Source organism: Paenibacillus cucumis (ex Kampfer et al. 2016) (genome assembly GCF_019748695.1).
Classification (GTDB): domain Bacteria; phylum Bacillota; class Bacilli; order Paenibacillales; family Paenibacillaceae; genus Paenibacillus; species Paenibacillus polysaccharolyticus.
The window spans coordinates 1-42,715 of the sequence record NZ_JACLIC010000050.1 but is presented as its reverse complement, the minus strand read 5'-3'; the positions used below and the strand labels follow the sequence as shown (position 1 = coordinate 42,715).

At 42.8% G+C, this 42,715-nt stretch carries 30 protein-coding genes; 3 read left to right on the top strand and 27 right to left on the bottom strand.

Annotation, left to right across the window (positions count from 1 at the left end):
* Together H7T88_RS26735 and H7T88_RS26730 are read left to right on the top strand one after the other, a co-directional pair.
* On the top strand, positions 1 to 247 hold a 247-nt coding region (locus H7T88_RS26735; protein WP_221791380.1), incomplete at its 5' end, for a hypothetical protein.
* Positions 248 to 708: 461 nt separating this feature from the next.
* Entirely contained in the window at positions 709 to 2,094 is a 1,386-nt protein-coding gene (locus tag H7T88_RS26730; RefSeq protein WP_221791379.1) for a molybdopterin-dependent oxidoreductase, read from the top strand.
* Between the two features lie 143 nt (positions 2,095 to 2,237).
* Here H7T88_RS26730 and ligA read toward each other — a convergent pair whose 3' ends face one another.
* The 21 genes from ligA to rfbA all read right to left on the bottom strand — a co-directional run bounded on the left by ligA (position 2,238) and on the right by rfbA (position 28,316).
* Entirely contained in the window at positions 2,238 to 4,250 is a 2,013-nt protein-coding gene (ligA, locus tag H7T88_RS26725) for an NAD-dependent DNA ligase LigA (protein ID WP_221791387.1), read from the bottom strand.
* A 118-nt stretch (positions 4,251 to 4,368) separates the two neighbouring features.
* Positions 4,369 to 6,738, bottom strand: coding sequence for a DNA helicase PcrA (gene pcrA / locus H7T88_RS26720; protein WP_123065418.1), 2,370 nt, complete (start codon positions 6,736 to 6,738; stop codon positions 4,369 to 4,371).
* A 523-nt stretch (positions 6,739 to 7,261) separates the two neighbouring features.
* The gene (gene pcrB, locus H7T88_RS26715) at positions 7,262 to 7,966 is read right to left on the bottom strand and encodes a heptaprenylglyceryl phosphate synthase (protein ID WP_221791377.1); all 705 of its coding nucleotides are present in this window, start codon (positions 7,964 to 7,966) and stop codon (positions 7,262 to 7,264) included.
* Positions 7,967 to 8,181: 215 nt separating this feature from the next.
* A complete protein-coding gene (locus tag H7T88_RS26710; RefSeq protein ID WP_221791375.1) occupies positions 8,182 to 9,057 on the bottom strand; it encodes a phosphatidylinositol-specific phospholipase C/glycerophosphodiester phosphodiesterase family protein in 876 nt (291 codons plus the stop codon).
* A gap of 272 nt (positions 9,058 to 9,329) precedes the next feature.
* Complete coding sequence (locus H7T88_RS26705; protein WP_221791374.1) at positions 9,330 to 10,730, bottom strand: undecaprenyl-phosphate glucose phosphotransferase; 1,401 nt, start codon at positions 10,728 to 10,730, stop codon at positions 9,330 to 9,332.
* Complete coding sequence (locus H7T88_RS26700) at positions 10,727 to 11,716, bottom strand: glycosyltransferase family 2 protein (RefSeq protein ID WP_221791371.1); 990 nt, start codon at positions 11,714 to 11,716, stop codon at positions 10,727 to 10,729. Before H7T88_RS26700 ends, H7T88_RS26705 begins: the two co-directional genes overlap by 4 nt.
* 94 nt (positions 11,717 to 11,810) lie before the next feature.
* Positions 11,811 to 12,752 carry a glycosyltransferase family 2 protein gene (locus H7T88_RS26695; protein ID WP_221791370.1) on the bottom strand — a complete coding sequence of 314 codons (942 nt, stop codon included), beginning with the start codon at positions 12,750 to 12,752 and terminating at the stop codon, positions 11,811 to 11,813.
* 101 nt (positions 12,753 to 12,853) lie between these two features.
* The gene (gene rfbD / locus H7T88_RS26690) at positions 12,854 to 13,714 is read right to left on the bottom strand and encodes a dTDP-4-dehydrorhamnose reductase (RefSeq protein ID WP_221791368.1); all 861 of its coding nucleotides are present in this window, start codon (positions 13,712 to 13,714) and stop codon (positions 12,854 to 12,856) included.
* A complete protein-coding gene (gene rfbB, locus H7T88_RS26685) occupies positions 13,711 to 14,736 on the bottom strand; it encodes a dTDP-glucose 4,6-dehydratase (RefSeq protein WP_221791366.1) in 1,026 nt (341 codons plus the stop codon). Before rfbB (H7T88_RS26685) ends, rfbD (H7T88_RS26690) begins: the two co-directional genes overlap by 4 nt.
* 322 nt (positions 14,737 to 15,058) lie before the next feature.
* Entirely contained in the window at positions 15,059 to 16,042 is a 984-nt protein-coding gene (gene rfbB / locus H7T88_RS26680; protein WP_221791364.1) for a dTDP-glucose 4,6-dehydratase, read from the bottom strand.
* 11 nt (positions 16,043 to 16,053) lie between these two features.
* On the bottom strand, positions 16,054 to 18,189 hold the full coding sequence (locus H7T88_RS26675) for a class I SAM-dependent methyltransferase (protein WP_221791362.1): 2,136 nt from the start codon (positions 18,187 to 18,189) through the stop codon (positions 16,054 to 16,056).
* Positions 18,190 to 18,199: 10 nt separating this feature from the next.
* Positions 18,200 to 19,834, bottom strand: coding sequence for a glycosyltransferase family 4 protein (locus tag H7T88_RS26670; RefSeq protein WP_221791360.1), 1,635 nt, complete (start codon positions 19,832 to 19,834; stop codon positions 18,200 to 18,202).
* A complete protein-coding gene (locus tag H7T88_RS29080; protein ID WP_221791358.1) occupies positions 19,831 to 21,582 on the bottom strand; it encodes a glycosyltransferase family protein in 1,752 nt (583 codons plus the stop codon). Before H7T88_RS29080 ends, H7T88_RS26670 begins: the two co-directional genes overlap by 4 nt.
* A 13-nt stretch (positions 21,583 to 21,595) precedes the next feature.
* Complete coding sequence (locus H7T88_RS26660; protein WP_221791356.1) at positions 21,596 to 22,333, bottom strand: ABC transporter ATP-binding protein; 738 nt, start codon at positions 22,331 to 22,333, stop codon at positions 21,596 to 21,598.
* Positions 22,334 to 22,350: 17 nt separating this feature from the next.
* Positions 22,351 to 23,127 (bottom strand): ABC transporter permease, encoded by a 777-nt coding sequence (locus H7T88_RS26655; protein WP_221791354.1) that lies wholly within the window; start codon positions 23,125 to 23,127, stop codon positions 22,351 to 22,353.
* 36 nt (positions 23,128 to 23,163) lie between these two features.
* Positions 23,164 to 24,339 carry a glycosyltransferase family protein gene (locus H7T88_RS26650; RefSeq protein ID WP_221791353.1) on the bottom strand — a complete coding sequence of 392 codons (1,176 nt, stop codon included), beginning with the start codon at positions 24,337 to 24,339 and terminating at the stop codon, positions 23,164 to 23,166.
* On the bottom strand, positions 24,326 to 24,859 hold the full coding sequence (locus H7T88_RS26645; protein WP_221791351.1) for a GNAT family N-acetyltransferase: 534 nt from the start codon (positions 24,857 to 24,859) through the stop codon (positions 24,326 to 24,328). The genes H7T88_RS26650 and H7T88_RS26645 overlap by 14 nt, the downstream gene beginning before the upstream one ends.
* Before the next feature lie 17 nt (positions 24,860 to 24,876).
* Positions 24,877 to 26,007, bottom strand: coding sequence for a DegT/DnrJ/EryC1/StrS family aminotransferase (locus tag H7T88_RS26640; RefSeq protein ID WP_260511167.1), 1,131 nt, complete (start codon positions 26,005 to 26,007; stop codon positions 24,877 to 24,879).
* A gap of 22 nt (positions 26,008 to 26,029) precedes the next feature.
* Positions 26,030 to 26,860, bottom strand: a complete 831-nt coding sequence (gene rfbD / locus H7T88_RS26635; protein ID WP_312027662.1) for a dTDP-4-dehydrorhamnose reductase — start codon at positions 26,858 to 26,860, stop codon at positions 26,030 to 26,032.
* 30 nt (positions 26,861 to 26,890) lie between these two features.
* The gene (rfbC, locus tag H7T88_RS26630; RefSeq protein ID WP_221791347.1) at positions 26,891 to 27,430 is read right to left on the bottom strand and encodes a dTDP-4-dehydrorhamnose 3,5-epimerase; all 540 of its coding nucleotides are present in this window, start codon (positions 27,428 to 27,430) and stop codon (positions 26,891 to 26,893) included.
* A 16-nt stretch (positions 27,431 to 27,446) separates the two neighbouring features.
* Positions 27,447 to 28,316 carry a glucose-1-phosphate thymidylyltransferase RfbA gene (gene rfbA / locus H7T88_RS26625; protein WP_221791345.1) on the bottom strand — a complete coding sequence of 290 codons (870 nt, stop codon included), beginning with the start codon at positions 28,314 to 28,316 and terminating at the stop codon, positions 27,447 to 27,449.
* 131 nt (positions 28,317 to 28,447) lie between these two features.
* Here rfbA and H7T88_RS26620 point away from each other — a divergent pair, with 131 nt between their 5' ends.
* Positions 28,448 to 30,916: an O-antigen ligase family protein gene (locus H7T88_RS26620; protein ID WP_221791343.1), complete on the top strand. Its 2,469-nt coding sequence runs from the start codon at positions 28,448 to 28,450 to the stop codon at positions 30,914 to 30,916.
* A 140-nt stretch (positions 30,917 to 31,056) separates the two neighbouring features.
* On the opposite strand, the gene galU is transcribed toward H7T88_RS26620, so the two are convergent.
* From galU to H7T88_RS26590, 6 genes are all read right to left on the bottom strand, one after another.
* The gene (gene galU, locus H7T88_RS26615; RefSeq protein WP_221791382.1) at positions 31,057 to 31,935 is read right to left on the bottom strand and encodes a UTP--glucose-1-phosphate uridylyltransferase GalU; all 879 of its coding nucleotides are present in this window, start codon (positions 31,933 to 31,935) and stop codon (positions 31,057 to 31,059) included.
* A 130-nt stretch (positions 31,936 to 32,065) separates the two neighbouring features.
* On the bottom strand, positions 32,066 to 35,692 hold the full coding sequence (locus H7T88_RS26610; protein ID WP_221791341.1) for a DEAD/DEAH box helicase: 3,627 nt from the start codon (positions 35,690 to 35,692) through the stop codon (positions 32,066 to 32,068).
* An 82-nt stretch (positions 35,693 to 35,774) separates the two neighbouring features.
* Entirely contained in the window at positions 35,775 to 38,288 is a 2,514-nt protein-coding gene (locus H7T88_RS26605) for a U32 family peptidase (RefSeq protein ID WP_221791339.1), read from the bottom strand.
* Positions 38,289 to 38,660: 372 nt separating this feature from the next.
* The gene (locus tag H7T88_RS26600; protein ID WP_260511165.1) at positions 38,661 to 40,556 is read right to left on the bottom strand and encodes a stalk domain-containing protein; all 1,896 of its coding nucleotides are present in this window, start codon (positions 40,554 to 40,556) and stop codon (positions 38,661 to 38,663) included.
* Between the two features lie 42 nt (positions 40,557 to 40,598).
* Positions 40,599 to 41,768, bottom strand: a complete 1,170-nt coding sequence (locus H7T88_RS26595) for a S1C family serine protease (protein ID WP_221791335.1) — start codon at positions 41,766 to 41,768, stop codon at positions 40,599 to 40,601.
* A gap of 290 nt (positions 41,769 to 42,058) precedes the next feature.
* Positions 42,059 to 42,268, bottom strand: coding sequence for a hypothetical protein (locus H7T88_RS26590; RefSeq protein ID WP_090923015.1), 210 nt, complete (start codon positions 42,266 to 42,268; stop codon positions 42,059 to 42,061).
* Positions 42,269 to 42,715: the final 447 nt, after the last annotated feature.

Here is a 42,715-nt window from a genome sequence, read left to right as displayed (position 1 = left end):
GCATGCCGCCAGCGTTCGTCCTGAGCCAGGATCAAACTCTCCAATAAAGATGAATTTCGTCAGCGTCGTTAAACGCTGTGAAACTCATCGGGGTATTGAAAAGAGCGATAAGCTCATTTTGAATCTGACGATTCATTGTGAATCAAAAGTTACTATCCATTTGTTCAGTTTTCAAGGAACTTGTTCACCTTATCTTGCGACAACTTACGTCAACCAGACAGGAAATTTATCATATCATGTTAACTGAGTTTCTGTCAACAATCTTTTTCGTCAATCTTCAAAGCTACTCGACTACCTTCTGTTTGAAGCGACAAGAAATAATATATCACGCTGTCATGCTTTTAGCAAGTACTTTATTCAACTTCTATCATATTGAAAATAAGATCGATCTTAAAGCCTGGAGAGAGCGATCGAAATGAAGCGAGTTTTAGCTTTGCTTAGCCAAACAAGAGAGGTGATAGCTCGGAAAAGATCAAATTTGAAGTAAGTGATCCAAAAACTTTATAATAAGGTATCTTTAAATAAAAGGGAGTACTCCAAGGTTGTTAACATTTCCAACTGAGCAGTAGCACGCTCACATTTACACGTGCCCTTCCTACAACTTATCTGAGATCCGCTTCTGGATTTTTGAATATTGATTTATTACGATTTTGCTTTAGCCTAAGATTTTGATTTCTAGATTAAATCCATGACGTGAGGTGAAAACACTTGAAACAGTGGTTAAAAATGATGCGTAAAGGTTACGGCAAAAAGCTCGTTTCTATTCATGCCTGGAATGCCTGGATCGTTGTGATACTTGCTATTACTGGTCTCATATTAATTGGTGGCTTCTGGCGTGAAACTCTGGGTATCGGACGTGTTTGGTTAAAATGGTTACATATCGCCGTGGGCATCGCCATGCTTTTGCCTGTCGTGTATTACTTATTTTTGGCCAGCAAACATTGGAAGCAACTTCGCAATAAACCATGGCAAAAAGCAAATACCATCATCGTTTTTGCACTTCTGATCGGATGGCTATTATCCGGCATCGTTTTATGGCAGTTCAAGCTGGTCGGCCCACGATGGTCCAATGTCGCGCTTCTGATTCACGATTTGCTCACATGGGTTGGTTTACCTTACATCATCTACCACTCCATCACACGTACACGTTGGTTAAAAGACCCTGCACGTCGTACGATCCAAACGAATGAACCATCGACACAGAAGACAAGTGTAAATAATCCTGCCGATTCCAACGCTAACAAAGAGGAATTGGACACACGCAACACACCAGCAGCCACTTCTATTCTCGATGCAGACAAAGACTCTGGTAGAAATAACGTCCCAAACATGGAGAAACCGCAACCGATATATACCCGTCGAGCCTTCATCCGTTCTGCTGTGGGCATAGGACTCGCCGTTACTCTTGGACCTACATTTGTATCATGGGTAGGTAAAAACCTCAAGTTTGATAACAGCATAGACAGCATGCTTGAGACTGACCCCAATCGGATGGTTCCACTTCCGCAACCTTTATCTTCTTCATCTCCTCCAATTGGCGGGGGCGCCGAGGGACATTTTCGTGTATATACGGTAACACCCATTCCATCATTCTCTAATGCAAACTGGTCATTTCGGGTAGATGGTCTTGTAGAACGTGCCCAGATCTGGAATTGGGAACAGTTCGTCAAGCTTGCACGCACCGTGCAAGTCAGTGATTTCCACTGCGTTACCGGCTGGTCCGTGTACAAGAATACATGGGAAGGCATTCCTCTGAAGCATTTTTTGGAGAACGCCGGTATAAAGCCCGGCGCGCACAGCGTCAAATTTTATTCCGGAGACGGGGTATATACCGATGCGATCACACTAGAGCAGGCACAAATGGATGATATTATGATTGCGGTCATGCATGATGGCAAACCTATCCCTGCGGATCTTGGTGGACCTGTACGACTCGTTATTCCGCAGATGTACGCCTACAAATCGGTCAAGTGGTTGAACCGTATTGAAGTCATCGACAGCGAGCATATCGGGTATTGGGAAGAACGGGGATACGACAAAGATGCATGGTTATCCGGTGCTTCTCAGCGTTTTCCTAACATAACGGGTTCATAACAGATCTCCAGCGTATACAAAAGAAGCCTCCTGACACGACATTTGCGTGTTTTTGGAGGCCTCTTTCTTTACAAGCTACTTGTATCACGTACCTAATTAATGCCTATGACACGTGCTGACGCAAAACTGTAGATATTAACGTTCTACGGATTCAGCAGGCGTACCAGTTCGTCCTCATCTTCGATGGTCGGAATACCGAGATCACGAGCCTTCGTTAATTTGCTGCCTGCCTTCTCTCCAGCTATGACAAGATCTGTTTTTTTCGATACACTCCCCGTGACCTTCGCACCAAGCGCTTCAAGTCTCTGCGTTGCTTCTTCACGTGTCAATTGATGCAGTGTTCCTGTAAGCACGACCGTTTTACCACTAAAGAAAGAATCCTCCACCACAACCGCTGGCGCTTCTGGTGCCTGTGCTTTCACACCCAAATTCAGCATTTTCTCAATAGCAGCCTGTGTGAACGGATCGGCAAAGAAATTCACGATGCTCTCCGCAACAATCCCACCTACATCGGGGAGTTCAACCAGTTCCTCTACGGTAGCATTCATGATGGCATGCAGATCACGGTAATGATCGGCGAGCATACGCGTGGTGGATTTTCCAGTGTTGGGGATACCCAAGGAATACAGGAACGAAGCCAGGTCCCGGTCTTTACTCTGCTCGAGCGCAGCAAGAAGGTTATTCGCTTTCTTTTCGCCAAATCGCTCCAGCTTCACGAGATCATCGAACTGCAATGTATATAGATCAGCTGGTTCACGCACATTCAATTCATCATATAGCTGAATCGCTGTTTTCTCACTGAAGGTCTCAATGTCCATGGCATCTCTGGAGGCAAAATGAGAGATCCGAGCAACCGTCTGCGGTTTGCATGCCAGCTTGTTATTACAGAACAAGTGCGCTCCGCGTTGCTCTAACGGGAATCCACATGCCGGGCATTGCTCTGGATAGATGATCTCTTCTCCGTCATTCTCCTCAGTCACTTTGCCGAGAATCTCAGGAATAACATCATTGGAACGACGAATAAAGACACGTGAACCCAGCGCAAATTTCAGATTTTTACGTTCAATATCACCCACATTGTTCAGGGTGCAGTTCTGCACGGTCACTCCAGCGAGTTCAACGGCTTCTACCCGCGCCAGCGGCGTCACTTTACCCGTCCTACCAACATTCCACACGACTTCGTTCAGTACGGTTGTTGTCTCTTCCGCTTCGAACTTATAGGCAACTGCCCAGCGCGGGAACTTATCCGTGTAGCCTAACACTTCACGAGTTCGCATGTCCGTGAGCTTAATGACCGCTCCATCAATCAGGTAATCCAGTTGCCCCCGATTTTCCTGAATTGCTTCGAGTTGCTCCATAACGTCATCAAATTCTTGGAAATAGGTGAGTGAAGGATTAACTTTAAAACGGTTCTCACGCAAGAAGTCCATCATTTCCTGATGGTTGGCAAACTGGATATCATCCGAGTATCCAATGTTATAAAAATAAGCATTCAACCGACGCTCAGCTGTCGTTTTCGGATTCAGGTTACGCAGCGCTCCTGCGGCTGCATTCCGTGCATTTTTGAGCGGCTCGGCAGCCGTTTCATTATATCGGTTCAGTACAGAAAGGTTCATAATGCCCTCGCCCTGCACTTCAATCGTACCTCCGGTATACGGAATTTTAAGCGGAACAGATTTGATGGTTTTCACTTGTGCCAAAATACCTTCGCCCACCGTTCCGTTTCCGCGCGTAGAAGCCTGCACCAACTCACCGTTGGTATAGGTCAGGTTCAAGGTCAGTCCATCAAACTTCAGCTCAATGACATAACCCGGTTCAGGCAACGGATTATTCGGGTTTTTGCTGTTATAGTCATTCACCAGCTTTAATACACGTGTATTCCAATTGCGAAGCTGTTCAATGTTCTGCGCTTTGTCCAAACTCCATAATGGGGATAAATGACGATGCGGGGTGAATCCCTTGAGCAGTTCGCCCCCTACACGTTGTGTGGGAGAATCCGGCAACACCATACCGCTCTCCTGCTCCAGCGTAACCAGTTCATCGTATAGAAGGTCATACTCCTTATCACTGATCTGCGGCTGATCCATCGTGTAGTACTGATAGTTGTGCTGGTTCAGCTCGGTAACGAGTTGCTCCATCCGGTGCATCGGGTCCATATTGGGCCATCCCTCCGTATATTTAATATATGTAGAACGAACATGCCTATTGTAATCGAGAGACATGGCAGAATCGATGTTCATGTCAGTCCAGTATCATACAATAGGCCGTTTATTCTTATTCCACTTTGGTAATCGGGGCAAATCCAGCGAGTAGACGTTTCACGCCGACTGGAGCCGGGAATGCAATCTGCAGTTCGGTATCATTACCACTGCCTTTGACTGCAACGATGGTACCTGTCCCCCATTTGCCGTGTTGCACTTTGTCGCCTGCCTTAAATCCTGCCGCACTTTCGGATGAGGCCGATTTTGAAGCCGATGTTGGTGCCGCAAAGGTTGGACGAGATGTACTCGTAGTTACCCGGGACGTTGGCCCAGATGAAGCTGTTGCGGATGAACCACTTCGGCTTTGTTGCTCAAACAGCTTGGACGCACTTGCAGCGCCGCCGAAATTGCTTCCACCACTGGAGCCTAAACCACGTCCTCCATATGAACCTCCGCCTGTGCTGGTTCCTCGGCGGTAACGGTCGCGTGCAATGGAAGTATCCTCCTTCAGCTCATCCGGGATTTCATCCAGGAAACGGGATGGCGGATTGGCCGTTGTACGCCCAAACAAGGTCCGCATCTGCGCACACGAGAGGAATAACTGTTCCTCAGCCCGTGTAATCCCTACGTAAGCCAGACGACGTTCCTCCTCCAGCTCTTCATTATCCATAAAAGCCCGGCTGTGAGGGAAGACCCCTTCCTCCATACCTACGATAAAGACAACAGGGAACTCCAGACCTTTGGCACTGTGCATCGTCATCAACGTGACCGCATCGCTCTGATCCTCTTCGTCATCGTTCATGCTGTCGATGTCTGCAATGAGTGCCAGATCGGTGAGAAACGAAACAAGCGTTTTGTCTTCATTATTTTTCTCAAACTCCATCGTTACCGACAGGAACTCTTCAATATTCTCCAGTCTTGCGCGAGATTCAATGGTGTTTTCCTTCTGCATCTCGTCACGATACTGGCTCATCTCCAGAATCTTCTCGGTCAGTTCAGTCACGGACAGATATTCAACCATCTGGTGAAGAGCTGCGATCATATCATAGAACTCCACCAGTGCATTACGCGTGCGACCAGCGAAACCGAGATCATCAACCACTTGCAGTACACGGAAAATGGAAACCCCGCGTTCTCCAGCCGCTGCAGCCAGCTTAGCTACTGTCGTATCTCCGATGCTGCGCTTCGGCACATTAATAATCCGGGTCAAACTGATATCATCATCCGGGTTGGACAACAGACGCAGATAAGCCAAAATGTCCTTGATCTCTTTCCGATCATAGAACTTGATGCCGCCGACAATCTGATACGGAATATCAGACTTGATCAAAATTTCCTCGATAACCCGGGACTGAGCATTGGTACGATACAGAATCGCATGTTGCTGATAGGATTTGCCGTTCTTCACATTTTTACTAATCTCGGAGGTTACAAAATACCCCTCATCATGCTCGGAATCGGCACGATACACCTTGATCTTTGATCCGCCTTCTTTGTCCGTCCACAGCTTCTTCGGCTTGCGGCCCGTATTCAGGCCGATGACTTCATTCGCTGCATTCAGGATGTTGGAAGTAGAACGATAATTCTGCTCGAGCAGGATCGTCTGTGCTTCCGGGTAATCTTTTTCAAAGTTAAGGATGTTGGTAATATCCGCCCCACGCCAGCGATAGATCGACTGGTCACTATCCCCTACGACGCAAATACGGTGGTGGCTGTCAGCCAGCATGCGGCACAACATGTACTGTGCACGGTTCGTATCCTGATACTCATCGACGTGAATGTATTGGAATTTCTTTTGGTAAAAATCGAGCACTTCCGGCACTTCTTTGAACAGTTGAATGGTTGCCATGATCAGATCGTCGAAGTCGAGTGAGTTGTTGGCTCTGAGACGTTTCTGGTACATCGTATATACCTTGGCTACAATGCCTTCAAAATAGTCGCCCGCCTGTTTCTCGTATTGTTCTGGACTGATCAGTTCATTTTTGGCCGTGCTCATCATCGCCTGAACAGCTTTGGGTTCGAACTTTTTCGTATCGATGTTCTGATCTTTCATACAGCTACGAATAACGGATAACTGGTCGGATGAGTCCAAAATACTAAAGTTGGATGTAAAACCGATCCGTTCAATGTCACGGCGCAAGATGCGCACACACATGGAGTGAAACGTGGATACCCAAATATCGCGGCCCTGAGATCCGCCTACCAGTTGGGATACCCGATCCTGCATCTCCCGAGCAGCTTTATTCGTAAACGTAATCGCCAAAATGCCCCACGGAGGTGCTTTCCGTGTTGCGATCAGATAGGCAATCCGGTGTGTCAGCACCCGGGTTTTGCCCGAGCCCGCGCCAGCCATAATAAGCAATGGCCCATCCGTTGCCTCAACAGCTTGCCGCTGAGGAGTGTTCAGCCGTGCTACGGCGTCATGTATATTTACAGGTTGCATGCATGCATGCTCCTTTCATTAGTTGGTCGTATAAGGATGCTTTGGGTTACACTTGTTACTCCGAGTGCAGTAGCATCTTCCGATCGCTGTTTAATCCTCGATTTAAATTCTATACAACTTGAACAAAGTAGTTTACACCGGCCAATCCAATGACAGAACAACCTTCCAATCGCTGTTATCCCCAGAATTTTTTTAATTCCATTTTGTAAGGGGAAAATCCGATGATAAAGGCGATCGCTACGCTTTTCCAGGTTTTTTCTGTCCTCTCCGTTCAAGTGTAAATAAACAGATCAACTTATCTAGAGGGATAAATTCGATGATAAATACGAACACTTCGTTTCTTCAGATCGCTTTTGTACTCTCCGTTCATGTGTAAACATAGTCGCCTTATACTTTGTGGGTAGGTAAGAGATTTAGAAAATCTGAAAGCAATATTACTTAAATGAAATGAAATCAATAAAGGGACAAAGATCTATTTTAACAGATTCTAAAGGGGATGTGGGGCAATGGTAAACTAAACCGGTCAGGTGTTACTTTGCTCGCCTTTCACAGCTTGTACCGTTTCCAATGCTTGGTTCAAATGGCTGTACACAATATTCCCAACAACAATGGTATCCGCAACTTGGGCAGCTTGTCCTGCTTTCTCTGCTGTATCGATTCCACCGCCATAAATGAGATGCGATCGCTCCAATTGTCTATGTGTCTCGCCAACCAGCTCCATATCCCCGAAAGTTCCGCTGTACTCCATATATATAATGGGCAGGTTCAGTAACCGTTCTCCAGCTTGAGCGTAAGCAACCGCAGCCTCTGTCGTCAGTTCCGTATCTGCTCCGGTTAACCTCGCCACAGTCGAGTCCGCATGAAGCACAATATACCCCTCGGTAATCAGCAAATCCCAAGGAATCAAATAGCCATAACGCTCGATAGCCTGCTGGTGCTGTCCAATAATCCATCTGCTGTCCGTTGTGTTCAGCACCATCGGGATCAGATACCCGTCAAACCCAGGCACAACCGCTTCCAGATCGGATACTTCCAACACACAGGGCAGTTCATAGCGACGCACCCGGGACATCAGATCTACCGTATTATCATACGTAATACCTGATGATCCACCCACGATAATCGCATCCGTTCCAGACATGCATACCTGATCCAATGCCTCATCGGTAATTTCCCTGTCGGGGTCCAGCTTAAATACGTGTCTCCACTGCCTAATCATGTCTATCAACGAACATTCCTCCAGAGGTTCTTCTGCATCCTAAAAAGCTTGTAAACTAAGTCTAAGTCAGCAGACAGTAGGTGTCAATGTTCGTATAAAAGGCGAACAGAAAAAAACACAGACTTTTTTGCTGTTTCCATCCCTAAAAAGTCTATGTCTTAAAATTTGATTCTCTTACAAATGTTTTTTAGCATATATTGAGTCTCTTCTGGGTCTTGAATGATTTAAGGTTTCCAAGCAAACCTTGTATTCATATCTTCCATTTCCTGCTCTGTCAGGACATCGGAGTACACCCCATACACACCCCATTTTTCATAATTGGCCGCCTGCTGGGTATCATTAATGGTATGCACATAGGTGACTGCCCCAGCCTTCTTCAGCTTAGCGACAAAGTTCTGATTTACTTTATATTCCGGCATCGTTACAGCATCAATATCGTTATTTTGCACAAAATCAACAACTTGGCTCTCTGTATCTTGTGTAGCGTATAACGTGTAGATAATGGACGGGAAGTTGTAAACCTCCTTTACTTTTTCAAGCATAGGTTCATTATAAATCTGTACCACGACTCGGCTTAGAGCTGACGAATCATGTTTCTTCGCTGCATTGACCAATGATCGAAGCACTTGCTGAATATCCTCGTCCTTCTGCTCTTTGGTATCCGTTACAATATACATATCCGGGTACTTGGATAACACTTTCATAATTCCATCGGCATCCATTGGCTGGTACATGCCAAGAATCGGTGTGTTCATGAATTCATCGTGTGTAAGTGCCCCGGCCTGTTTATGCTCTGGCAACTCTTCATCCTGTCCCAGCATTTTGCTCATATTAGCCGTCCACTCATGTCTGGCTACAGCTACGCGATCCGAAGTGAGCATGAAGTCTATTTCGAATACCCGTGTACCTTTTTCATAATTGGCAATCATCGCTTCATACGCGTTGGTGTAAGCTTGTTCCCGAATACTGCCCATCGCATGGGCGATTAATCGATAGTTTGCAAATCCATCACGTTGCTCCTCACTTTGACTGTCATGTGCCCAAAAGAGTGTACCCACAGTAACGAGCAACAGTATCAAAACGGCGGCAATACGTTTCATATCATTTACACATCCTTTGCAGACGTATTAGTCAAAGTAGTTTACAAGTATCACAAATTAATTATTGCTGTTCACTTACTATTAACGACGGTACATGTTGTGTAACATTACTTTTTGGTAACTAACTACCCGAATAAAGCAGGAGCAAAACAAAAAAGCCGCCCAAAGGCGACTTTCAATGGTGTGAGAAAAGGATCAGATAAGGGAAGCCAGAGAGATCATTCAATTCATCTGTCTCTATCCGTTACCCCTTCTCGTATCTACATGAAAACTCAATATGCATTTTTCAAACCATTGCGAATGGTTTCCCATATAATTTTAATATCAAATAATAAAGACCAGTTTTCAATATAAAAAATATCCTGTTCAATCCGATCCTCAATAGAGGTATCTCCTCGTAATCCCTTACTCTGAGCTAATCCCGTAATGCCTGGGCGAACATGATGTTTAATCATATACTTAGGAATTTCATCCCGAAACTGATTGACATAGTACGGTCGCTCCGGTCTCGGACCCACCACGCTCATATGTCCTAACAACACATTGAAAAATTGAGGCAACTCATCTAAACTCGTTCGCCTTATAAACGTTCCAAAGGCGGTACGACGTGGATCATTTTGAGTTGACCATCCTGTATCTTCCAAACCTTCAGGCATCGCCTTCATAGAACGGAACTTATACATCATGAAATTACGTCTGTTAAGTCCAACACGCTCCTGTTTAAAGATAACCGGCCCTGCCGAGGTCAAACGCACCCCCAACGCTACAATGAGCATAATAGGAGATGTGAAGATGATTGCCGCGAGCGAAAACACAATATCAAACGCACGTTTCATAAGACGATTAATGGTAATATCGAGTGGAATGTCACGCACATTAATCATCGGCATACCTGCAAAGTTATCAAAGTGAGGGCGTGCCGGTAGATAATCAAAGAAATCCGGAATAATCAGTGTGCGCACTCCAGCCTTCTCACACACATTGATAATATGCGAATATTTATCATGTGCATCCAACGGCAAAGCCAGAATAACCTCATCTACATAGTGGGTTGACAAAAATTCCTCCAGCTCGTCGATTTTCCCGAGAATAGGGCTGTATCTCTTTTGTTCAACTTGATCCCAATGCCGGTAATCATCCAGAAAGCCCGTAACTTCATATCCAAGTTCAGGATAACTTTTGAGATTGTCATAAAAACGTTTCCCAAGTGAACCCGCCCCTAGAATCAGCACAAACTGGCGGTTGAAGCCTTTTTTGCGGAAATGTTTTAATTGTAACTTCACCATGTAACGATAAATCAATGTGAAGGACACATTACCGATCATATACATTGCGAGATATGCACGTGAGATATTTATTTCTTTGAAAAAGAACATTAGGCTTAGCAGCATGAAGAAGGCTATGCCATGAGATTGGATAATCTTCCAAAGTTCATCGACAAAGCGCTTTTTGCGTTTAGGTACATAAAGTGAAGATAACAGACCTGCTACTATAGCAAGGACTGCGTATACTAGGCTCCACATCAAATATTTTTCGATCGGTAGCGGATTCTGATTTGTTAACAGATCACTCTCGAATTTCAACCACCATGCCAGCAAAAATGAAAGTTGAATAACAACAAAGTCCGATGCGATATACAATTGAGTTAAAAACCGTTGATTACGCCGAATCATGATTTCACCTCGGATGATACTTCGTTTTCCGTTCTCGTCGGTGTAACAGTTCTCTTCGAACGAGAAGGCAGAGATACCCAGTTACGCAGGAGGGATAACGTAAACTTTAAAGATATGCCCATCCATACGGCTCCGTTCATCAGTGGATTATGTTTCTTAGCGTAGTGCTTGCGGTGGAACACCCACATTGCTCTATGAAACTCATACGTAATTTTCAAAGGTTTGCGACGGGCACTACCACCCTTATAATGAACAATATATGTACGCGGATAGTAATAAATGCCCCACCCTGCCTCTTTGATACGATAACACCAGTCGATATCTTCACCATACATAAAAAATGTCTCGTCCAATCCACCAATCTGCTCAATGGTCTCACGACGTACCAACATAAATGCACCAACCAGACAATCTACTGGATATTCATCGTCTGGACTAAGATGCCCCAATTGATATTGATTAAACTTCGGCCGATCTGGGAAAAGCCGTGAAAGCCCAAACGCGTAGTAGAATGACGCAGATGGTGTGGGAAATCCTCTTTTGCAGGCTTTATCCAGTGAGCCGTCAGGAAGAATGACTTTACAACCGGAGGCCCCCATTTCGGGATGGCGATCCATAAAATAGACCATCGTATGGAGCGTATCTGGCTGAACGACTGTGTCAGAATTTAGGAGCAGAATGTAGCGTCCGCCGGCAATGTCCATTCCTTGATTATTGGCTACGGCAAAGCCGGTGTTGGCAGAGTTCGCGATCATCCGCACATTCGGATAAGCATGTTGAATAGCCCCAACCGAATCATCCCGTGAAGCATTATCTACGACAATAACCTCATTTTGGTAAGAGGTCTGGGACGCATAAACTGATGCCAAACAATCCAGTGTCAGTTGACGTGTATTGTAGTTAACGATGATGATGCTAACGTCAACCTTATCATTTTTATTTATATGTGATACTTCGCTTAGTGAAGCATCGGTTGCATGAATCATTTTGAAAACTCCTGACTTCGTCTCATGTTTAACTATTGAAAGTATAGCATATGTTGGCATCAGAAGGGACTAAAAGTAGATTCAAGATACAACTTCAAACCTTCCTCATTACATATATGAGTTTGAGAACAAGGTTATCCAGCGAGGCTTGACGGTAGAATGGCATATTCAGGACATACTTTATCCGATTGATAAAGCTATCTTCTAATCCATCCAAAAAATTTTTAATGTCTTTTGATTGAGTTGAAGTTAGATACCGTCCATATTTTTCATCAAATAACCTTGCTTGCTCACTTAATTTGAGGCTTCCTACATTTATAAATCGAACAAATCTCCTTTTCCATTTTGTACTCCATCCTTCATTGCTACCTCCCATAACGTTCTCCTGATGCTGCCGATACAGAATGGAAGGCTCTTCATCAAAGATCACCTCTCCAAAAGTACTAACGTAAAGGTAAATCCAACGATCATGCATAAGGATACTTGTGAGATCAGAGGGTAAATTAGCTATGAGATGCTCAAATGCTACTAGATTCAGAACCATAGTGCATCCTACACAGCAGTTTTCAACCAACGCGTTATACATACTGAGGGGTTTAGGGGGAAGCTTAGGCCATATGTTCAAATGGTTCAATTCCTGATCTACCATTTGAGTAGAAGAACAATACATCAGCGGAATATCAGATGACCTTGATTGAAGTTGTTCCACAGCCCTGCTGAGTTTGTAAGGCTGCCACACATCGTCCTGATCACACAAGGCGTAAAAATCATATTTCGGCTGCGTTAAACGCATCAGTTCAAAGAAGCTTCCAACCACACCTACATTCTCACCTTCAAAAATATGGATTCCGATCTCCTGGGGAATAGATTCAGCAAATTTACGGATTTTCAGGAGAGTTCCATCGGAAGAGCCATCATCCCGGATGTAAATATCCATCTCGATGTGGCGTTGTGCAATCAAACTTTCAAGTTGTTCCTCAATATACTTTGCACCGTTATATGTAGAAAGCATGACACATACTTTAGATTGGTTCACTCTGCACCTCAAATTTAAACTTTTCTTTTTATTATATACGAAAACTCCCGCCCGGAAATACAAGAGCGAGAGTTCATTATTGAGTACTAGATTTGTTTTGGTTATGACATAGAACGGATAAAATCACGTAAACCTTCCCGCCACGGGCGTAGATCCGTTAAACCGTTAGTACGAATCGACAAGTGATCCATTACTGAATTAAGAGGTCTAGGAGCTGGCCTTGGATACTGCTCTGTTGTGCAAGGTTCCAATTCAGCTTGAATAGAAACTCCGACAACAGTTTGAGCTTCCTCAAATATAGCTTGGGTAAACTCATACCAGGTACAATGTCCACAGTTAGAAGCATGATATATCCCATACATCTCTGTTCCCATTAGTTCAATAAGGAACAAAGCCAAGTCCACAGTATATGTGGGCGAACCTTTTTGATCATGAACAACCTGAAGTTTCGGTTTCTCCTGACCCAGCTTCAACATGGTTTTGACGAAATTATTACCGTGAAGGCCATACACCCAAGATGTTCGTACAACAAACCATTTAGAGCACAATGATTGTACCATCCACTCTCCGGCTCGTTTGGATTTGCCATATACGCTTCGAGGATTCGTATCATCGTATTCCTGATAAGGAGTCGTCGATTGACCATCGAAGACGTAATCTGTACCGATGTAAATCAGCTTGGCTCCGACTTTCTCTGCAGCTACAGCCACGTTACGTGTGCCTACTGCATTCACCTTATATGCACCATCCGTATCGGTCTCTGCTGCATCCACCGCAGTGTACGCTGCACAATGTATAATGACCTCTGGATGATATGAAGATATCACCTCGTTACATTGAGCTTGATTGGTGATATCCATCTGGTCCCGATCACAAGCGAGAATGTCATGCCCCTCTTTTTCTAAAAGAAGCACTACATCCCGTCCAAGCTGGCCACTTGCACCTGTTACGAGAACCTTCATGCCTTATCGTCTCCTAAACGAGCTCCGTACTGCTTCTCATAGTACTCCTGATAGGCACCAGATTGAATACGAGTCCACCAATCCTTTTTATCCAAATACCACTGAATTGTTTCCTTAATTCCTGTCTCGAAGTTATGCTTAGGCTTCCAGCCAAGTTCGGTCATCGTTTTAGTTGGGTCGATACCATAACGCCGGTCATGTCCCAGACGATCCTGTACATATTGGATTAGAGACTCAGGTTTTCCTAGCTGCTCCAAGATAGTCTTCACAATGTGTATGTTCGTCCGCTCGTTGTTACCGCCAATATTATAGACTTCACCATTACATCCCTTGTGAATAACAAGATCAATCGCACTGCAATGATCCTCTACATATAGCCAATCCCGAATGTTCAAGCCATCTCCGTATACAGGCAGAGCTTCATCGTTCAGCGCACGTGAGATCATAAGCGGAATGAGCTTCTCCGGGAACTGAAGCGGGCCATAATTGTTAGAGCAACGCGTAATGTTTACAGGCAAACCAAAGGTTTCGTGGTAAGCACGCACCAGCATATCTCCTCCTGCTTTGGAGGCAGAGTAAGGACTGTTAGGTTGAAGAGGCGTCTCCTCTGTAAACAAACCGGTTGGACCTAAAGATCCATAAACCTCATCCGTCGATACTTGAACGAATTTGGTGATACTGTGTTTTTTAGCCGCTTCAAGCAGTGCCTGGGTTCCATTTACATTCGTACGCACAAAAACATCCGGTTCCAGTATGCTGCGATCTACGTGTGATTCTGCTGCAAAGTTAACCACTACATCTACACCCTGGCCAATCAAACGATCCATCTGGGCAGCATCCGTAATATCTGCTTTGATAAAGTTATGTCGCTTGTTACCTTCAAGAGATTTTAAATTTTCCAAATTCCCCGCATAGGTAAGTGCATCTACATTGACGATTTCATAGTCCGGGTACTGCTCAAGCATATACATAACAAAATTACTTCCAATAAATCCGGCGCCGCCGGTAACGAGCAGTTTCATGGGATACCTCCTTTAGAGATTAGAAAAAACGAACATCTCATAAAGTCGTTCATCCTATTACATATTCAATTGAACTGCACTTGGTGCTATTCACTCAGGATATCCGAATATAAAAAACACCCTCAAAAAATAGAAGAGGGTGCGAGAAAAGCAAATTTCCTATATGAGAAGAACCGTACTTGTAGAAAATATTAACTAAAGCCTACGTTATAGAAAATCTGATGGTAAGTTACATTATTGTCCATTCCATATTGTTGGATTTATTCAACCCCAATAATTTACATCATAGAGCCGTTATTAAGGAAAAAAACAAGTAGATTTATCATCTTTGCTGATAGGTCCCGTCCAATATAGCTCCCCACCATTTTGGATTTTCTTGATACCATTTTACCGTTTCTTTTATTCCTGTTTCAAATCTATGCTTAGGTTCCCAACCTAATTCGTTTTTAATTTTAGTTGCATCAATAGCATAACGTCTATCATGTCCAAGCCGATCTTCAACATAGTTAATTAGAGAATCAGGCTTATCTACTAATTGCAAAATATGCCTTACAATATTAATATTCGTATACTCATTGTTCCCACCAATATTATAGATCTCACCAATAACCCCTTTATGGATCACGAGGTCGATTGCGCTACAATGATCCTCAACGTAGAGCCAATCTCTTACGTTAAGGCCGTCTCCATAAACTGGCAAGGACTTGTTGTTCATGGCACGGATAATCATCAATGGAATAAGCTTCTCCGGAAACTGATACGGCCCATAATTATTTGAACATCTGGTAATGTTAACAGGGAGCCCATAAGTTTCATAATATGCTCTCACAAGCAGATCAGCTCCTGCTTTACTAGAGGAATATGGACTATTAGGAACCAAGGGCGTTGTTTCACTGAATAACCCTGTTTCTCCTAAAGAACCGTACACCTCGTCTGTAGACACTTGGACATATTTCGAAACACTGTATTTCCTCGATAATTCTAACAATGTTTGAGTACCAACTATATTCGTCATAACAAAAACATTCGGATCCGCTATACTCCGGTCCACATGAGACTCAGCTGCAAAATTTACGATTACATCTATTCCTTCTTGGAATAATGGTTCAATTGAGTCTTGGTCAAGAATACTAGCACAGACAAATTTATAGTTTGAGTATCCTTCAGCATTGACCAGATTTTCTCGATTTCCTGCATAGGTCAAAGAATCAACATTTATAATATTGTAATCGGGATAATGTTGCAACATATAGTTAATAAAATTACTTCCTATAAATCCTGCCCCACCAGTAACTAAAAGATTCATTCGTTATCCTCCTATTGAGAAGTATAGAAGTCCAAAGAGAAGAAAGGATTCCTATTACTCCCTTTCTTGAACTCATAGACTTTGACAGGAATTTCTAATCCGGAACCAAATATTCTTATATAATATGATTCTGACTCATCAAATATGATATCTCGAGTCGGTAAATAGACTGGGAGTTGAGCATTTATATTGTTTAGCATGATTGAACTATTCTCAATAATTGTCCCATTACTATTTAAAATCTCGATGCCAATATGTCCTTTACAGTTACTGAAATCGACAGATAAGGCAATATAAACTCCTTTCAGAACTCCGCGGGTATTAAAAATTTTGTAGTGGATAAAGGGAGTATCCTGAAGATTCTCGCTTAATTCTAGATTGTATCCTTTTTTCTTAAACCCGAAAATAACGGAATCATCCTTCAGATCTGAAAATTCCTTCCCGACGAGATCCCAATAGTCCGTTTTTGTAATCCTTTTTTTAAGTTTACCTAACTTCGAGCGGTGAAAGGCCTCCTTCTCATTCGCCAAATTAATAACTGCAGACTTAAGATCTTCATAGTCTTTCAAACTATTATGCAGATCAGTAATCATATCTCTAGCCTGTTGAATTTCTTCGTCTTTCGAGTTCTTTATGCCATTTGATTTTTCTTGCTCTATGCGTAACTTCTGAATGGTCGCATTTGTTTTCTCGTATTCAGCCTCAATCTGCTCGTTTAAACGTTGAGAATCCTTTATCAGTCCTACATTCATTTCTTTTAATTCGCCGTTCATTTCTTTCAAGATTGATATTTCTTTGGATAAACGCTCATGTTCTTCCTTTTGTTTTCTAATAGTCATATAAGGGGGCTCATAATATTCCATTTTTTGAACCATTTCGGTAAACTCCTCGTCAGTAGTTTCCTCCTTAATTGATATAAGGTGGTACATAACCTGCTCGCAGACATCTATTTTTGATTTTCTTGCAGCCAGTTTCTGTTCATCAGATAAATCCCAATACTCTGGAAAGTAATCAAAATGCATCTTGATGCATCTTAAGTCTATAATCGCAGCACTATGATCGCTTCTGCTTAGGCCCCAGTAGGGACCTTGCGGATGTACCCATTCTTCTTTTGGAATAAAACTTTCAGGATAATCCGTCCAAAATCGAGGGGTATGTTCGTTGAAAACTTGAAGATGATAAGGATTGGCATAATTTAATTTTTGTTCACTGTACGGAACGACAATGCAAACTTGTGCTCCATGCCTACAGATTCTATAAATTTCATTCATAGTAAACATTAGATCCTGCACATGTTCAAGGGAATGGGAAGCATAAACCAAATCCACCGAATTATCTTCAAACGGCAAGCGTTTGTTTAAATCCGCAGCAATATCGACCCCAGGCAATAAAAAACGATCTACACCAATAAATCCTTTTCTTTTCGCAGTTCCGCAACCTAGATCAATTCTAACTGCCTTTTGCGGAATCATTAAGGTGTTTCTATAGATAGCTATCCTTTCATCTAATAAGTTTACTTCTTCTCTGGAATCTTTCTTTCTCCAAAATAACTCCAAAAAAGAACTAGAACATATCGAGTTTAAATAGTCTAAGCCATCATTATCAGGTATCAATATCCTAGCATTTTTCCTTAATTCATTAACTTTCTTATTGTTCAACAAGCTCCCAAAATCATTTTCTGGAAATTCACCTATAATATCGTTTGGTAACGGCGAGCGCCTATAAGTAGTAACTAAGCCGTTTATCAGAACAAAAAGAGAATTTGTTTCAAGAGCGAATTCCCCAAGTCCGTTTCTAGATTTAAGTTGTTTGTTATTTTCAAGTTCAACTTCTTCATACCCCAAATTTGTAAGGATTTTTTCATAATAATCTTTTTTTTGTTCAAATGAATAATCGAAGAAGGTTGGAGTTTTCAAATACGTAATGATTTTGGGCGGCGCGAAACAACTTTCTATTTTTTTTATATATTCTTCACATTTTAGAAGGTCTGTTTCTTCGTTATACCAAAACTCAATTATTTTGATAGTAGGCCAACGTTTAATTTCTTCAACTAATATGTTAATTAAATCCGATGGGATATACTCTACTTCATTGCTATCATTTTTAAATGACAGTTGAATCCCAATCACTTCAGGAAAAATATCCATTTTTTTCTCCTTATGCTTGTATTCTACAGCATATAATTCCAGACCTTCTAAATTTGCTTAAGATCCTATTCATTTTAGTTTTCTGCACATCTTCGTAGATACTAATCTCATCGTTTGAAATCAAAGTCAAAAGAAATGATATTTTCTTGTTTGCAAGATTTTTAATTGAACTAAACGTAAAAGGAACCCATGAGTTATCTTTAACGTCTTCCAATCGAACACTACTTTCTCGAATCGAAATACCATTATAACAAATTTTTAAAACTAACTCCCCTGCAACGGGCTTTGAATGAGTTCCTATAAAAAATTCAATTTTATCCATATTTTCTATAGGAGATATTAGTTCGTACGTTTTAAATGATTTAATCTTGACTGGCATTTGAGGACTACCAACCATTAACGGTTCAACAACTTGTACTAGAACATCGGTGTTCTCACCACTCAATTCTAAGGGACTACCTAAAGTTAGATTAAACATTTCAATCATCGTAACAAAGGGGATCTTTAGGTCAAACCCCTTTTCGCTGTTCAAACTATGCTTTACAATCTCTATAAAAGTTGTAGCTACTCTTTCTTCCGAATACTTTTCTCTGACAAATTCATAAGCGTTCATTCCTATTATCTCTAATTTATCAATATTATCTAGTGCCCATTCCATCTGTTCAGCAAATGATAAAGGGTTAACTGATTTGGAGAATATCCCATTTTCCATATCCATAATAATATCAACGTGTCCGCCTACTTTAGAAGCAATAACAGGCCTTCCATGAGCCATTGCTTCTATTAGAGTCATTCCAAATGATTCTACTAAAGAAGCCGTTATTAATGCATGTGAATTATAATATATACTAGAAACATCCGATACCCTTGGGTTAAATGTTACGATTTCATCCAGATTCTTTTCCACTACAAGATTCTTAAAATATAATTCATCTGGTCCGTCACCATAAAGATTAAGAACAAAAGATCTGCCACGTTGTTTTAGTATAGATGCCGCCTCAATTAAGAGGTCAATTCCTTTAATAGAATTCCAGGTATTCAGACATGAAAAAACGAAGGAGTCCTTCGCGGGAAATGGAGTAAAAGAACTTGGAACTTCAGTAAAATTGGGTATAACAGTTATATCACTTCTATAAAATTCATAATGCTCCTTGACCCAGTTTGAAGGACAAATTATTTTAGAAGCTCCACCAATTAGAACATGATCACAAGTTAATTTAAATTGAGACTCATTTCCCAGTGTCATACTATCTATAATTCCATGTATCCATAAAACGCTTGGTATTTTAAGTTCATTAGATGCAAGGATACCTGGCAAATTCGTTAAAGTGTTGATAACAACACATTCTATTCCTAAATTCAAAAAATATTGTTTTAATTCTTCCTTACTTACATTCACATTCTTCCAATGTTCTGTTAGCTCACTTAAATTATCCTTAACGAATAAATACCAAGGAAGTGTATTATCTAATTTAATATAGTTTAATCCCATTAGTTCACATTGCTTTTCTAAGGGACCATTGCCATGTGCAAAAATAAACACTTCGACATTTTCTGAGCATTTTGATAAATAATTAGCCATATTTAAAAGCATTCTTTCTGCGCCAGCCAAAGCAGAAGTGTGGGAAATTAATGCAAGTCTCATAACATCTTTTTCTCCTTAAGGATCGATAAAATGGCCTGATCAAACTCTTCATAACGAACCTCTGTTTCATAATAACTTTCGACAAAGGACAGGGCATTATGATAAATTTTTGATCTTTGATTTTCATTATTAGCTAAATTATTTATGGTGTTGTACCATGTCAAGGGATCATCTAATTCTTCTTCTGATATTAGAACCCCTGTTTTATTATGAATTACTACATCCGAATATGGGGCAATATCCGAATAAATGCCTACGGCCCCGGCAGCTGTTATTTCTAAAAATTTATTAGGGCATTTACTTTTCGAAGACATAGTGTTGTCCAAAGGCGCCAACAATATATCTGGATTTAATGCAGCAATTTTCCCAGCATATTTATGATAATTAGTAAAACTCAAGAACTTTAGGCGGGTAGATCCTTCAAAACTTCTAAGTGTTTTTGGCACCTCTACTCCAAAAACAAGAATATCCCAATCAGCATTCTCATTTACAAAACGTTTCAATCCCTCAAAGGCTGCTTCACCAAAACGAGGAGAACCAGAATACCCAATTAATTTTCGACTTTGATTTCTCTGTTGTATTTCAATGAACTGTTTCAAATTCACATTAATATCCAATCGGATTATATTATTTGAGTAAGGAGCGATATAGCTTTCAAGAACTTGGGAATATAAAATAACAGCATCGCATCGCTTAAGACTTTCAATAAAAATATCATACGATGGTTTCCCTGGTGAAAAAACACTTTTATAAATAGGCCAGTCTTCTCCTACCGTGAACCAATTGTCATCAATCATATAAATCGTTGGAATGTTATGTTTTTCGCAATAAGCAATAATTTTTAATACATTTGGATGCTTTCCTCTTGAAATAATAACTAAATCGGAATTAGCGATATCATTTTCATTGACTAAGAAATCGAATACTAGCTTCCATGAATAATTTTGCTTACCTTTGTCGGTTTCCAGATAATTCAGAAAGCAAAGTTGATTATGAGTAGGCTCCCAGTATCCACCGGTAATTGTTACTTTTATTGTATCTTCATTTTTTATGTTCCTTGATTTCAATACCGATCGGTGTATCTCATCTTTGGAAAAGGAAAGCGATATATTTTTATTATATGGAAAATTATAAATATCCCATTTTTTTTCAATAGATTTATTCATAGTATACTTAAAATCGTTAACTCGACTTAATTCAAGAAATATATCCCATTCGAAATACTTCTGTAAATAAGGCTCTTCACTAAATCCATTAGTATTTATTAATGAATCTCTTCTAAAGATAGCCCCATCAAGGGAAATGAGATTACGACATTGTAACCAACCATAATTAATAGTTGAGATAAAGCTATTATCAATCCCCTCTTTAACACTCTGATAAAGAAAGGTCAAATCATTATCCTCAAAATGAGTTAAAGACTCCACTAATGATGTTAATGGGAATTTGACACCTGGCCAAAGAAAAGTTACTAATTCCCCTCTCGCTTTAGACAAACCTATATTAAAAAGAATTGCAAGATGATCACATGTATGTTCTTTAGTAATTAATTGTGTGTTTTTTTGATACTCAAGGGATTGAATAAATGGAATCGTCTTAAAAAACAATCCATCACACACTATAATTAATTCCATATCTTCTGGAAGAATTTTAAATTGGTTCAATGTTTCTACAAGCGACAAATGAATTTGAGAGTACTCCCCTGTTAATCCTACTACAATAGAACATGTTAATTTATTTTTAGTCACCTTGGCACACCCCTTATTGCTGCTTCATATAATTTAAATAAAGCTTGGAAATTTCCCTAGGCTCCCCGATCATTTTCACTCTTCCTTTTTCCATCCATATACACTTGTTGCAAAAATCATGCATCGAATCCATAGAATGGGTTACGAAGACCATTATTTTAACTGATTCCATTAAAGCGGATAGTCTCTTTTCTGCTTTTTTTAAAAAAGAAGCATCCCCCGCTGCTATAACTTCGTCCAGCAATAAAATATCCGGTTGTATGGCAGTAGAAATTGAAAATGCCAATCTAATAAACATACCCGAAGAATAATATTTTACAGGTACGTCTAGATACTCTCCAAGTCCGCTGAATTCCGCAATCTCCTTGGTTTTTTCTTTTATACTTGATGGCGTTTCACCTAACATTAAACCCCTTAGATAAATGTTATCCCATCCCGATGCTTCCATTTCAAATCCCGTTGCAAGTTCAAATAAACAAGCAATTCTACCATCCGTCACCACTCTACCAGATGTCGGAGGATAGATACCCGCAATAAGTTTTAAAAGGGAACTCTTTCCTGCTCCATTATGGCCTATCACACCCAATCTATCTCCATCTTTGAGAGTTATATCCATATTTTTCAATGCGTGGATGGAACCAGCTTCCAGCAAAGGAGAAGAGTTTTTCTTTTTAAATATAATATCTTTGATTTTCAAATCTCTTCTTAACTGATATTTTAAATCTACCTGTTGTAGCTCGATTAAGCTCATTGTTACCATCCTTTGTTTTAAATTCTAAATGTAATGGTTCTTCCGATTTTGCTGATAAGAACAATGCTTATCAACCACAATGATACGATTATTATGGGTGCTACAATCCAGGAATTGATGTAGACAGGATCTCCCAATAAAGGTTTTCTAATGATATCCATAATGTAGTAGAAAGGGTTCCATTCGTAAATCCATCTATAATTAGGCTTATTTAACAATTCAGTCGGGAACATGATGGGCGTTGCATAAAACATTCCCTGAAGAACGAGTGATTGCAGCGGAGCATAATCTCTAAAATAAGTATTTATTACAGCCGATAGGGTAGATAGTGCAATTCCCAACATCAACATCAATAGGAGCGATATAAAAACCGGTATCATATCCAAACCATATTTATCCGGTTTCAAGAAGATATACACTACCGAAAAAGCCAACAAACTATAGATCAAATTTACAAACGCCACTAGAGCCACTCTTATCGGGAATATTTCAATGGGTGTCTGAGTTTGCTTGATGTAGCCTTCAGCAGAGATAAATGATGCTGTACCTCCATCCGCACACTGAACGATAAAAAGCCATGGCATCAACCCTGAAAAAAGATAGGGCAAAAAGTCCTCAATAGGTTGATTTAAAATTGTAGAATACACGGTACCTATAATTGCAACCAGTCCGAGTGGTGTCAATAATGTCCATCCCACGCCAAGTATTGAATTTCTATAGCGATTTCGAAGATCTTGTTTAACCAAGTTCCTAAGGATATATCGCGACTTATATACGTGCTTAAAATATTTCATAGTTATCTCTTCCTTCTCATTTAAAATGCAGAAGACTCACTTCTTTTTGATCTTTATTATTACTTTTTTTAAAATGTAGTAAGGTGCCTTCATTCCCATTGAGCTGAAAACATTTCCCAGCTTGCTTCGAATTAATTCTTGCTTGCCTACTGATATTTTTACATGCCGATAATTACATGAAGGAGCTTTATAACTGGTAATAAACTCCATTTTTTTTCTTAAATCATTAGCGATATATGACTTATTAAATTCCTGTTCTAGCTCATACCTAGCTTTTCTTTGAATTTCATTTCTCAGGACCGTATTCTCAATAAGAGAAATTAATGCCGTTTCCCATCCTTCAGTTGTGTTCTCGGTCAAAATGCCGTTTATACCACTCTTAACAATTTGTTTATAAGGCTGTACATCGGAGTATATACCAGCAGCACAGATTGCACCGTACTCAAGATACTTATTGAAATATTTGCATGAGTGAAAGTCACTTGAAGGTAACGGAGCTAAAGCAATATCCCATTGTATGCTCCTCATTTTTTCGATATATCGATCATAATTTGACATATAAGAGATATGGGTGTAGCTCAAATTTCCTAAATCAGGTTTTGCCCCCATAATTTCAAGTTGAACTTTATCTTTATATTTATCTTTAATTCTTTTTAAAGGCTCACTAAGGAGTTGTTCTAGATTCTTTTTGTGATCAGTACCGCCACTAAACCCAATTTTAATAGGTTTAGTGTCCACTTGATGGCACGTTCCAGGAATAACCTGATCAATTAACAAAGCAGGCGCATTTATTACAAAAGCGCCTTTTTGTACGTATTGTTCATATTTTTCCTTAAGCAGAATATTATTAGTTAATAAGTAGTCACATTCATTCATAATAGAAATAATATTTTTTTTAATTAATCCACTATTAAAATATTCTGTACTTTCAGCATATTGGGGAATATTCAGCAGATCATCATCTGTGTAATAAATCAACATTTTACCAAGTCTCTTACATTCTTTAACAATTTCTAACTCATAGGAATCTGCAGAGCGGATACTTATAATGATATCCGCCTCCGCTATAATCTCCTTTGTAAGCTGCCCTGTCAAATAAAAATCGGACAAGATAAGTCCTTGGTTTTGCAGTTCTTTCATTAATTCGACAATACCTACCTTTGCCGATGGAATATCGCCAAGACAAAAAGAGACTACTCTAGTTAAACTCATTTAAATTCTCCTTAAACAAGGACATTCTAATAATGTCCTTACCTTCACTAATAAAACGGTCAGTTTCTATGAAGCCTACTTTAATATAAACGTTTTTAGCTGACGAATTGTTATTTAGGACTTCTAGGCAAATCTCGTTGAGATTCAATTCTTTGAACCCAAACTCGCATATCATTCTAGTGACGATAATACCCAGCCCTTTCCCTCGGGCAAAAGATTCTCCGATTAGTAACCGGCCAAATTCCGCTTTTCCCTGCAACTTATTAATGTTATATAGCCCTGCCATACCTACTCTTCCAGGAGATTCGACACCAAAATTCACAATAAACATAATATCATCAGCTTTAGCCAAATAACTATAAAACCATAGTTTTTGCTGTTCAGCATGAATATATGAACTTGTCAAAAAAGCAGGCTGATTTAGGGGATCATTCCTCCATCCTCTCATCACTTCGATGTCACTTTCACATATCGGAGTTAGAGTAACTTCCCCCAAAGAGAACATGTAATTGTGATCCACAAGATACCCTCCTCCGTTTACATACTTGTAAACTTCACTACGTGTTCGACTACTTTGTCTACATCACTCTTCTGCATTCTAAGATGCATTGGTAACGACAAAATCCGTTCACTAATATAGTGAGAATTTGGACAAGTTCCTTTAGCATGAGAGTACATTCTATATTCTGTGTTGTCTCGGTAATGTACTCCGGGATAAATTTCAGATTCATTTAAAGCAAGGAGGAGTTCATCCCTTTTATCAACTTCAATAACATAAAGATGTCGAGAGGAATCACATCCAGGAGCTACTTTAACTGATCTAATATTTTCATTCCCTTCAAACCCTTGATCATACCAGAGAGCCAGTTGCTTACGATAAGCATTATCTTGATCCAGATACTTAAGTTGCACAAGACCAATTCCGGCCATAATGGAATTCCCATGGTACTTGTAACCGACATGTTCAACGTCATACTTCCATTTATAAGCCCCTTTATCCGTAGATCTGGCATAAGTATCTTTGTTTATACCCAGCCAAGTCAATTTACGACATAAATCATCGTTATCTTTATCCTTGAAGCAAATCATACCAGAATCTGCTGTAGGAAGATTTTTAACAGCTTGAAAAGAATATACTACTACGTCTGCTTCTCCACCTGGGATCTTTCCGTTTAGTCTAGTACCTGCCATATGAGCCGCATCTAAAATAAGTGCCAGATCATATTTTTTACAAAGTTCAACAATTTCAAGATATCTCCCAGTATTTCCACCAATACCTACAAATAGTATCGCTTTAGTCTTATCCGTGATTTTAGCTTCCACATCTTTAGGATCAAGACACATAAATTCATCTACATCAGCAAATACTGGTTTTAAATCTTCATACAGAATAGCATGGTTGGTGGATACAAAAGTTAGTGGTGTTGTGATAATCTCTGCATCATCTCCCCATTCCTTCTGCATCTTCAGAATCTTAAATGCTAAACCGAGTCCTACAGTCGCAGAATTCAAAAAATGGGCATTCTCCAGTCCAGTGTACTCTTTCCACTTTTCTTCGAATTGCACGGTTTTAAACCCTAAACCTGTCCAGCCTTTTTCTAGACACTCACGAATCTCCTCTAAACATTCTTCAACCCTAAATGTAGGCATAAATAATTGAATAGACATAATATATAATCTCTCCCTGTTGTTATTCGATAAGAAAGCTATGAAGCGCTTCACTGAAGTGTCTTAACTGTCGTTTATTGCGAATCAAGTTTGAATTGTCCAAGGCAGAGTATTTTGGCCGCCTAGCCCTTGTGGGGTATTTCTCTGATGACACTGGACATATTTCACTGTGCTTGAACTGTTTAACTTCAGCTATCAGCTTGGCAAATTCGTACCACGAGGTAATACCCGTATTAGTTATATGATACGTTCCGTATGGACATCCAATAAGCTCGAGTAGTGACTCCGATAAATCTACCGTATAAGTTGGCGAGCCCCATTGATCATCTACTACATTCAAGATTTTTGCGTCCCCTAAAATATTCTTTACGATTGTATCAGGGAAACATTTTCCTCCCTTTCCAAACAACCAAGAAGTTCTAACAATGTAATATTTCTCATAATTAGACTTGAGAATATCTTCAGCTAGCATTTTAGATCTACCATATACATTAATTGGTTTACGATCATCATTTTCTCTATACGGGATGTTACTATGGCCATCGAAAACATAATCTGTACTTATAAAGACAATGATTGGTTGTAGTTCTCTTACGCTATCTATAAGATTATACATACTGAGACTATTTACATTATAAGCTTGTAAAGGCTCGTCTTCGACCTGATCAACATTTGTAATTCCAGCTGAATGAATGACCACTTCCGGTTTATATTTTTCTATAGCTGCCTTAAGGGAACTAAGATCAGTTATATCACACTCTTGTTTTGGTGTTCTTACTACTTGGTGTCCCTCTAAATTAAATTGACGGTAAATTTCTTGTCCGAGCAATCCGAATCCACCTAGTATTAACACTCTCAAGTTCTCACTCCCTTTCAAGACTTTCTAACTCAAAGGTTTCCAATTCGCATCTTTGTCCGAAAGAGAAGGTTGAACCAATCCGTCTAAAGGCCATTGGATTCCTAATTTGGGATCATTCCAGAGAAGCCCTGACTCATGCCCTGGATCGTAAAAGTGTGTGCATTTGTATGAAAACACAGCAACATCAGAAAGCACAAGAAAGCCGTGTGCAAAGCCTTCGGGAATAAAAAACTGTTTGCGATTGGTGCACGAAAGGTGGATACCGTGCCATTTTAGAAATGTTGGGGAACCCTTTCGAAGATCAACTGCTACATCATATACTTCTCCTTCAAGAACCCGAACCAGTTTCCCTTGCGGATTCCTGGTCTGGTAGTGCATCCCCCTCAAGACACCTTTTTTAGACATAGACTGGTTGTCTTGAACAAAGGATGTACTAATCCCGTTGTTCTTAAACTCCTCTTCATGGTATGTTTCCATAAAATAACCTCGTTCATCACCAAACAACTTAGGTTCAACTATAACTAAGCCCTCAATATCGATTTGAGTAAACTTAAAGTTCCCCATTCTCTACCTCCTCAAATTAGCTAAGATTATAAATATCCATTAAATACTGGCCATATTGAGTCTTTAACAAAGGTTGAGCAAGTTGGACGAGATCATCCTTGGAGATATAACCCATTCGAAAAGCAATCTCCTCAATACATGAAATGTATAGACCTTGTCTTTTTTGGATTGCTTCCACAAAGTTACTTGCTTCAAGCAATGATTCATGGGTTCCAGTATCCAGCCAAGCCATTCCCCTGCCCATCAACTCAACTTTAAGTTGTTCCCTGAATTTATATTCTTCTATGACGGAAGTTATTTCTAATTCTCCTCTCGCCGAAGGAGTTACCTTGGAGGCTATGCTTGCTACATCTCCATCAAAAAAATATAGACCAGGTATTGCATAATTTGATTTTGGAACAACTGGTTTCTCTTCTATGGAAAGTACATTGTTGTTCTCATCAAACTCTACCACCCCATATGCTGATGGGTCTTTTACATTGCAGCCGAAAATCAGTGCTCCTTCTTTTAATTCAGCCGCTCTATGTAAGGTTTGACTAAACCTCTGACCGTAAAAAATGTTATCACCAAGCACCATCGCTACAGGTTCATTATTAATAAAATTCTCACCAATAATAAAAGCCTCAGCTAAACCTTTAGGCTCATTCTGAATTTGGTATTTAAAGTTCATCCCAAGTTGACTACCGTCCCCAAGCAATTGAGTAAAAAAAGGAAGATCTCTAGGTGTTGATATGATTAGTACTTCTCTTATTCCTGCCAACATCAGGACGGATAAAGGATAATAAATCATGGGCTTATCATAGATAGGAAGCATCTGTTTTGAAACAGCCCTAGTTAGTGGATAAAGTCTAGTTCCAGATCCTCCAGCCAAAATTATACCTTTCATTTTTACACCCCCACACCCTTAAAACTAGAATAGTAATTCAACTTTTATGTTGAGAAATTCTCTTGTATAGCTCTTATCAGTATACTTATGCTAAAATATTGTCGTATCTACAAGTAAAGGAGACTCAAACCTTGTCGAATCCAGTATACGGAAAACAAATGAAAACGTCGAGGAAAGTTACGGCCCATTCAGCATCGACGCTCCTATGGTCATTGTCCATAGGACTTATCTTATTTTTACTCTGGTCCGCGTTCCAAGTTGCGCTATTTAATGGTCAATTGCTGCAATTTGAAGCACCCATTTATTGGGCTGTTGCCATTACGACCCTCCTGTTCATCCTATGGGTTGGTATCTACTTTAAACAGATGAAGTTAGAAACACAGCAAGATTGGCTCAAAGTAGCCGTTATATTACTCCCTCTTACCTATGTACTATCACTCATTAATGCAGCATCAGAATACTTGGCGAATAATATGATTCTCATCCAATGTATCTATGCCATGATTTTTGTGATGACGATGTACCTGCTTCAAAACAACAAAATCAATCATATCATACAATCTTCCTTAATAGGAATTGCATATGTTATTGTCGGATTTGGTTTGTTAAATTGGCTAGGGGCCTTTAGTTTTGCAGGTAAGTTAGTTGGATGGTTTTCTGCTGGCGTAATTAATGGTGTATACAACCAGGCCATCTGGAATGATTCCAACGGTGCGAGGCTTGCGTCCGTGTTTCAGTATCCCAATACATACGCAGCATTTCTAATGGCATTCTTGTTTATTTCCATCTTCAGCATGATTCGTTCCAAAAGAATATTCACACAACTGTTGCATGGCTTCATGCTTGTTCCCATTATCCTGTCATTGCTTCTGACGCTCTCGCGTACAGGACTTGTTATGTTGCCAATCGTATTTGTTATCCTATTGTTCTTGCTTAAACCAACCAAACAAATTCTATGGTTTATCTATTGTGCCGTATCAGCGATAGGCACTCTGTTAGTTTTAAACCCGATTAACACAGCAGGATTTGAACTTCAAAAGCAGTTCACAGGTTCTCTTGCAGCCAAGAGCTGGGCGATCCTTATTGGAGCCTCGCTTGTTGTTGCGTTGTTGTGTTGGGCGATCCAGCGCTTTGTAGCCCCTATGCTGGAAGCCAAGTTTCAATCTTGGTCAGCTCGAAAAGCATCAAGCGTATGGATTCCGCTAGGTTCTGTAGTTCTAACCGTTGTGATTGCTGTGCTATTGCTCGGTACGGGCGTGCGAAACATTTTGCCGGACAGTATTAGCACACGACTTGAGAATATCAATTTCCAGCAACACAGTGTGCTCGAGCGTATCACATTCTATAAAGATGCTACGAAACTATTTGCCGATTATCCTGTAATCGGGGCTGGTGGAGGGGCATGGACTGCACTGTATGAAAAGTATCAGAACAATCCTTATGTCAGCGCCCAAGCACATAACTTTTTCATGCAATATCTTGTTGAGGTTGGCCTTGTTGGATTTCTAGTATTTATGGCGTTTATACTATATGTTTTCTATCAATATGTTCGATCGTATGTCAGACGGAATGAAGAGGATCGCGAATCACATTTCATGTACTTTATTCTTTCCATGTCCATCCTCGTGCTCAGTCTTCTTGATTTCAACATGAGTTATGTCTTTATTGGAATGCTGGTATTCCTTGGTCTTGGAGGCATGAGTGCCGCGATTGAGCCTCAACCCACTCGTCGTTTAAAAATGGGAGCAGCTGCGGCACGCGGAGTGTACAGTATAATTGCTGGAATAGCGATCATTGTGCTTCTCATCGTTTCTGTTCGATTCTTACAAGCTAATCATTATGCCATTGAAGGTAATGAGCTCGCAAGGAGCAGTCAAGATTTCCGGCAAATCAAAGCTCCGCTGGACAAGGATTTGTCCATCCGCAACACACATCCGGATTCATTAATGCTTCTAGCGTCACTTTATCAACAAGGCTACACGCAAACGAAAGATGAGCAATTCTACACAGAAGCCGTGCAATTGTTGCAGCGTGGCCTCGAAGCAGAACCATATAATAAAGGTATGGTAAAACAACTCATTGGCATATACGAATTGAAAGGCGAAAATGCCCAAGCGTATACGCTACGAAAAGAATATGCAAGCAACTATATTTGGGATATGGACTGGTATGAGCAATTGATCAGCCGTTCATTCGATCTGGGGTATCAGGCACTTGGACAAGGGGATACTACAAAAAAGAATGCTTATTTCACTTCGGGAATTGATGCATATCAGCATGTAGTCGATGGAGTGGAGCACCTTAAAACTCTCCCTAAGGGACAGCTTCAAGGTCAGCCATTCCAAGTTACCCCAACGATGATTCTCAATGCTGGTAAAATGAAGTATATGTCCAACGATCTCTCAGGTGCTACCGCTGTACTTAAAACGGGAATTGCGGAAGATCTGACGGATGCGACGAATCGTGAAATTGCTCGTTGGTACCTCGCTTCGCTCAAACGAGAATTTAAACTGGACGAGGCTCTATATAATAAACTGATTGCCATCTCATCTAGTGAAGCAGACGAAATTAAACGAATTGCAGAATTAACTTTTAATTAGAATCTATCTCATATTTGTTGTTATCATCTTATATAAAAAAGGTTTGCCTTATAAGGCAAACCTTTTTTCGTCTAGTCCTTGGTAGAAACAACTTTAGAAAATAGTAGATCGATAACTTAAGTATGGGATTGGCTCAATCATTAGTCCGATACCACGATATCTTTCAAATACTTCAGCAAATCCTCCCGCAGATCAGGACGCTGTAACGCATAGTGAATGGATGTTTCAATAAAACCTAACTTCTCACCCACATCATGGCGCAGGCCATTAAAATGATACGCAAGTATCTGTCTTTGCTCATTCAGACGGGACAAAGCATCTGTTAGTTGAATCTCTCCACCTACACCGGCAGACTGCCTGCCCAAGATTTCGAAAATATCGGGAGTAAGAATGTAACGGCCCATGATCGCCAGATTCGAAGGGGAATCCTCCGTTCTCGGCTTTTCAATCAAACGTCGCGCTCTGAAAACACGTTCATCCGTACGAGTTAGCAACTCTCCATCGATAATACCGTAACGGGATACTTCACTCCAATCGACAGGTTGCACGCCGACAATCGGAGACTGCAGTTCGTCGTAGACTTCAATCATCTGCTGCAAGCATGGGTGATCCGCTTCAACAATGTCGTCCCCGAGCAGGACGGCAAACGGTTCATTGCCAATAAACTTGCGAGCACACCAGATCGCGTGACCAAGTCCTTTCGGTTCTTTTTGCCGGATATAATGGATGTCAGCCATCTCGGAAGGTTTGCGAACTTCGTTCAGCAGATCCCACTTCTGTTTGTCTGCGAGATTCTGTTCAAGTTCAAAGGAATAATCAAAGTGATCCTCGATCGCCCGTTTCCCTTTTCCTGTCACGATAATAATATCTTCGATTCCGGAGGCAACGGCTTCTTCAATAATGTATTGAATGGTCGGCTTGTCCACAATGGGCAGCATTTCTTTCGGCATGGCCTTGGTGGCAGGCAGGAACCGGGTTCCCAGTCCGGCGGCTGGAATAATCGCTTTGCGGATACGTATAGGAAACACTCCTTTGGCTGGATCAAGATAGTATAGGGATAACACGATTAATGAGTTGGTAAAAGCGGTGCATTTCTCTATACATTACCACAAATTTATTAACAATCGTTGTATAAAAATCGAGTTTTCTCTACACCATTAACAACTCGCGAATATCCTGCTCGGATAATGTCGTTGATCCTCCGTCGCCCGGTTCAATGACCTCAGCAATCAAATCCTTTTTCCGCTGTTGCAACTCCAGAATCTTTTCTTCTATGGTGCCCTCGGTCACAAGACGAATCACCTGAACCACTTGTTTCTGCCCCATACGATGAGCTCTTCCAATCGCCTGTTCCTCCACGGCGGGATTCCACCACAGATCATATAATATGACGGTATCGGCTCCCGTCAGGTTCAGTCCGGTTCCACCAGCCTTGAGCGAGATCAGAAACAGTTCGGCTTCTCCCTCATTAAACCTGCGGCACATGTCTACTCGACTCTGGGCAGGGGTTTGTCCGTCCAGATAAAACAAGCTGTTGCCTTGCGCTGTAAGAGTCTGACGAATGAGGTTAAGCATACTTGCAAACTGGGAGAAGATCAGAATGCGTTTGCCAGCGGCCAGACAGTCCTGGACGGTCTCCAGCAGTTGCTCCATTTTTCCTGAATCCCCTTGATATCCGTCCACAAATAGTGCCGGGTGACAACATAACTGACGCAGGCGAGTGATACCGGCCAAAATTTTGATCCGGTTTTTCTGGAAACCGTTGTCTTCCATGTCCTTAGTTGTCTCATCCTGAAGCTGAGAGAGATACGCTGCGTAAAGCTTTTTCTGTTCGACCGTCAGCTCAGAGCGTTGCACCGTCTCAATCCGATCCGGCAATTCTTCCAATACATCTTTCTTCAAGCGACGGAGAATGAACGGACGTACCATACGCGAGATGCGTTCTGGCGGCAAGTCACGAAATCTTCTGTAGCTCGGGAATAAACCCGGAAATACAGCTTCAAAAATAGACCACAGTTCATCCAGTGAATTCTCGACGGGTGTACCTGTCAGGGCAAAACGGCGTGGCGCCTGAATTTGTTTGACGGCTTGCGCTGTCTGGGACGATGCATTTTTGACTGCCTGTGCCTCGTCCAGAATCAGGGTATGAAAAGTTCTTCCCAAATACGTATCCAGATCACGTCGTAGCAACGGATACGATGTCACGATCACATCCGCCTTGTCCATATCCGCCAGCATGCTGGCGCGTTCATCCTTCTGTCCTGCGGCGATTAAGACGTTCAGATGCGGAGCAAACCGTGCAAACTCATTCGCCCAGTTGTAAGTTAATGAAGCAGGCGCAACAACCAATACCGGCGGATGTGTCATTCGCGTGCGAATGGTCAGACCGCCTTGCTGCGAGGTGTGCCATGCATCTGGTGTATTTCCAGTGTTGTTAGCCAAGTAAGCCTGCTGAGACTCATTCATGATCCAACCATTAGAGATGTTGTTGTCTGTATCAGCTGGTAGCCCTGCCTCTTGTCCCTGCTCATACACGGATCTTTCCTGTAATGAAGCTGTGATGTAGGCGATACTTTGTAGCGTCTTGCCCAGTCCCATATCATCTGCCAGAATGCCGCCAAACCGGTAATGTGCGAGTGTACGAAGCCACTGATACCCGCTTGCCTGGTAATCCCGCAGCACGGGCGCCAGCGTCTGAGGTAACGGAAAGTCCATCCGGTCCGGATCACGCAGATCATCGAGGAAACGTTTGAGCGAGCCTCCCCATTTCACATGACCCGAAACCTCATCTCTCCCCGGAAGCTGCAACGCTCTCACCGCAGGCAACCGGATATGGCTGCTCTGGATATCCTTTGCTTCCAGTCCAAGCGCGTCAGCCATGTGAGCGAAGCTGCTCGCGCCATCATTTTCAAGTGACAGAAAGACACCGCTTCGCAGGCGGAAGAAAGCTTTCTTTTCCACAATGCTGCGCATCAGTTCTTGCAACTCCTGCTCGTCGACTCCCTCCATCTCGAAGGAAATCTCCAGCCAGTCCAGTCCTCTTCCCAGATCAGCACGAACCTTCGGCGGTACCGGATACGTTGGCATCATCGCTTTCACGGCATTCGGCATATAGATATCGGCCAGCTTCTCGAGCTCAGGCAACAGGTGATACATCACATCATAGATGGCGTCCTCACGCTCGCTTGCCCAGACACTCCCCTCCCGCTCCAGAAAAGAACGATCCAGTCTCTCGATGAGATTGCGTTCCTTGAAGCGGTCACGGATCAAGATGACTTTCTTTTCTTCCTCGTTAATTAAATACTCTGCCAGCGGGTTAATGACCATGACGCCATAATCGAATTCCAGACGTGCTGTAATGCGTTCCCGGTAAAAGTCGATATACAATTTCGGTGACAACTCGGGTTCGGCAATCTGTTCGCGCACATGGGAATCAATCGACAGATGCCCCAATATCCGCAGTTCCGGTACAACATGCTGCACAAACTCATCCACCTGCTGTGACGAGATATCAATGCTTTCTTTAATGCCGTAGGATGTGAGCGCACTGTTCAGGTCCTCCAGACTTCTCATCTGCGTCGGTTCTAACATATAGAGCTGCCCTTCAACAACCGCCGCATCATATGCCGGAAGCAGAATCAACTCACGCAGTCCTGACACCTCCAGCTGATACCCTTCATTCGCCCCCTCCGCGATCCGGTAAAATAGAGGCAATGCTCCCTCGCTTAGGGTTAACGGACCATTTGCCAGTCCTGTGCCCTCCATTCGGCTATCCGCTTGCATAAGCAACTCCAGCAGTGGCTTCCAGACAATGGGAGCGATCAGGATATCGCGACCGTCCGAAGCACCCAGATACCCCGAAATGGACTCGCGGTATGCCTCTTCACTCTGTCTCATACGAATGAGCATGGAAAGGATAGCCTGATCTTCAGCCCGAAACACATGTAGCAGCGGATCATAATGAAACAGCTTGGTGAAGGACATGGGCTCGCCCTTTTCAATACAGTTCAGGAACTGTTTGACCTTCTGCACGACATAGAGTCGTTTGTTGCCCACTTTTAATTCAAGCGCCAGCTTGGCTCCACCTTTATGCACATGTACCAGCTTGCAGATGAACTGTACCTGTAATTCTTCTCGTAGCATAGAGCGGGTAACCGGTGCTGTGTATTTTGACTCCCGTTCATGCGGCAATCTGCGATCCTTCGCAAACATGGATAAAATCTGGTCTGCTGTGCGGTAGGACGGTTTATCCGCAGAGCGGCCCCAGCCTGAGGCTGAACTCGGACGACCTGCCTGTGCAAAAGGGGAAGGGGACAACGACTGTGGCTTATGCTGCTGCGATTGATGAAGTTGATGAGGTTGCTCCAGTTGCTGCGATTGCTGACCTTGTGCAGTAGATATTAAATCTGAATAAGGCCGTTCCCATTTCTCTTCTTCGACCAGTGTGCCCACTTTTGATGGTGTCCCTCTGCCGCTGGATGGCTCTGGCATGTCCTCACGTTCATGAATAACAAGCAGAACAGCCGCAATATGTTTGCAATAGTCATAATAGTTGCCATATGCAGGGCAGTTGCAATGCGCTTCAATCTCTCCCGCATCGTCCAGGTCTACCTTCACTTCGTAGGCTTCCGTCCCCCGAACAAAAGCTTGATAATGACGTCCGTCTTCACTCACAGCGAGCTTGCCAATCCTGCCAGACTGTTGATATTCTTCACCGTGTTTGAATGCCGTGACCCCGCACAGCAATTTGATATCCATCATCGTAAATGGAGCCACGCTTCACACCTCCTTGGTTGCCGATGCCGCTTTTATAGAAAAAACCCCAAGAGCTCCGTAAAGCAGAGATTGGGGTTGCTTATTATTTCACCAGTTGGCCGCGTGTAACGCCCAATTGGTTCGTTGCTTTCAGGGTTTTCCATACTTGTGTACCGCTGATCTCACCGCGGAGTGCACGGTTGTACAGGTCGATAACTTCCTTCACCTGCTCCGGTGTCTCTTCCAGGAACTCTACCCGGTAACGCGATACACCCAGATCCATAAAGTTAGTCAGATACTCTGCACCAGACTGTTCTACGGCATTATATACCGTGTTACGGCAGCCCTCATCCACACGTACCGGGTGAGACATACCAATTCGGTCTTGCAGGGAAGCCCGCTTTTCTTCGCAAGGACGTCCACAGTTCGTATAGTCGGTGCCTTCACTCATAAACGTACAGTACACGCAGTGCTCCGTGTGGAACATCGGCAGATGCTGATGGATTACCACTTCGGTCTGACTTGTACGGGAGTTACCGAGCAGATCAACCATCTGCTGAATGTTCAGGTCATATGACGGGGTGATCCAGTCGCAACCTGCTTCCAGGAACAATTCCACTGCCTTGTGGTTGGCGATGTTCAAGGAGAAGTCCCCGATCAGCTGCGGATGCTTCGCGTCCGGATTCATTCTACGGTGACGCAGGTAGAAGTAAAGCGCACCTGTATTACGAACGAGTACCGCATCCGGCTCCAAACGCAAGATATTGTTGTGATAGCCGTTCTCGCCAGGCATATGAATACGCGGCGTAGCCAGCGCGATTTTGCGACCTGCAGCATGTACAGCTTCCACGGCTGCCGGGAATTGCTTGATAAACTCAAAGTCGGCGTAGATCATGCCGACGCCAGCTTCCAGCGCTGCCTCCACTTGTGGCAGGCTGCGGCACAGCGCGGTCAGCTCTGCTTGACCGCGAGCTACTGGCGATGCCGGTTGTGCCGCATCGCCGTACACGTCCACCGCCCGTTTCACGTAGACGGGCGGTTTCGGGCGCTCGCCCGCGAGTTGTTCGACCGCCTGACGGCGAATATTGTTCAACTCGCGCATCGGGATGATGACGTCACCGTGCAGATTGACGTCCAGATCCTCAAGCTGGAACACGGTGCCGCCGAGACGTCCGAATTGCTCTTCGAGCAATTCATGGGTCATCGGACGTTTCTGGGCAATGTCCAGTTCCATCTCCGAATCCACGCGCACGGTCGTTCCCTTCTGCACGTCGGTCCACCATGTGCTGAGCGGTTGCCCCGGGCTGCCGATGACTTTCACTTTGACCGGGAAGACACGGTAAGGCTTATCGGTCTCAAAGCTTTGACGCAGACGTTTGTCGAGCGCAGGATCATTGGTTTTCCATACCTTATCGCCGACTTTCACACGACGCAGATCCACATCACTGCGGCCTGGCACGATGTCCACGATCCAGCCTTCGCCGGCTTCGCCTTCGATCTTCACACCTTTGCGGCGTACATCATATACACGTCCGCCTTCTTCTTTCTTCGTTGGATCACCAGCGTCAAATACAATACCGTCTCCGCGTTTCACGGGTGCATCCAGTTTCAGCACAACACCATCACGCAGCACTTGATCTACACGACCCAGGTAAACGCCACGGCTTTTCGGGAACGTCCCGTCTACCAGCTGTTTGTTGTTCGTGCCGCCCAGGAAACCATGTGTGAATCCTCGCGAGAAGCTCTGTTGCAGCTCACGAATTTCTTCTTTGCTTGTCCGTGTATTGTCACCGTCAAAATAACGGTCAATGGCTTTACGATATTTACTAACTACGTTCGCTACGTACTCTGGCGTTTTGAGTCGACCTTCGATTTTGAAAGACGTTACGCCTGCTTCAATCAATTCCGGCATGATATCAATGGCTGCCAGATCTTTCGGCGATAGCAGATACGCCACATCCCCCATCGGCTGGTGAACACCATCCACCATCAGATCGTACGGCAGACGACACGCCTGCGCACATTCCCCACGGTTCGCGGAACGTCCGCCCCACATTTCGGAAGTCAGACACTGACCCGAATAGGATACGCAAAGTGCGCCATGCACGAATACTTCCATCGGAAGTTTCGCTTGATCACCAATCTTTTGAATCTGCTTCAAATTGTTTTCCCGTCCAAGTACGACACGTTCCATGTCAAACGGCTTGGTAAACTCTACCGCTTCAGGCGACGTAATCGTCATCTGCGTGGAACCGTGAATCGGAAAGTCCGGCGAAATCTCACGAATCATTTTGACCAGACCCAGATCCTGTACGATCACAGCATCCACACCCGCATCTACGCAGGCATCGATGAGTTCTTTGGCATCTTTCAACTCATTTTCAAAGATCAATATATTAAAGGTCAGGAACCCTTTTACGCCGTAACTGTGCAAAAACGCCATAATCTCCGGTAGCTCGTCCATACGGAAATTGTTCGCTCGTGCCCGTGCATTGAATTTTTCGACCCCGAAGAAAATCGCATCCGCCCCGTTGGCTACCGCCGAACGCATGCAATCCCAGTCCCCTGCAGGTGCCAGAAGCTCAACGTCTTCTCTTCGTATTGTTGCTGTTTTCATGTAGATCCTCCCCATACCGGCCTCAGCCAGTGTTCTTCCCTTGGTACCTGTATTTCGGTACGCCTGCATTGCTGTCAACGTCAAGTATCACTATATCTATACATTATGTCTGTATTGCCTGAAATCAAGGCCTACAGTCTCTCTATTTCTCAAATCAGCAGTAATAACTCCTGAACTAGTATAGTGTACCACTTCTGCACCGACTCTTCTACGGTTTCCTGAAAAAACCGTTTGTCATTTTCATCATTTTTCCATAGAGATTCCACTCATTCTCAACATATTTACATACCTTATTCCATTCATTGTAAAGTCGCAGCCAAAGAAAAACCGAAGGTTCTTTACCCCTCCGGCAATTTCTACACATCTATATTGTTATTTAATAAAAGTAAATGAGTTCACTGCTTTTTCCAGCATGGCTGCCTGCACTTGCGTACGGTTCGCATCGTTCAGACCACTCGTGATCGTATACGTAATTCCATCCTTTTCAAACACAATCTGACGACCTGTATACGGCACACCCTTATCCACTTCATGGTACGTGAAGGAGAATGCCGGTACACCTGCAAAGGTCAGTTGCTCGCTACGGATCAGATTGAAGCTTTTTCGCGTTTTGGCTGCCTCTGCATAGGCCTCTCTCAGCTGACTAACCGTCATCTCAATCGACTTGTCCTCTGTAGCTGCAATGGAGAAGTTGCCACCCGTGAAGGTATAAACGACTGGTGAGCTTTCAAACCGATCACTATACGGCGTCCAGTAGCGCGGAATATCCACGCTGTAATGATAGTTTTTGGACGTACGCGTGATTGTTTTCATTTTATCTGTCAGATATGGATCTTCATCCAGCTGACCGAAATTATCTTTTACCGTGTCAAAATCAATCTCTACACTCTTCATAATTCGTTCAAACCATGCTCGGTCTGCGGCCTGTCCTTCAGGGAACGTATACTCCGCGTAGTAACGATATCCGTTCTTCTGCAAAAGCACATCATATTCCGTCTGCCATCCTGACCCGAAGTTATAACGGAATTCATTCACCTCGGCAGTTTCGCCAGAGATTTCCGTTGTAAATGAACCAATTTGCTGATAACTCTCGGCTGTAAAAGTTTCACGCATCCACTTCTCGAGCTGATCACTCCAATCCTTCACCGTTGCACCGGACTTGGCTGAAGTCACTCGAAGTTGCAAATAAGCACCGTCTTTATCTTTATAAACCATATTATTATTGTCCATGGACCAGCCCGCTGGAACCTTTAATTCAATTCCGTAATCATCATTCCATGCCGCACGCATGTCGTCCTCCACCGTGGAAAGATCCTTAATGGTTCGATCTGACTGCGAATAGCTTGGTTCAAAAGAGTTGAGCAATGAAGCATGTTTGCCCAGATCTTTATAATTAATCGCCTCATAATCCGCCAAGTAGACATCATATTGAAGACCGTCATGAATGTACTGGCGTAACTCCCATAACACGCCATCCGCATCTTTGACGACAACTCTTGCATAAGGATTGTTTCCTTTAGATACCGCTTCACGGTCCAGTACCGTATCTCCTGCCTGTTTGGCCACCTGCACGAGTTGTGTCAGCAAGTCATCCGCATCCAGTACTACATTCTGGTCACTCACATACACTTCGAGAAAATAACTTTCATCCGTAGCGCCAAAGGTCATCATGCGTTCCTGTTCATTCGTTTGCAACACCAGAAGATCGGCTGGATAATGAATCGACCAGCCATAATAGCTGTTGCCAATTCTCGTTTTCCCTTTGTCCAGGTCGATGCCCTCCTCATCCACACCCTCACCCTTTTGAAGCAAACGAATGACGATCTCTCCCGAACTGTTCGGCGCAATCGTTGCACCGATTCCTGCCGCAACCGGGCGAAGAGGAACCATTAACACACCATTCACCATTTTGGGGGCAGTCCCCATCTCCACTTTGGCACCGTCAATCCATGCGATAGAACTGTCTATTCTCAAGGCCACAACGTGTGGACCTTCCTTGATTTTGATGACATCATTTTTCTCCAGCCGCACTTCACTGCCAAAGGCTTTTTTGAATACGCCGACAGGCACCAATGTCACGCCTTTAATCGTGAGGGGTTTCGTGATGTTTTGTTTCTTGCCATTCATAAAAGCACTTGTACTTCCTGCTTTGACACGCAGCTCATTGGTGATCAAATCATCAGCTGCCCATACTGGCAGAGCTGTGCTTGCCAGCAACATCCCTGCTAATACGCCCGTGCTCAGCACGCGTAACCATGACTTCTTCATTCCGTTCATTCGTCCTCTCTCAATTCGGGTTGCTTGCCAAGCTTATTGTTCTTCATCCGTTAAAAGCGAATCATCGGACGGCTCCTCAAGAGAGGCTCGATCCACAAGTGTCAATGTGCGGGTAACGATGTCTCCGTCCGTTTGCACCAGCAGCTTTACCTTTTGTCCAGGTAAGTAGGCTTTGAGTAGCTCATTGATATCGACTACCGAAGATACACGTTTGCCCGCAACGCTGTAGATGGCATCCCCTTCCTTGATCTTGGCTTTCTTCGCTTCCGGACTCAATACACTCGTAACCGTTAACGGATCTTCCGCAGGCAGACCTACAATGGCCGACCAGCTCTCTTCCATCTGTAATCCGAGACTTGCCCGTTTGATCGTTCCATATTTAAAAAATTGATTGATGACAAAGTTCACGGTGTCTACAGGAATAGAGAAACCCATGCTCTCGATGCCCACGGCAGAGAATTTCATGGAGTTAATACCGACGACTTCTCCCTTTAAGTTAACGAGCGGCCCTCCACTATTTCCGGGATTAATCGCCGTGTCTGTTTGAATTAAGCGGTAGGACGCTTCCACCCCACGGTTCAGACCGCTGATCACGCCAACCGTAGCTGAGTTACGCAATGAAAAGGAGATCGGCGTGCCGATCGCAATTACCGTCTCGCCCACAGCCGCTTGCGAAGCTTTAGCAAAGACCGCAGGTTTGAGTGCTTTAGCGTTAATTTTAATCAGCGCAAGGTCACTTAACGGATCACTGAACGATTCTGTAATGTTATATGTATTCCCGTCTGTCGTGACAACGACCGGATCTACCAACTGATCAACCACGTGGGCGTTCGTCACAATCCATCCATTAGCGCGAATGATAACGCCTGTGCCATGTGCCAGATTATAACGATCGTTTGCCGATCCGTTCTGGTTTTCCGTCGTCTTACCTATAATCCCAACCACAGACGGAGATACCTTCTCAATCACTTTGGGAATGGCTTCGCTTCCCTTATACGTATACGTTCCTGATTTGGCATCGTATTGTCCACTGCCGCCGAACATCTTCACCAAATCTTTCGTATTCACATACACCTGGCCGTCGATTACCTTGGCTTGCATGCCTGTCTTGGATGCTGCTGCACCAGCCGTCGCCGTCATCACACCAATGGAGAGCACAACAACCATCATCATGGCTGTTGCCCGTTTTACTAACCTTTTCATGACTTCACCTGACCCTCTCTACTCTATACATCCTTCTTGCGCGACTGGACAGCCGATTCCTGGCCGAATCTATCTTCTCTCTCATCTGCAATATCGGTATCCTTCAATGTATCATACAAATTATGGCTATACAATCGTTTTAATTTTCGCTATTTTTCGACATAATCAAACTCTCTCAGTTTCCTCCCTTCGGAGAATACAGACATGAAAAAACACCTTCCATATTCATCATGGAAAGTGTTCGAAATGACTATTGCATGGTCTTATTTCTATGCATCTTAATATTACTATTAACCAAACCAACCTGTGATCATCGCGTAGTCTGTCATCAAAAATACCAGCAGACTGACAACTGTAAACCCGATAGCAAACAAATTTTTCTTCGGTGCCCGAAGGAGCCGAACCAATCCGATAAAAATCAGGATCGTAAACAAGATCACAAAAATATCAAATGCATTAAAATTCGATGTACTCGCTGTGGCAGCCTCTGCAAGCAGCATGGATAGACAGACCTCCTCACCATAGTTAAACAACCAACACATACCCTAAACTCTTCCTCTATGTTATCTGTACCCTGTTAGTAATGCAAGCCCTATCATCCAGAAAAATGAAAAAAATCCAGATTGACCGATTTGCTCGCAAAAGCTTATCCAGTCTAATATGTAAACACTTTCATTAAACATTCTTATTAACAGTCAAGGTATGACAGACACGGGTAGCAACAAGATGTAAAAAGAGCCAGGGGTAGGTGACAGAGCCAGTTACCTCAACCTCCCAGCTCTAACGGTCACCAGGGAGCTTATTTGGGCGATTATCACCTGTATCAAAATCTAACGATCATGAGAAACGCTATTTCACTCACAATCGTCGAAAAACAGCCTATTTCTCGCTTTTTCGATGAAATAACGTCGCTGGTGGAGCTAGAATAAAAAGTGGACAACCGTTAA

Coding starts and splice junctions, on each gene's coding strand:
- H7T88_RS26710 (WP_221791375.1), bottom strand. CDS start 9,057: ATGAAACGTATTGCCGCCGTTTTGATACTGTTGCTCGTTACTGTGGGT.
- pcrA (WP_123065418.1), bottom strand. CDS start 6,738: ATGCAACCTGTAAATATACATGACGCCGTAGCACGGCTGAACACTCCT.
- H7T88_RS26605 (WP_221791339.1), bottom strand. CDS start 38,288: ATGAAAACAGCAACAATACGAAGAGAAGACGTTGAGCTTCTGGCACCT.
- H7T88_RS26595 (WP_221791335.1), bottom strand. CDS start 41,768: ATGAAAAGGTTAGTAAAACGGGCAACAGCCATGATGATGGTTGTTGTG.
- H7T88_RS26650 (WP_221791353.1), bottom strand. CDS start 24,339: ATGAGTTTAACTAGAGTAGTCTCTTTTTGTCTTGGCGATATTCCATCG.
- rfbB (WP_221791364.1), bottom strand. CDS start 16,042: ATGAATCTTTTAGTTACTGGTGGGGCAGGATTTATAGGAAGTAATTTT.
- H7T88_RS26590 (WP_090923015.1), bottom strand. CDS start 42,268: ATGCTGCTTGCAGAGGCTGCCACAGCGAGTACATCGAATTTTAATGCA.
- rfbB (WP_221791366.1), bottom strand. CDS start 14,736: ATGAAACTGCTCGTTACCGGCGGCGCCGGATTTATTGGAAGTAATTTT.
- rfbC (WP_221791347.1), bottom strand. CDS start 27,430: ATGGGGAACTTTAAGTTTACTCAAATCGATATTGAGGGCTTAGTTATA.
- H7T88_RS26675 (WP_221791362.1), bottom strand. CDS start 18,189: ATGGATATTTTTCCTGAAGTGATTGGGATTCAACTGTCATTTAAAAAT.
- H7T88_RS26705 (WP_221791374.1), bottom strand. CDS start 10,730: ATGATTCGGCGTAATCAACGGTTTTTAACTCAATTGTATATCGCATCG.
- H7T88_RS26700 (WP_221791371.1), bottom strand. CDS start 11,716: ATGATTCATGCAACCGATGCTTCACTAAGCGAAGTATCACATATAAAT.
- H7T88_RS26660 (WP_221791356.1), bottom strand. CDS start 22,333: ATGAGCTTAATCGAGCTACAACAGGTAGATTTAAAATATCAGTTAAGA.
- H7T88_RS26600 (WP_260511165.1), bottom strand. CDS start 40,556: ATGAAGAAGTCATGGTTACGCGTGCTGAGCACGGGCGTATTAGCAGGG.
- H7T88_RS26655 (WP_221791354.1), bottom strand. CDS start 23,127: ATGAAATATTTTAAGCACGTATATAAGTCGCGATATATCCTTAGGAAC.
- H7T88_RS26670 (WP_221791360.1), bottom strand. CDS start 19,834: ATGAGACTTGCATTAATTTCCCACACTTCTGCTTTGGCTGGCGCAGAA.
- rfbD (WP_221791368.1), bottom strand. CDS start 13,714: ATGAAGGTTCTCGTAACAGGTGCAAGTGGCCAGCTTGGACGGGATGTA.
- H7T88_RS26640 (WP_260511167.1), bottom strand. CDS start 26,007: ATGTCTATTCAATTATTTATGCCTACATTTAGGGTTGAAGAATGTTTA.
- rfbA (WP_221791345.1), bottom strand. CDS start 28,316: ATGAAAGGTATAATTTTGGCTGGAGGATCTGGAACTAGACTTTATCCA.
- ligA (WP_221791387.1), bottom strand. CDS start 4,250: ATGGACCCGATGCACCGGATGGAGCAACTCGTTACCGAGCTGAACCAG.